This window comes from Pseudomonas sp. KCJK9111, assembly GCF_046231935.1.
In the GTDB taxonomy this organism is placed as follows: Bacteria; Pseudomonadota; Gammaproteobacteria; order Pseudomonadales; family Pseudomonadaceae; genus Aquipseudomonas; species Aquipseudomonas parafulva_B.
In genome coordinates, this window is record NZ_JBJJMO010000009.1 from 1 (window position 1) to 55,491 (window position 55,491).

The 55,491-nt window shown below is 62.4% G+C and carries 53 protein-coding genes (1 of these 53 only partly in view); 20 read left to right on the top strand and 33 right to left on the bottom strand.

What is annotated here, in order from left to right; all coding sequences use genetic code 11:
* Positions 1-29: 29 nt before the first annotated feature.
* A complete protein-coding gene (ppnN, locus tag ACK59L_RS05790) occupies positions 30-1,403 on the bottom strand; it encodes a nucleotide 5'-monophosphate nucleosidase PpnN (RefSeq protein ID WP_058638370.1) in 1,374 nt (457 codons plus the stop codon).
* Positions 1,404-1,535: 132 nt separating this feature from the next.
* On the bottom strand, positions 1,536-2,597 hold the full coding sequence (locus ACK59L_RS05795; RefSeq protein WP_409272377.1) for a YeiH family protein: 1,062 nt from the start codon (positions 2,595-2,597) through the stop codon (positions 1,536-1,538).
* 110 nt (positions 2,598-2,707) lie between these two features.
* Here ACK59L_RS05795 and ACK59L_RS05800 point away from each other — a divergent pair, with 110 nt between their 5' ends.
* The 3 genes from ACK59L_RS05800 to ACK59L_RS05810 all read left to right on the top strand — a co-directional run bounded on the left by ACK59L_RS05800 (position 2,708) and on the right by ACK59L_RS05810 (position 5,001).
* Complete coding sequence (locus ACK59L_RS05800) at positions 2,708-3,598, top strand: LysR family transcriptional regulator (RefSeq protein ID WP_409272379.1); 891 nt, start codon at positions 2,708-2,710, stop codon at positions 3,596-3,598.
* Positions 3,599-3,766: 168 nt separating this feature from the next.
* On the top strand, positions 3,767-4,363 hold the full coding sequence (locus tag ACK59L_RS05805; protein WP_409272381.1) for an NAD(P)H-dependent oxidoreductase: 597 nt from the start codon (positions 3,767-3,769) through the stop codon (positions 4,361-4,363).
* Between the two features lie 23 nt (positions 4,364-4,386).
* On the top strand, positions 4,387-5,001 hold the full coding sequence (locus tag ACK59L_RS05810; RefSeq protein ID WP_409272383.1) for a TetR/AcrR family transcriptional regulator: 615 nt from the start codon (positions 4,387-4,389) through the stop codon (positions 4,999-5,001).
* A 60-nt stretch (positions 5,002-5,061) separates the two neighbouring features.
* Here the strand turns inward: ACK59L_RS05810 and trbK are convergent, their stop codons facing one another.
* The 3 genes from trbK to ACK59L_RS05825 all read right to left on the bottom strand — a co-directional run bounded on the left by trbK (position 5,062) and on the right by ACK59L_RS05825 (position 7,253).
* Entirely contained in the window at positions 5,062-5,307 is a 246-nt protein-coding gene (trbK, locus tag ACK59L_RS05815; protein ID WP_409272385.1) for an entry exclusion lipoprotein TrbK, read from the bottom strand.
* Between the two features lie 96 nt (positions 5,308-5,403).
* Complete coding sequence (pncB, locus tag ACK59L_RS05820) at positions 5,404-6,606, bottom strand: nicotinate phosphoribosyltransferase (RefSeq protein ID WP_409272387.1); 1,203 nt, start codon at positions 6,604-6,606, stop codon at positions 5,404-5,406.
* A complete protein-coding gene (locus ACK59L_RS05825; RefSeq protein ID WP_409272389.1) occupies positions 6,603-7,253 on the bottom strand; it encodes an isochorismatase family protein in 651 nt (216 codons plus the stop codon). Before ACK59L_RS05825 ends, pncB begins: the two co-directional genes overlap by 4 nt.
* Positions 7,254-7,390: 137 nt before the next feature.
* On the opposite strand from ACK59L_RS05825, the gene ACK59L_RS05830 reads away from it, so the two are divergent.
* A complete protein-coding gene (locus ACK59L_RS05830; protein WP_409272391.1) occupies positions 7,391-8,095 on the top strand; it encodes an NUDIX domain-containing protein in 705 nt (234 codons plus the stop codon).
* 135 nt (positions 8,096-8,230) lie between these two features.
* A complete protein-coding gene (locus tag ACK59L_RS05835) occupies positions 8,231-10,414 on the top strand; it encodes a response regulator (RefSeq protein ID WP_409272393.1) in 2,184 nt (727 codons plus the stop codon).
* A gap of 10 nt (positions 10,415-10,424) precedes the next feature.
* Here the strand turns inward: ACK59L_RS05835 and ACK59L_RS05840 are convergent, their stop codons facing one another.
* The 10 genes from ACK59L_RS05840 to ACK59L_RS05885 all read right to left on the bottom strand — a co-directional run bounded on the left by ACK59L_RS05840 (position 10,425) and on the right by ACK59L_RS05885 (position 19,548).
* The gene (locus ACK59L_RS05840) at positions 10,425-12,242 is read right to left on the bottom strand and encodes an ATP-binding protein (RefSeq protein WP_409272395.1); all 1,818 of its coding nucleotides are present in this window, start codon (positions 12,240-12,242) and stop codon (positions 10,425-10,427) included.
* An 83-nt stretch (positions 12,243-12,325) separates the two neighbouring features.
* Positions 12,326-12,889 carry an NUDIX hydrolase gene (locus ACK59L_RS05845; protein WP_196135438.1) on the bottom strand — a complete coding sequence of 188 codons (564 nt, stop codon included), beginning with the start codon at positions 12,887-12,889 and terminating at the stop codon, positions 12,326-12,328.
* 2 nt (positions 12,890-12,891) lie between these two features.
* A complete protein-coding gene (locus ACK59L_RS05850; protein WP_058605900.1) occupies positions 12,892-13,644 on the bottom strand; it encodes a GntR family transcriptional regulator in 753 nt (250 codons plus the stop codon).
* 91 nt (positions 13,645-13,735) lie between these two features.
* Positions 13,736-14,125 carry a carboxymuconolactone decarboxylase family protein gene (locus ACK59L_RS05855; protein ID WP_058638362.1) on the bottom strand — a complete coding sequence of 130 codons (390 nt, stop codon included), beginning with the start codon at positions 14,123-14,125 and terminating at the stop codon, positions 13,736-13,738.
* Positions 14,126-14,198: 73 nt separating this feature from the next.
* Complete coding sequence (locus tag ACK59L_RS05860; protein WP_058605899.1) at positions 14,199-14,684, bottom strand: flavin reductase family protein; 486 nt, start codon at positions 14,682-14,684, stop codon at positions 14,199-14,201.
* 12 nt (positions 14,685-14,696) lie between these two features.
* Complete coding sequence (locus tag ACK59L_RS05865) at positions 14,697-16,178, bottom strand: aldehyde dehydrogenase (RefSeq protein WP_182140405.1); 1,482 nt, start codon at positions 16,176-16,178, stop codon at positions 14,697-14,699.
* Positions 16,175-17,008, bottom strand: a complete 834-nt coding sequence (locus tag ACK59L_RS05870; RefSeq protein WP_058638360.1) for an alpha/beta fold hydrolase — start codon at positions 17,006-17,008, stop codon at positions 16,175-16,177. Before ACK59L_RS05870 ends, ACK59L_RS05865 begins: the two co-directional genes overlap by 4 nt.
* Before the next feature lie 67 nt (positions 17,009-17,075).
* Entirely contained in the window at positions 17,076-17,672 is a 597-nt protein-coding gene (locus tag ACK59L_RS05875; protein ID WP_058605896.1) for an amino acid synthesis family protein, read from the bottom strand.
* Between the two features lie 249 nt (positions 17,673-17,921).
* Positions 17,922-18,962 carry an LLM class flavin-dependent oxidoreductase gene (locus tag ACK59L_RS05880; RefSeq protein WP_167338857.1) on the bottom strand — a complete coding sequence of 347 codons (1,041 nt, stop codon included), beginning with the start codon at positions 18,960-18,962 and terminating at the stop codon, positions 17,922-17,924.
* 100 nt (positions 18,963-19,062) lie between these two features.
* Positions 19,063-19,548: a flavin reductase family protein gene (locus ACK59L_RS05885; protein ID WP_023535123.1), complete on the bottom strand. Its 486-nt coding sequence runs from the start codon at positions 19,546-19,548 to the stop codon at positions 19,063-19,065.
* A gap of 315 nt (positions 19,549-19,863) precedes the next feature.
* Here ACK59L_RS05885 and ACK59L_RS05890 point away from each other — a divergent pair, with 315 nt between their 5' ends.
* Positions 19,864-21,270 carry a cytosine permease gene (locus tag ACK59L_RS05890; RefSeq protein ID WP_182140408.1) on the top strand — a complete coding sequence of 469 codons (1,407 nt, stop codon included), beginning with the start codon at positions 19,864-19,866 and terminating at the stop codon, positions 21,268-21,270.
* A gap of 48 nt (positions 21,271-21,318) precedes the next feature.
* Here ACK59L_RS05890 and ACK59L_RS05895 read toward each other — a convergent pair whose 3' ends face one another.
* Together ACK59L_RS05895 and ACK59L_RS05900 are read right to left on the bottom strand one after the other, a co-directional pair.
* Positions 21,319-22,944: a methyl-accepting chemotaxis protein gene (locus ACK59L_RS05895; protein ID WP_409272400.1), complete on the bottom strand. Its 1,626-nt coding sequence runs from the start codon at positions 22,942-22,944 to the stop codon at positions 21,319-21,321.
* 214 nt (positions 22,945-23,158) lie between these two features.
* Positions 23,159-24,070 carry an AraC family transcriptional regulator gene (locus ACK59L_RS05900; protein ID WP_409272402.1) on the bottom strand — a complete coding sequence of 304 codons (912 nt, stop codon included), beginning with the start codon at positions 24,068-24,070 and terminating at the stop codon, positions 23,159-23,161.
* Between the two features lie 102 nt (positions 24,071-24,172).
* Here ACK59L_RS05900 and ACK59L_RS05905 point away from each other — a divergent pair, with 102 nt between their 5' ends.
* The 5 genes from ACK59L_RS05905 (at position 24,173) to ACK59L_RS05925 (ending at position 28,666) form a co-directional block, all read left to right on the top strand.
* The gene (locus tag ACK59L_RS05905; protein ID WP_023535132.1) at positions 24,173-24,736 is read left to right on the top strand and encodes a carboxymuconolactone decarboxylase family protein; all 564 of its coding nucleotides are present in this window, start codon (positions 24,173-24,175) and stop codon (positions 24,734-24,736) included.
* Between the two features lie 100 nt (positions 24,737-24,836).
* A complete protein-coding gene (locus ACK59L_RS05910) occupies positions 24,837-25,901 on the top strand; it encodes an acyl-CoA dehydrogenase family protein (RefSeq protein ID WP_409272405.1) in 1,065 nt (354 codons plus the stop codon).
* A complete protein-coding gene (locus ACK59L_RS05915) occupies positions 25,898-26,719 on the top strand; it encodes an ABC transporter ATP-binding protein (protein ID WP_409272407.1) in 822 nt (273 codons plus the stop codon). Before ACK59L_RS05910 ends, ACK59L_RS05915 begins: the two co-directional genes overlap by 4 nt.
* Complete coding sequence (locus tag ACK59L_RS05920; protein WP_409272409.1) at positions 26,706-27,911, top strand: ABC transporter substrate-binding protein; 1,206 nt, start codon at positions 26,706-26,708, stop codon at positions 27,909-27,911. Before ACK59L_RS05915 ends, ACK59L_RS05920 begins: the two co-directional genes overlap by 14 nt.
* Positions 27,911-28,666, top strand: coding sequence for an ABC transporter permease (locus ACK59L_RS05925; RefSeq protein ID WP_409272411.1), 756 nt, complete (start codon positions 27,911-27,913; stop codon positions 28,664-28,666). Before ACK59L_RS05920 ends, ACK59L_RS05925 begins: the two co-directional genes overlap by 1 nt.
* A gap of 44 nt (positions 28,667-28,710) precedes the next feature.
* On the opposite strand, the gene ACK59L_RS05930 is transcribed toward ACK59L_RS05925, so the two are convergent.
* Complete coding sequence (locus ACK59L_RS05930) at positions 28,711-29,397, bottom strand: GNAT family N-acetyltransferase (RefSeq protein ID WP_409272413.1); 687 nt, start codon at positions 29,395-29,397, stop codon at positions 28,711-28,713.
* Positions 29,398-29,458: 61 nt separating this feature from the next.
* Entirely contained in the window at positions 29,459-30,418 is a 960-nt protein-coding gene (gene argC, locus ACK59L_RS05935) for an N-acetyl-gamma-glutamyl-phosphate reductase (protein WP_409272415.1), read from the bottom strand.
* A gap of 133 nt (positions 30,419-30,551) precedes the next feature.
* Between argC and ACK59L_RS05940 the strand changes: the two genes are divergently transcribed.
* Positions 30,552-31,433: a LysR family transcriptional regulator gene (locus ACK59L_RS05940; RefSeq protein ID WP_409272417.1), complete on the top strand. Its 882-nt coding sequence runs from the start codon at positions 30,552-30,554 to the stop codon at positions 31,431-31,433.
* Between the two features lie 179 nt (positions 31,434-31,612).
* On the opposite strand, the gene ACK59L_RS05945 is transcribed toward ACK59L_RS05940, so the two are convergent.
* From ACK59L_RS05945 to ACK59L_RS05955, 3 genes are all read right to left on the bottom strand, one after another.
* Positions 31,613-32,263, bottom strand: coding sequence for a TIGR04211 family SH3 domain-containing protein (locus ACK59L_RS05945; RefSeq protein WP_409272419.1), 651 nt, complete (start codon positions 32,261-32,263; stop codon positions 31,613-31,615).
* 175 nt (positions 32,264-32,438) lie between these two features.
* On the bottom strand, positions 32,439-32,696 hold the full coding sequence (locus ACK59L_RS05950) for a hypothetical protein (RefSeq protein WP_144964956.1): 258 nt from the start codon (positions 32,694-32,696) through the stop codon (positions 32,439-32,441).
* A 118-nt stretch (positions 32,697-32,814) separates the two neighbouring features.
* Positions 32,815-34,560: a BCCT family transporter gene (locus ACK59L_RS05955; protein WP_409272421.1), complete on the bottom strand. Its 1,746-nt coding sequence runs from the start codon at positions 34,558-34,560 to the stop codon at positions 32,815-32,817.
* Between the two features lie 311 nt (positions 34,561-34,871).
* On the opposite strand from ACK59L_RS05955, the gene ACK59L_RS05960 reads away from it, so the two are divergent.
* Both ACK59L_RS05960 and ACK59L_RS05965 read left to right on the top strand, forming a co-directional pair.
* Positions 34,872-35,189: a hypothetical protein gene (locus tag ACK59L_RS05960; RefSeq protein ID WP_058605375.1), complete on the top strand. Its 318-nt coding sequence runs from the start codon at positions 34,872-34,874 to the stop codon at positions 35,187-35,189.
* A 68-nt stretch (positions 35,190-35,257) separates the two neighbouring features.
* Entirely contained in the window at positions 35,258-36,034 is a 777-nt protein-coding gene (locus ACK59L_RS05965; RefSeq protein WP_409272423.1) for a substrate-binding periplasmic protein, read from the top strand.
* Positions 36,035-36,065: 31 nt separating this feature from the next.
* Here the strand turns inward: ACK59L_RS05965 and ACK59L_RS05970 are convergent, their stop codons facing one another.
* The 3 genes from ACK59L_RS05970 to ACK59L_RS05980 are packed head-to-tail and all read right to left on the bottom strand — an operon-like array spanning position 36,066 to position 40,125.
* Positions 36,066-37,412, bottom strand: coding sequence for a c-type cytochrome (locus ACK59L_RS05970; RefSeq protein WP_409272425.1), 1,347 nt, complete (start codon positions 37,410-37,412; stop codon positions 36,066-36,068).
* 17 nt (positions 37,413-37,429) lie between these two features.
* Positions 37,430-39,670, bottom strand: coding sequence for a molybdopterin cofactor-binding domain-containing protein (locus ACK59L_RS05975; RefSeq protein WP_409272427.1), 2,241 nt, complete (start codon positions 39,668-39,670; stop codon positions 37,430-37,432).
* Complete coding sequence (locus tag ACK59L_RS05980; protein ID WP_409272429.1) at positions 39,670-40,125, bottom strand: (2Fe-2S)-binding protein; 456 nt, start codon at positions 40,123-40,125, stop codon at positions 39,670-39,672. Before ACK59L_RS05980 ends, ACK59L_RS05975 begins: the two co-directional genes overlap by 1 nt.
* A gap of 261 nt (positions 40,126-40,386) precedes the next feature.
* Here ACK59L_RS05980 and ACK59L_RS05985 point away from each other — a divergent pair, with 261 nt between their 5' ends.
* The 4 genes from ACK59L_RS05985 to ACK59L_RS06000 all read left to right on the top strand — a co-directional run bounded on the left by ACK59L_RS05985 (position 40,387) and on the right by ACK59L_RS06000 (position 45,205).
* Entirely contained in the window at positions 40,387-42,573 is a 2,187-nt protein-coding gene (locus ACK59L_RS05985) for an OsmC domain/YcaO domain-containing protein (RefSeq protein ID WP_409272433.1), read from the top strand.
* 194 nt (positions 42,574-42,767) lie between these two features.
* Positions 42,768-43,196, top strand: a complete 429-nt coding sequence (locus tag ACK59L_RS05990; protein ID WP_100851569.1) for a DUF2231 domain-containing protein — start codon at positions 42,768-42,770, stop codon at positions 43,194-43,196.
* Entirely contained in the window at positions 43,193-44,482 is a 1,290-nt protein-coding gene (locus ACK59L_RS05995) for a sorbosone dehydrogenase family protein (protein ID WP_196135422.1), read from the top strand. The genes ACK59L_RS05990 and ACK59L_RS05995 overlap by 4 nt, the downstream gene beginning before the upstream one ends.
* Positions 44,483-44,671: 189 nt before the next feature.
* Entirely contained in the window at positions 44,672-45,205 is a 534-nt protein-coding gene (locus tag ACK59L_RS06000) for a DMT family transporter (protein WP_196135421.1), read from the top strand.
* Here the strand turns inward: ACK59L_RS06000 and ACK59L_RS06005 are convergent.
* On the bottom strand, positions 45,190-46,098 hold the full coding sequence (locus ACK59L_RS06005; protein ID WP_409272436.1) for a LysR family transcriptional regulator: 909 nt from the start codon (positions 46,096-46,098) through the stop codon (positions 45,190-45,192). The genes ACK59L_RS06000 and ACK59L_RS06005 overlap by 16 nt on opposite strands.
* Positions 46,099-46,233: 135 nt before the next feature.
* On the opposite strand from ACK59L_RS06005, the gene ACK59L_RS06010 reads away from it, so the two are divergent.
* Positions 46,234-47,448, top strand: a complete 1,215-nt coding sequence (locus ACK59L_RS06010) for a YeeE/YedE family protein (protein WP_409272438.1) — start codon at positions 46,234-46,236, stop codon at positions 47,446-47,448.
* Positions 47,449-47,585: 137 nt separating this feature from the next.
* On the opposite strand, the gene ACK59L_RS06015 is transcribed toward ACK59L_RS06010, so the two are convergent.
* Positions 47,586-47,915: a hypothetical protein gene (locus ACK59L_RS06015; RefSeq protein WP_182140438.1), complete on the bottom strand. Its 330-nt coding sequence runs from the start codon at positions 47,913-47,915 to the stop codon at positions 47,586-47,588.
* Positions 47,916-47,989: 74 nt separating this feature from the next.
* Entirely contained in the window at positions 47,990-48,640 is a 651-nt protein-coding gene (locus tag ACK59L_RS06020; RefSeq protein WP_409272440.1) for a DUF998 domain-containing protein, read from the bottom strand.
* Positions 48,641-48,780: 140 nt separating this feature from the next.
* Between ACK59L_RS06020 and ACK59L_RS06025 the strand changes: the two genes are divergently transcribed.
* Positions 48,781-49,530: a FadR/GntR family transcriptional regulator gene (locus tag ACK59L_RS06025; protein WP_058638384.1), complete on the top strand. Its 750-nt coding sequence runs from the start codon at positions 48,781-48,783 to the stop codon at positions 49,528-49,530.
* Positions 49,531-49,575: 45 nt separating this feature from the next.
* On the opposite strand, the gene ACK59L_RS06030 is transcribed toward ACK59L_RS06025, so the two are convergent.
* The 5 genes from ACK59L_RS06030 to ACK59L_RS06050 all read right to left on the bottom strand — a co-directional run.
* On the bottom strand, positions 49,576-51,168 hold the full coding sequence (locus tag ACK59L_RS06030) for an aldehyde dehydrogenase (NADP(+)) (protein ID WP_058605388.1): 1,593 nt from the start codon (positions 51,166-51,168) through the stop codon (positions 49,576-49,578).
* A gap of 24 nt (positions 51,169-51,192) precedes the next feature.
* The gene (garD, locus tag ACK59L_RS06035) at positions 51,193-52,746 is read right to left on the bottom strand and encodes a galactarate dehydratase (RefSeq protein ID WP_409272443.1); all 1,554 of its coding nucleotides are present in this window, start codon (positions 52,744-52,746) and stop codon (positions 51,193-51,195) included.
* A 76-nt stretch (positions 52,747-52,822) separates the two neighbouring features.
* Positions 52,823-54,187, bottom strand: a complete 1,365-nt coding sequence (locus tag ACK59L_RS06040; protein ID WP_058638335.1) for an MFS transporter — start codon at positions 54,185-54,187, stop codon at positions 52,823-52,825.
* A 102-nt stretch (positions 54,188-54,289) separates the two neighbouring features.
* The gene (gene kdgD, locus ACK59L_RS06045; protein WP_078478530.1) at positions 54,290-55,201 is read right to left on the bottom strand and encodes a 5-dehydro-4-deoxyglucarate dehydratase; all 912 of its coding nucleotides are present in this window, start codon (positions 55,199-55,201) and stop codon (positions 54,290-54,292) included.
* A 289-nt stretch (positions 55,202-55,490) separates the two neighbouring features.
* On the bottom strand, position 55,491 holds a 1-nt sliver of the coding sequence (locus tag ACK59L_RS06050; RefSeq protein ID WP_409272446.1) for a gamma-glutamyl-gamma-aminobutyrate hydrolase family protein. Its footprint extends 809 nt past the window's final position; a 1-nt sliver of its 810-nt coding sequence is all that appears in the window; its start codon lies off the right edge, out of view — the gene reads right to left on this strand; the stop codon is cut by the window's right edge — 1 of its three bases falls inside, at position 55,491.

The window sequence follows — 55,491 nt, forward strand, 5'->3', positions numbered from 1 at the left end:
CAGCGACCCTTTTATCTGTCAAGCGTGAATCAAGTCACAACCTGATAGCAAGGCACATAAGCCGCCCCACCCGGCAACTTCATCCGATGCTGGTCAACGAATGCCTGCAGCAAACGCCCCAGCGGATCCAACACAGCGCTGTCACCGCGAATTTGGTAGGGCCCGTGCTCTTCAATCAGGCGAATGCCCTTGTCCTTGACGTTACCCGCCACAATCCCGGAAAACGCTCGGCGCAAATTGGCCGCCAGTTCGTGAGGTGGCAACTCGCGACGCAGATCCAGGTCAGCCATGGCCTGGTGAGTGGGGTCGAAGGGTCGCTGGAAGCTCTCTTCGATCCGCAGCAACCAGTTGAAATGGAACGCATCGTTGCGCTCGCGACGGAACTGTTTGACCTGCTTGAGCCCTTCGACCATGTGGCGCGCCACTTCAGCCGGGTCGTCAATGATGATCTCGTACAACCGATGCGCTGCCTCGCCGAGCGTTGCGCCGACGAAGGCATGCAATTGCTGCAGGTAGGGCTCTGCACTGCGTGGGCCCGTCAGCACGACCGGGAAGGGCACATCCTGGTTATCCGGATGCATCAGGATACCCAGCAGGTACAGGAATTCTTCTGCCGTGCCTGCACCGCCCGGGAAGATAATGATGCCGTGACCGACCCGCACGAACGCCTCCAGGCGCTTCTCGATATCCGGCAGGATCACCAGTTCGTTGACGATCGGGTTGGGCGCCTCGGCGGCAATGATGCCCGGCTCCGTCAGGCCCAGGTAGCGACTGCCCTGCATGCGCTGTTTGGCATGGGCAATGGTGGCACCTTTCATAGGGCCTTTCATGACGCCAGGGCCGCAACCGGTGCACACGTCCAGCTTACGCAGGCCCAGCTCATGGCCCACCTTCTTGGTGTACTGGTATTCCTCGGTGCTGATCGAGTGACCGCCCCAGCACACCACCATCTTCGGCTCGACGCCAGGACGCAGGGTGCGGGCGTTGCGCAGCAGGTGGAACACGTAATCGGTGATGCCCTGGGAGCTTTCCAGATCGATGCGCTGGCTGGCCAGCTCGCTTTCGGTATACACGATATCGCGCAAGGCGCTGAAGAGCATCTCCCGGGTGCTGGCGATCATTTCACCATCGACGAAGGCATCTGCCGGGGCGTTCAGCAGCTCCAGGCGAACGCCTCGGTCCTGCTGATGGATGCGCACTTCGAAATCCTGGTAGGCCTCGAGGATGGTCTTGGCATTGTCGACATGGGCGCCGGTGTTGAGGATGGCCAGGGCGCACTGGCGGAACAGGGTGTAAAGAGTGCCGGAGCCGGCTTCGCTCAGTTGCTGTACTTCACGTTGGGACAGCGTTTCTAGGCTGCCTTTGGGGCTGACGGATGCATTGATGACATGGCGTTGGGGCATCTAAGTCTTTCCTGTGCGGGTAAAACATCCTTCTTTGACCACACCATACCGAGAAATGGAAGCGGCAACGAGAGGCATGCAAAAAAAGCCCGGTACTTCATGGCGGCCCCAGCGGCGCGCATTGCGAAACAATCACCCCAGCAGCCGCTGCACGGCCAGGGTAATGGCCAAGCCGCCCCCAAACAGCCACAGGTTGAGGATTGCCCCCGTTGCCAGCACGCGAGGCCCGGCGTGGCGTATCTGTTCGAAGCGGGTTTCCATGCCCAATGCCGTCATGGCCATGGTCAACGCAAAGGTGTCCAGGCCGTTGATGGCTTCGCGTAGGCTCAAAGGGAGAACCTCCAGCGAATTGACCGCTACCAGTGCCAGGAACCCGAACGCAAACCACGGCACCGTGAGCCGACCCTTGCCTGACGCCAAGCCGGATTTTGGGGTACGGCTGATCCACAAACCAACCAGTAACAAGACAGGCACCAGCAGCATCACACGCGTCATTTTCACGATGGTTGCCACATGGCTGGCATCAGGGCCAAGGGTACTGGCGGCGCCGACTACTTGAGCCACTTCATGGAGGGTGCCGCCCAGCCAAAGCCCAGCGGTCTGGGCATCCAGGTGCAGCCAGCCAGCCTGAATCAGAAAGGGATAGAAAAACATCGACGCCGTGCCGAACAGCACCACGCTGCCCACGGCCACTGCACTTTTATGCGGCGCGCTGCGCAGTGCCGATTCAAAGGCCAAAACGGCCGCAGCCCCGCAGATGGCGCTGCCCGCAGCTGTAAGCAGAGCAGTCTCGCGGTCAAGCCCGAGCAGTTTCATGCCGCACCACAGGCCTATCGCCAATGTGCTGCTGATCACCAGCAGCGAGATCACCAGGCCAGGCCAGCCAACGTGTGCAATTTCCTGCAAGCTGATCCGCAGGCCGAACAAGGCGACGGCAACCCGAAGCAGGGCCCGGGCGCAGAAGTGTATGCCCTGTGCATAGCAGGCCGGCAGGCGATCTTTCAGCACATTGCCGACGAACGTCCCGGCCACGATGCCGAGAATCAACGGGCTGAGGCCAAGCTGGACGAAGAGGGGTAGGGCAGCCGCTTGGCTGATGCCAAGCGCGAGAACGGTAACGAAAAGTACACCCTTGAGCGTTGCGCAGCGGTGCGCGGCAGGTGCGTCAGATGGCGTATAAGGGGCAGGTGTCATGGAATTCTCCAGCAACTGGAATCAATGAGCACCACGGTATGTTGGTTATAAGCTTATGAAAAATCGTAATTAGGGATGAAAAATATCCATTTAGCTGATAGTTTTCCGGGATGACTCCAGAGCAGCTTATAACTTTCGCCGTCGTGGCCGAGCACGGCAACATCAGCCATGCTGCAATGGCCCTGCATCTGTCTCAGCCGGCGGTGTCTGGCCAACTTAAACTCCTGCAGGAGGCGTTTGGCGAGCCTCTTTATCACCGGGCAGGGCGCGGGGTGCGCCTGACAGCAGCAGGTGAACAGCTACTGGCGTATGCGACCCGCCTGCGCGATACGTTCGATCAGGCGCGGTCACTTCGCGAAGCAATGCGCGGCCTTCAGCGCGGCACATTGCGGATCGGTGCCAGCACTACGCCTGCAAGCTACGTGCTGCCGTACCTGATCGCCCAGTTCAAGGCACGCTACCCGGAGGTGGTGATCACCACCATTCAGGGCAACACTGCCGAAATCGTCGCCGCCTTGGGTGACGTGGATTTGGCGTTGATCGAAGGGCCGCCGGGGCGAGACCTGCCCGTGGGCACTGGCGTGACCGAGTGGCTGGAGGACGAAATCGTCGCCATCGTCCCGATTGCACACCCCTTGGCTTGCGCCGGACCTCGCGCCTTGAAGGACGTGGCCGACTTCCCAATAGTGCTGCGTGAGCAGGGCTCGGGCGTGCGTCAAGTCGTCGAGCAAGCGTTTGCCAACAGTCAACTACAGATGCGGATTGGCCTGGAGATCGCCGGCGTGGAGGGGGTGAAGGAAGCAGTACGCGCCGGTATGGGCGTAGGTTTTGTGTCTGCCATGTCGATTCGTCACGAAGGGATGGTTTTGCGCAAGGTCCAGGTGGGGCCGCATTCACTGGTTCGCCGGTTTTCGATAGTCCTGCCCCACGCAGGCTCACCCTCTCGAGCGGCTGCCCGCTTTCACGATCTTTGTGTGGCCTTCTCCGGGGCTTTGGCTTAGCGACGCGGCGAGTTGCACAGACAGTGAGGTTGCACTACCGACCGCGGAAGAGTGATCGCACAGCGGCAGGCGCACTAGCACCTCGACAAGTTACCAATGGTAAGTTACCTTTCGTAAATTAGTCGGCGCTGCCGTTGCGCCCTCATAGTTGCACGCGAGGTTACATTCATGCACAGCCTTATCGTGGTATCCCATCCCGACTCGCAATCGCTGACTCACGCCCTGGCCAAGGCCATAGGGCAGGGCATCACCCTCACCGATACCCATCACAGCGTCGAGTTCGCGGACCTGAACGCCGAGGGCTTCGACCCGCGATTCACGCTTGCTGACCATCAGCACTTTCTCAAGCAAGCGCCTGCCCCTGCAGATGTCGCCGCAGAACAGGCCCGTCTGGACCGGGCCCAGGCGCTGGTTCTGGTCTACCCGGTCTATTGGTGGTCATTTCCCGCACTGCTCAAAGGCTGGATCGACCGCGTATTCGCCCAGGGCTGGGCTTACCTTGATACGCCCGAGGGCAAGGTGGTCAAGCAACTGCAACACCTGTCCGTGCATCTGGTGGGGGTCGGTGGCGCAGATAACGGCACGTATGCGCGCCATGGCTATGCCTCGGCCATGAGTACCCAGATCGACCACGGCATCTTCGACTACTGCGGCGCGCAGGTTGGCAGTTCAACCTTGCTGCTGCCTTCGGATGGCGGCCACGCAGAAACGCATCTGCGCGCCGCGCACGACATAGGCATGCGCATTTTCGCTTCCCACGGGTGAAAGGCGATGTGACAATCTGGTCCATGACCTCCAGTACTCAAACCTCAGCGCGCCGCCGCCTGACCCGCGAAGCACGCGCACGCCAGTTGCTCGAAGCAGCAAGGTCGCTGATTACCGAAGAAGGCACCGATGCGCTAACACTCGGCCGTTTGGCCGAGGTGGCGGGTGTTACCAAGCCTGTGGTCTACGATCACTTCGGCAGCAGAAACGGTCTACTAGCGGCGCTGTATCAGGATTACGACGTACGACAGACCGAACTGTTCGACCTTGCCATCTCGGACGCTGCGCCGAATTTGCAGGCCAAGGCCCAGGCGTTTGCAGAGGCTTACGTGCGCTGCGTCATGAGCCAGGGTCGCGAGATTCAGGGCGTGCTGGATGCTCTGAGCGGATCCCCGGAGCTCGCCGCTGTCAAGCGTGCGTATCAGAAAGTGCTCATCGGCAAGTGCGTGGGCATTTTCGCACGCTTTGCTGCGTCTGGCGTTTTGTCGAACGCTACGCTGTGGGCAATGCTCGGTGCTGCCGATGCCTTGGCCGAGGCCGCGTTGGCCGGTGAAATCACCCAGGAACTGGCGGTTGAGGAGCTGAGGCTGACCCTGCTCGCTGGGGTGGAGCGAAGCCACGCAATCACTCACCGGTGAACAGGGGCAGCGGCCAGGCCGCCACGCGGCACGCGTGCTGTCAGGGCCGCCGCTACCTCATCAGAAGTCGTCTTTCGGGCTCTTCTTGAAGGTCCAGTCGGTATGCTTGCGGGCTTGGAGGAAGCTGTTGCAATTGGCCGTAAAGGTATTGCGACTGGCCTCTTTGGACAAATCCGCCAGAATTTTCTCCTGCATCTGCGGGGTGCAGTTCTCAGCGGTCGGCTCGGGCACCGTTTCTTCACTGCAGCCTGCGAGCAAGGCTGCCAAGCCCATTGCCGTGACCAGCTTTGCCAATTTGATGTCCATATCGCGATCTTTCTCCTGGTGCGCTGAAAGGGCAGGTGATTGTTGAACCGGGCAGCATGATACGGACACGGGCCTTGCAACGCCACCTGCAGAAAGTCACGCGCCTACGTTGAATACGTGCTTCAAATAGGCCACGAAATTTTCATCCCGGCACTGCGTCTTGCCTGGGCTGTCCGAAATCTTGGCCACCGGCGCACCGTTGCAGGCCGTCATCTTGATCACCATGTTCATCGGCTCGACCCCCGGGATGTCGCAGGTCAGGCGGGTCCCGATGCCAAAGCTCACGTTGATGCGCTCGTGCAGGGCGCGGTACAGCCCAAGCGCCTTCGGCATGTCCAGGCCGTCTGAGAAGATCAGCGTCTTGCTCTTTGGGTCGATACCCAGCCGCTCATAGTGCGCGATGGCTTTCTCTGCCCAGGCCAGCGGGTCGCCCGAGTCATGGCGCAGGCCATCGAAGAGCTTGGCGAAATAGAGGTCGAAGTCCCCAAGGAAGGCATCCATGGTGATGCAGTCGGTCAGCGCGATACCGAGCAGGCCGCGATACTCGCGCACCCAGCACTCCAAGGCTGCAGCCTGGCTGTCCACCAGGCGAGGACCCAGCTGCTGGTGGGCCATGAACCATTCGTGGGCCATGGTACCAATTGGCCGTAGCTCGTATTCCCGGGCCAGGTGCACGTTGCTGGTGCCGACGAAGCGGCCTGGGAAATCGCGCTTGAGGATGTGCACCACCTCTTCCTGCACCCGGTAGGAGAAGCGCCGACGAGTGCCGAAATCCGCCAGCTGAAAGCCTGCCAATTCGTCACTGCTGGCCTGGGCCTTGAGCCAGTCGAGGTTGCGGTACAACTGTTCGCGTACCTGTTCGATCACCACCTCCCGGTAGCGGTAACGGTTGCGCACTTCGCTGATGATCGCCAGCAACGGGATTTCGTACAGGATGACGTGCAACCAGGGGCCGCGTACGCGTATCGCAAGCTGGCCGGCGTCGTCCAGGCCAACATGCACGTAGCGCAAGTTGAAGCGGAACAGGCTAAGAAAGCGAATGAAGTCAGGCTTGATGAAGGGAATCTTCTCAAGGTAAGCAAGCTGATCCTGGGTGACGGTGACTTCGGCGAGTTGCTCGACCTGGTAGCGGATTTCTGCGAGATACGGGGCCAGATCCTCACCGTTGCGACAGCGAAACTCCCATTCCACCTCGGCATTGGGGTAGTTGTGCAGCACCGCCTGCATCATGGTGATCTTGTAGAAGTCGGTGTCCAGCAGGTTCTGAACGATACGGGGGCCAAATACGCTGTCACTCATGCTGCTTGCTCCTTGATCAGGGCCAGTTGATGGTCGAGGGCCGACTCGTCGCCGCACAGCTTCACACCGTCGGCAGCCAGGGCGCCGCAGGCCTCTATCGCGCCGGCCTGGCTCAGGGCGCGGCAGGCCGGTAGGTACAGCAGCACCTCGAACCCGGCCTGGCGCAATTGTCGGGCAGTGGTGCGCACGCAGTAGTCCAGTGCGAGCCCGCCAACGATCACAGCACCCACCTGATGCACCTTGAGGTATTCGATGACGCCGGTGGAGCGGCGCTCGGCCAAGTCGTGGTAGCAGGCACCATAGGGATGCAGGTCGGGCTCCACGCCTTTCCACACGAAAAAGTCGTACTCGATGGGGGCAGGCAGGCCTGGCAGCAGCTCGAAACCGGGGGTACCAGGGACGCAATGGCTGACCCAGGTGAGGTCCGCGTTGGCCAGGGTCAGCGGCTGCAGCATCTGCGTGGCTTGGGCCACTACCCACGCGGCATTGGCGGGATGCGCATCCTTGCTGCCCAGTCGCAGGTCGGCCCGTTGTGCCATGGCGTTGAGGTCTGGTGCGATTTCATGACCCTCGGGGACCGGGAGTTCCTGGGGTGCATGGCACGTGAAGCCTATTTGTGCGTCGACATCGAAGCTGGCGATTTTCATGGAGGTTCTCCTCGCTGGAATGGCTACATAATCCACCTGGTGTTCTATATGTGTCAAGCATCCATTATTTAGACGTTAAGGCCGATTTACTTATTCGCTCTGGTGAACTATAAAAGGCTTCGGTCAAGGAGTTACGAGTGAGTACAGCTGAAGTCCTGGCAAGCGTCGACATCGTCGCGCTGCGCCTGCCGCCCGGCAGCGAGCACCTGCAGGTGCTTTTGCATCGCCGTGAGCGAGAACCGCACCATGGTCAATGGGCACTGCCTGGGGTGATCATCAATGGGCGCACGCCTGATACCAGCCTCCAGAGCGCTGCCCAGCGCGCCTTGAGCGAAAAAGCGCGCGTCCAGCCACACTATCTGGAGCAGGTCGGCACTGAAGGCAATGCCTTTCGGGATCCGCGGGGTTGGTCATTGAGCACCTGCTATTTGGCGCTGTTGCCCGCCCGCCAGGAAGTCGAGGGTGAGCAATTGGCCTTTTTCGACCTCGCCGACGTGGTAGATCGCAGGGTGCTGCTGCCATTCGATCACAACCTGTTGGCGCGCCGAGCCTGTGAGCGGCTCGCGGCCAAGTCTGTCTACAGCAGTTTGCCGTTGTACCTGCTCGACACCCGGTTCACCGTGCTCGACGCGCTGGGGGCCATGCAGGCCTGCCTTGGCCAGCCTGTAAATGCAACGTCGCTGCGCAAGCGCCTGGAGCGTTTGCGCGTGCTCGGCTGGGTCAGGGACACAGGCGAAAAGAATCAGCCACCCATGGGGCGTCCGCAGCAACTGTACCAATACACGGCTCAAGGGCAGGGGCCATTCATGTTCGACCGTAGCCTGCTGCCGGAGGACAGTTAAGCGTCCCCTCTGGCAGATTGACTGCGCGGGGCGGTCAGCGCTGACATTGAACGACTGATCAATCTCAGTGGAACGAACCGCGAATCAATGCCTCTTATCCAGAGATGGCTGGCCTGTGCCGCGGATTCCACTGACATGAGATCGCTTCAAACCCCTCTAATCGACGACGCCTCCACACCGCTGAGCTTCCTGCTCAATGGCGGTGAGATTGGCCGTCTGCTTCAAACGATGAGCTGGGAGAATTCGCCACTTGGGACGCCGCATGGCTGGTCCCCGCACCTTCAGGCCGCCATGGCCACATTGCTGCCAGCGCAGACCCAGGTCGTGTTGTTCTGGGGCCCGGACTATGTCGCGCTGTACAACGATGCCTATGCGCCCACTATTGGTCATAAGCACCCGCAAGCCCTTGGGCGCCCAGCGCGCGAGCACTGGGCCGAACTATGGGACGACCTCGAACCGTTGCTGCGCGGTGTGCGTGAAACAGGACAGACGTTTTCGGCCAAGGACCGTCCCTTCTACATTGAGCGCCGAGGGCACGGTGAGACGGTGTATTTCGACGTGTCGTATTCCGCCGTGCGCGAGGCTGATGCAAGCGTCGGCGGGGTCTTGTGCCTGGTCACCGAGACCACGGACCGGGTGCGTTTCCACCAGCGCCAGGCGTTTCTCCTGGAATTGAGCCGTACATTGCCTGGGCTGGGTGATGCCGCACGTATCGAGTCGTATGCTGTTCAGCGCCTGGCCCAGGAGTTGGGCGCAGCCAGGGTCTGCTTCGGTGAAGACAAAGGCGACGGTGTCGGTTTCAAAGTCAGCCATGATTGGTCCGATGGCGTGGCGTCCTTGGTGGGCACCCATTCGTACCTGACGTTCGGCGCCGACCTGTATGAGCAATTGAGCGATGGCAGGACCGTTCAGCACAGGTACGAACAGCCCGAACCTTGTCTGGCGGGCATAAGCACCACCTTGCATGCCCCTGTGCTACGTGGTGGGCGACTCGAAGCAGTGTTAGGCGTTCATTTCAGCGATGCGCGAGGGTGCTTCGAGGAGGACTGCCAGCTTGTGGAGGAGACCGCCAAGCAAGTGTGGGCTGCAATCCTCCATGCCCGTGCCGAGCGGGCGCTGCACTTGCTGAACCAAAGCCTTGAGGAGCGGGTTGCCATGGCGCTGGCCCAGCGCGAATCAGTCATGATGCAACTGCACGAAGCCCACAAGATGGAGATGATCGGGCAATTGACCGGCGGTATCGCCCACGACCTCAACAACATGCTCACGCCGATCATCGGGTCGTTCGAGCTGTTGCGCCGGCATCCCCATGCCGAGCGTGCGCCCCGGCTGATCGACGGGGGCCTGCAAGCAGCAGAACGGGCGCGCAATCTGGTCGCTCGCCTGCTCAGCTTCGCACGCCGTCAGACACTCAAACCGCAACCGGTGTCCTTGGCAGCCCTGGTCGAGGACATGCGCGAGTTGATGGCGCGTTCGCTCGGACCCACCATTGCCGTGCATGTGAACATCGACCCGTCGTTGCCCTGCGTCGTGGTGGATCCTCACCAACTGGAGCTGGCCCTGCTGAATCTGGCGGTCAATGCTCGGGATGCTATCGGCGGCGCCGGCCAGCTGCAGATCATTGCCGGTGACGACACCCACTGCCTGACACCCCCCGAGGACCTTGCGGGCAAACGCCTGGTATGGATTCAGGTCAGAGACAATGGTTGCGGTATGGACGATGAACAGCTCAGGCGGTGCATCGAACCCTTCTTTTCTACCAAGGAGGTGGGCAAGGGGACGGGCCTGGGCTTGCCCATGGTCCAGGGCTTGGCGGTTCAATCCGGCGGTGGGTTCGAGATTCAGTCCACGCCAGGGCAAGGCACCCAGGCGACATTGTGGCTGCCGGCCAGCGATGCATTGCCCACCCATCGCGATGCCGAGGCTTGCGACGGACCTGTGGCCGAGCGTCCAAGCCGGGTGTTGTTGGTGGACGATGAAGAGATCGTGCGTCACGCAACGGCCTTGCAATTGCGCGACCTGGGCTATGAGGTGACCGAAGCGCCAAGTGCCGTGGCCGCTTTGCGCTTGGTGGAAAAGGGGTGGCTGCCTGATGTGTTGGTGACCGACCACGTCATGCCGGAGATGACCGGCGTACGCTTTGCCCAGCAGATGCGCCAGCATCACAGCGAGCTGCCGGTGCTGATCATCACGGGCTATGCCAATTTGACGCCGCGCCAGCTAAGCGGTTTCGAAGTGCTGCGCAAGCCTTATCGACGCGCCGAACTCGCCCAGAGCGTGGCGCGCCTGCTGGCCGGAACAACCCTCAACCGAGGCTGAAACGCAAGCTTTAGCCTGGTTGCACGCTGCACGTCCTATCCGTTTCGGACAAGGCCGTCGGTGCCTGTTGCGGCAGGTACAGGGTGAAGGTCGTGCCCTTGCCCTCGACACTGCTGACCTTGATATCCCCCCCGGACTGCTTGGCGAACCCGAATACCTGGGACAACCCCAGCCCAGTGCCTTGCCCGGCGGGTTTGGTGGTGAAAAAAGGGTCGAATATCCGCTCGAACAGCTCCGTGCTGATGCCAACCCCCGTGTCGGTTACGCAAATCGCGGCATACGCGCACGGATCGGGAACCTCATCGCGGCTGACCGGCAGGTGCTGGTGGGCTTGGAGGCGCACGCGCACGGTGCCCACACCGGCCATGGCATCGCGGGCATTGAGCATCAGGTTGATAACCGCCGTTTCCAGTTGGCTGATGTCGGCGCGCACGTGACACGGCGAAGCAGGCAAGTCCAGCTCGACATCAATGCTCGCGCCTGCTGCGGTATCGAACAGGTCGGCCATGGCTGCCAGCCGCGCCGCTGCGTCGAACACCTGCGGATTCAAGGCCTGGCGCCGTGCGAAGGCCAACAGTTGGCCGGTCAACTTGGAGCCGCGCTCGACCGTCTCGACCATGGTGCGTAGATAGCGCATGCGCCGATCATCGTCCAGGCCCGGACGCTGCAAGAAATGCAGCGAGGCATGGATGATGGTCAATATGTTGTTGAAATCGTGCGCCACACCCCCAGTAAGCTGGCCGATGGCCTCAAGCTTCTGGGCCTGACGCAGTTCCGCTTCGGTGTGCAGCAGTTGCGTGGTGCGGGTCTGCACATGTTGCTCCAGGCTGGAGTTGAGCGCCTCGAGCGCGAGCAAGGCGGCCTGCGTTTCGCCCGTGGATTGCGCATGCTGGATATGCGCCCAACTGCGTTCGGTCACGTCACCGAGCAACACCCGCTCGTATTCGGTCCACGCGTGCGCTGACGCGCTGTTGACCGCCATCAAAGCGGTGAGCCTTGCGCCTTTTATCAGCGGTACGCAGCACGTGGCATTGATCCCAAGGGCTGCAAATACAGCCGCCTCGGCTTCGGGAAGTGCCTGCCTGCAATCATCGAGCGCCAATGTCAGACCGCTGCGCAGTCGTTCGTTCACCTGCTTGCCGAAAGCTCCCAGGCGATGCTCTCCGATCAACGAGGGGCTCGCGTCGGTCACCGCTTCGCCACAGACGGTGAAGGTGTCATCGTCAGCTTGCATGACCGCATAGATACAGCTTGATAGCCCCAGGTGCTCAGCGAGCAGGCGCGTGGTCGTTGCCAGAATCTCCTCAGGGTCTACCGCTTGTGCCACTGCCCGGCCGAGGGTGTCCAGAAACGCCAGGCGTTGGTTACCCAGCACGGTGGCCGTGGTTTCGGTGACGGTATCGAGCATTCCAAGCACATTGCCATGCAGGTCACGAATTGGGCTGTAGCAGAACGTGAAATAGGCACGCTCCGGCCCGTTGTTACGGTCGATGACCAAGGGGAAGTTCTGGATGTAGACCGCTTCGCCCTGGAGGGCCCTGTCGGCCATGCAGCGGATATCGTCCCATGCTTCCTGCCAGACCTCTGCAAACGGTACCCCCAGCGCCACCGGCTTGCGCCCCAGAATCGGGAGAAAGGCATCGTTGTGGAAAGTGAGCAGATCGGGCCCCCACAGCACAGCCTGTGGAAAATGCGAGCCCAGGCACAACGCCAAGGTGGTCTTGAGGGTATCGGGCCAGTTTTCCAGCGGACCCAACGAGGTGCACGTCCAGTCATGCCCAAGAATGCGGTCGGCCATCACGCCGCCGCCTGCTAGCCACTTCGCCATCTGCTCTGCCGGTCATTGAAACAGGGTGCTCTAGGGTGCACCCTGAAGGCACGATTGGCGAGCGTTTTATGGCGCTTGGCCAGTCAGCGAATGAAGTGCACCTTGCCCACGTCATCGTTGCCGGTGTAAATCCCGTAGACACCGGCCTGACGCTCGAGAATGTAACGCTCGAGAATCTGCCGGATGGCGGGGTAGTAGATGTCGTCCCACGGGATCTGCTCTGGTTCGAAAAACCGATAGGTCAGGGTTTCCGGTCCATACTGGCCCGTTTCCTCGGTGACGAAGGCGCGGAAGATGATGTAGACCTCGCTGATCTTCGGCACGCTGAAAATGGAGTAGGGGCAGACGATCTCCGCCCGTACGCCGCTTTCCTCCCACACTTCGCGCAGCGCCGCCTGTTCGGTGGTCTCGCCGGCTTCCATGAAGCCTGCCGGCAGCGTCCAGGTGCCGGGGCGAGGGGGGATGGCGCGTTGGCACAGCAGGTATTTGCCGTCGCGCTCAATGATGCAACCGGCAATGATCTTCGGATTGATGTAATGAATGTAGCCGCAGCTGGCGCAGTGCAGCCGTTCATGGGTGTCCCCCGCAGGTGTGCCCTGGGCCAGCGTCGTGGTGCAATGAGGGCAGTAGCGGGGAGCACTGGGCATGATCAGCGACCTATGCGAGGTTCCTTGAGGGCCAGGGGAGCGACGATCTCGCGAACCTTGGCGTTGTCGTCTTGTTTCTGGCGCAGATAGTCCAGTGCAACCTTGGCGGCGGCACGCACGTGATCGACCGAGGCCTGGTGAGCTACCAGCGGGTCGCCGCTTTTGATGGCCTCGACCATTTTTTCCATTTCCAGGTTGCTGGCACCACGGCGGTTGGCCTGGGATACCGATGTGGCACGCAGGTAGCTGATGCGCGCCTGCAACTGACGAAGCTGCTGCGCCGCGACCTGGTTGCCCGAACCCTCGAGCAGCACGTCATAGAACCCTTGCACCGACTCGAGCACCTGCTGCAGCTCACCTTCTTCCAACGCCTCACGGTTGACGTCCAGGGCTCGTTCCAGCGCGCGGATGTCCTTGGCCTTGGCATTGAGCGTGAACAGCTGCACGATCAGGCCTTCCAGCACGCAGCGCAACTCATAGATGTCGCGTGCATCTTCAAGGGTGATGATCGCAACACGCGGGCCTTTGGCGTCGGCGAACTCCACCAGGCCTTCGGACTCCAGGTGGCGCAGGGCTTCACGCACGGACGTGCGGCTGACGCCAAGGCGGTCGCACAGATCGCGCTCCACCAGGCGGTCGCCTGGGAGCAGGTGGAAGTTCATGATCGCGCCGCGCAGTTTATCGAGCACGATTTCGCGCAGGGTAACGGGGTTGCGATTGACCTTGAAGCTGTCGTCCAGTGGCTGGCGTTTCATCGAGTGCGCTCTGAATGAGGCTGCCCGGCCACGACCGTAACGGGGCACCACGACCCTGGGTGCTCCTTGCGTGGGTACGAACAGCCCGGTGTTAACGGGTGGACTCCGCGTCGGCCTCGGCGAATGCTTCCCGGGCCAGGCGGAAACTGTCCACCGCCGCCGGGACGCCGCAATAAATGCCGACCTGGAGCAGAATCTCGCGTACTTGCTCGCGGCTCAGGCCGTTGCGCAAGGCGCCGCGGATGTGCAGCTTGAGCTCGTGCGGCCGGTTGAGTGCCGAAATCATGGCCAAGTTTATCATGCTGCGCTCTTTGAGCGACAAGCCTTCGCGGCCCCAGACATGGCCCCAGCAGTACTCGGTCACCAGCTCCTGCAGAGGCTGGGTGAATGCGTCGGCATTCTGGATCGACCGGTTTACATAGTCTTCGCCCAGTACCTGAGTGCGAATCTGCAGACCTTTTTCGTACTTTTCATTGCTCATGTACGCTACTCCGGAATAAAACAGGGGCGCTAGGCAGAGTGAGAAGCCAGCGCGCCCCTGAAAAAGTCGCGCCTCAGCCCAGTGGGGGCAGGGCGCCCAGCTTACCCTTGTGGTACACCATGGGCGTCATCGGGTCGGCGGGCAACACCAGGTTTTTAACGGCGCCCACAATGATTGCATGGTCGCCGCCGTCGTACTCTCGCCACAGCTCGCATTCGATGATCGCCGTGGCGTTGTCCAGCAGCGGGTTGCCCAAGGCGCTCAGGTGCCACTGTACGCCTTTGGCCTTGTCCTTGCCTTTGCCCGCGAAGGCGTAGGCTTCGGCCGTCTGGCCTGCCGACAGCAGGTGAATGGCGAACTGCTTGCTGTCGCGCAGGATCGGGTAGGTGTCGGAGGCGTAGTTGGGGCAGAACAGCACCAGCGCCGGGTCGATCGACAGCGCGCTGAACGCACTGGCAGTGATGCCGACGATGCCACCCTCGGCGTCCAGGGTGGTGACGACCGTCACCCCGGACGGGAAGGAGCCCATCACGTCTTTGTAGATGCCAGGTTCGATCATCGGTGTTACCTCTTAGCGCATCACGAAGGGGTCGGGCATGGGGGCGGTGGACAGGTTGATCCACACGGTTTTCAGCTCGGTGTAGGCCAGCACGGAGTCGATGCCGCTTTCGCGTCCGTAGCCGCTGTTCTTGAAGCCGCCGATGGGCGCCATGGCAGATACGGCGCGGTAGGTGTTGACCCAGATGATCCCCGAGCGCACGTCGCGCGCCAGGCGGTGGGCACGACCCAAATCGCGGGTCCAGATACCGGCGGCCAGGCCGAACTGTGAATCGTTGGCAATGGCCAGCGCCTCTTGCTCGGTCTTGAAGCGAATGACGGCCGCCACCGGTCCAAACACCTCTTCCTGCATGATGCTCATCGAGTTGCTGTCGCATTCGAACAGCGTTGGCTCGTAGAACCAGCCCTCACCGTCGACCTGGGCCCGTTTACCGCCCAGGTGCAGCTTGGCGCCTTCGGCCTTGGCCGCGGCGACCAGTTGTTCGACCACGGCCAACTGCTGTGCAGTGGCCATCGGGCCCATCTCGCTGGCATCGTCCTGGGGGTTGCCAATGCGAATGCGCTGGGCACGCTCGATCAGGCGCTTGACGAACTCGTCGAAGATTTCATCCTGCACCAGCAGGCGCGACCCGGCCACGCAGCTTTGTCCGGACGCCGCATAGATCCCCGCCACGGCACCGTTGATGGCGCTGTCGAGGTCGGCGTCTGCAAAAATGATGTTCGGCGACTTGCCGCCGAGCTCCAGCGACAGCTTGGCGAAGTTCTCGGCGCTGCTGCGCACCACATGGCGAGCGGTGGCCGCACCGCCTGTGAAGGCGATCTTGCGCACCAGCGGGTGACGGGTAAGCGCCGCGCCGGTGCTCGGGCCGTAGCCGGTGACCACGTTGACAACACCAGCCGGAAACCCTGCTTCCAACGCCAGGCGGGCCAGCTCCAGAATGGTCGCCGAGGCATGCTCGGAGGGCTTGAGCACGATGGTATTGCCAGCGGCCAGGGCCGGCGCCAGTTTGATCGCCGTCAGGTACAGCGGGCTGTTCCACGGGATGATCCCGGCGACCACACCGATAGGCTCGTGCACGGTGTAGGCGAACAGATCCGGCTTGTCCAAGGGCAGCGTGCCGCCTTCGAGCTTATCGGCCAGGCCTGCGGTGTAATGGAAGAACTCTGGCAGGTAACCCACCTGACCGCGGGTTTCGCGGATCAGCTTGCCGTTGTCACGGCTTTCCAGCTGGGCCAGGTGTTCCTTGTTCTCGGCGATCAGGTCCCCGAGACGGCGCAACAGCTTGCCACGGGCTGTGGCGGTGATGCCCCGCCAAGCCTGGCTTTCGAATGCCCGCTGCGCGGCTTGTACCGCCAGTTCCACGTCGGCTTCGCCTGCGTCCGGCAGCTGCGCCCAGGGCTGTGCGGTGGCCGGGTTCAGGCTGTCGAAGGTCTTGGCGCTCTGCGCATCGCACCATTGGCCGTCGATGCACATCTGAAAACGAACGAGGGTCATGCCACAATCCCCTTGGCTGATTCGGTCAGGCTGCGGGCTTTGGCGAGAAAGTCCAGCAGCATCTTGTTCACTTCGCGCGGTGCCTCCACCGGCATCATATGCCGCTGCTCGGCCAGCACCACACTGTGCGCACCCGGGATACGGGCGGCGAGCTGGCGGGCCATGGCCGGAGTAGAGCCGGTATCGAGCTCACCCGTGGCGATCAGCGTCGGCACCTGGATGCTGCCCAGGTCACCTGCGCGGTACATGTCCTGGGTGGCAAACAACGAATAGGTGGTGTGATAACCCTGTGGGTCGTTGCTGGCCAGCACTTGACGGATGGCAGCCACCTGGGCGGGGTTCGCCGCCTTGTACTCGCGGCTGAACCAGCGGTCCAGTGCCGCCTCGACATTGGCGTCCGGGCCCAGCTCTGCTGCCTGAGCGGCACGGGCAATAACCCCGGCGCTCTGTTCAGGGCTGCGGTTGAAGACGCTGTTGAGCACCACCAGGGCAGCGATGCGCTGGGGGTAGTGCAGGGCGAAGGCACGTGCGACCAGGCCGCCCATGGAGAAACCGATGACGATGGCTTGGCTCAGTTGCAGGTGATCGAGTACCTCGGCCAACTGGGCGGCATAGCCTTCGAGGCCGACGTCGGCCGGGGGCAAGGCACTCTGGCCGTGGCCGAGCATGTCATAGGCGATGACGCGGTAGTCGTTGGCCAGGCCAACGATCTGACCGCCCCACATTTCCTTGTTCAGGCCCACGCCGTGAATGAGTACCACGGGTTGACCCTGACCGACGGACAGGTAACTGGTACCGGCGGGGGTGCGTTCAGCGACGGGCTGAATCATGAAGGGCGCTCCTTTGAGGTCGGGCGTGGCGAAGTGATCGCCACACCCAGGCCCGGCTTGATTGTTGTTATTGAGCGTTGGCCTTCTCGGCCGCCAGTTCTTCCAGGTCGATGTAGCGGTTGCCAATGCGTGGGTGCAGGCGGCCGCCATCGGCAGCGCCAAGGACCACCACGATTTCATCGGCGCGAGGTGCGTCCTCGATCTGCATTTCCAGGGTGATGTAGTGCGAACGCAGGCCTTCGTCATCTTTTTGCATCATCGGAATCTGGATCGACGTGCCAGGGCCACCGCGCTTGTTGGTAAAGCTCAGGTAGCTTTTGGCCTGCACGGCTTCGCGGTAGTGGTTGCCGAAGCGCAGGGTATGGATGACGGCCGATGCGTGTTCGATTTCACCGTCAGCGCCCACCACTGCCGCCTTGCCGTAGGCCTCGATCTTGTCGGCACCACCGATGGCGGCGGTCAGTCGCTCGACCATCAGCGCGCCGAGTTCCGAGCAATGCGCGCGGATTTCGGGCTTGAGGTCGTCGACGAAGCCACGGCCAGCCCAAGGGTTCTTGATGACCACCGCCAGGCCCACCATGGTGACCGGCGTGTCAGTGGCTTTGCCACCTTCGATACGGGTCTCTTCGGAGTAGGTGACGATCTTGCGAATTTCAAAACTCATGGGGGGCTCCTGTACGGTGTGATCAGATCTTGTTGTCTGATGGTATACCATAATATTTGTTCTGCAAGCATTGCGTGGCGTTTTCTCATCCCACCGTGACGAAAGGTGAGCTGATGTGCAGGTCCGCAGCGCATCTGTATCGAGCGCGCGGGGGCAGTACCTGTATTTGGGCTGAAAAAAACCCGCTCGCGCATGGCCAGACGACCCGCGCGAGCGGGCATGCCCCGCAAAGAATCAGGTAAAGGGAATTCAGGTGAATGCCGGGATCACTTCCTTGATGAACAGCTCCAGCGATTTTTTCTTCTCGGCGTGGGGCAAGCTGTTGTCACACCAGAAGCTGAATTCATCGACGCCCAGTTCCTGGTAGTACTTGATGCGCGCGATGATTTCTTCCGGAGTGCCAATCATGGTGTTCTTGCGGATGTTCTCCAGCTCGAATGCAGGCACTTCCGCGAACTTCGCTTCAGGGCTGGGCTCCAGGAAACCATTGACCGGCGTGGTCTTGTTGCCGAACCAGGCGTCGAACGTGCGGTAGAAACGCGAGATGGCGCTGGCGCCCACCTTCCAGCCGTCCGGCTCTTGCGGGCTGTGTACGTGGGTGTGGCGCAATACCATCAATTGTGGGCGCGGCACGTCGGGGTTGTTGTCCAAGGCGGCCTGGAACTTGTTGCGAAGGTCCAGCACTTCCTCGTCGCCCTTCATCAGCGGCGTCACCATCACGTTGCAGCCATTGGCCACCGCAAAGTTATGCGAGTCAGGGTCACGGGCCGCGATCCACATGGGTGGAGTGGCATTGAACGGCTTGGGAACACTGGTGGAGGTCGGGAACTTGTACACCTCGCCTTCATGGGCGTAGTCACCCTCCCACAGCTTGCGTACCACAGGCACCATCTCGCGCAGCGCCTTGCCGCCATCGGTGGCTGGCATGCCATTGGCCATGCGATCGAATTCGAATTGATAGGCGCCACGGGCCAGACCCACCTCCATGCGCCCGTTGCTGATCACATCGAGCAAAGCGCATTCGCCGGCGACGCGGATCGGGTTCCAGAACGGGGCGATGATGGTGCCAGCGCCCAGGCGGATCTTCTCGGTACGCGCCGCCAGATAAGCCAGCAATGGCATGGGGCTTGGCGAAATGGTGTATTCCATGGCGTGATGTTCGCCGATCCACACGGTGCTGAAACCGCCGTCTTCGGCCATCAAGGTCAGTTCGGTGAGGTCTTCGAACAACTGGCGGTGGCTGACCTGTTCATCCCAACGTTCCATGTGCACGAACAACGAAAATTTCATGGGGCATTCCTCGGACTGGGTAGTGTCACCCGGCGTACAGCCGGGTATCGCAGCGGACAGCGCAATGCTTTGCGCCAAGTGCGTTCAGGGGGGGCAGAGGTCAGGCGAGTGCAGGCAGGCTGGCCATCTTCCCGCGGCAGTACACCATCGGCAGCGGCGCTTGCTCCGGCACGATCAGGTTGTGCACCTTGCCCACCATGATTGCGTGATCGCCCCCTTCGTATTCGCGCCACAGCTCGCATTCGATCACGGCGGTAGCACCGGCGAGAATGGGGTTGCCCAGCGCGCTCAACGACCACTCGATGCCGGCGGCCTTGTCCTTGCCCTTCTTGGCGAAGGCGTAGGCCTCGGCCTGCTGATTGCCGGATAACAGATGAATGGCGAAGCGTTTGTGCTTGATCAGCACCGGGTAGGAGTCGGACGTGTAGTTGGGGCAGAACAGCACCAGGGGAGGGTCCATCGACAGGGATGAGAAGGCGCTGGCGGTCAAGCCAACGACCGAGCCGTCGTCGTCCAGGGTGGTGATGACGGTAACGCCGGAGGGGAAGGAACCCAGGACGTTCTTGTAGACGGTTGCGTCGATCATCTGATGTACCTCTTAAAGCTGCGGTGGGCCGCGTTTTTTATCGTTGATGTGTCTGATGGTATACCGTAATACCTTTTTTGCAAGCACATTTTTCGACTTGGCCAACACCGCGATGAATGGTCCAAAGCCGCGCAGTTCAAGGCCTATAGGCCTAAGTTGACGGATTGCGGTAGCCGCTAAATCGGATCAGCTGACATTTGAAATGCGGATCAGTATTGTCAAAACCTTGGAATACCATAATATGGTCTTCAGCTGAGAGGCCGCCTAGATGCGGTTTCCTTACAACGATAAAAACGACCTTTCGAGCTAAAAACCATGTCCCAACCGTCGTCGCAACATCAGTTTGTCGAGAATCACACGGTCGATTACGTTCCACCTGCCGAGCGCCATGGGAAGGCGCGCGATCTGTTTACCCTCTGGTTCAGCACCAACATTGCGCCACTGCCCATCGTCACCGGCGCCATGGTGATCCAGGTGTTCCACCTGAACCTGTTGTGGGGGTTGATCGCCATCGTCATGGGGCACTTGCTGGGAGGCGTGGTGATTGCCTTGGCTTCTGCACAGGGGCCGCAGCTGGGCATCCCGCAGATGGTGCAGAGCCGGGGCCAGTTCGGGCGCTACGGCGCGCTGCTGATCGTTTTCTTCACCGCGCTGATCTACGTGGGCTTCTTCATTTCCAACATCGTGCTGGCAGGCAAGACGATCCACGGCATCGCACCCACGGTCCCCATGCCCGGCGCGATCGTGATCGGCGCCTTGAGCGCCACTGCCATCGGCGTCGTGGGCTACCGTTTCATCCACATTCTGAACCGCATCGGCACCTGGGTGATGGGCTCGGCGTTGCTGGCTGGGTTCATCATGATGTTCATGCAGGTACTGCCGGGCGACTTCTTCAGCCGTGGTGCCTTCAACCTGTCCGGGTTCATCGCCACCGTGTCGCTGGGCACGATCTGGCAGATCAGCTTCTCGCCGTACACCTCCGACTATTCGCGCTACTTGCCGCGTGAGGTGGGGATCGCGCGTCCATTCTGGGCGACCTATTTCGGCGCCACCCTGGGCACCATCCTGTGCTTCAGCTTCGGGGCAGTGGCCGTGCTGTGCGTACCCGAAGGCACCGATGCCATGGATGCCGTCAAACAGGCCACCGGCTGGCTCGGGCCGATCCTGATGGTGCTGTTCCTGCTCAACATCATCAGCCATAACGCCCTGAACCTGTACGGCGCCGTGCTTTCGATCGTGACAGCAATCCAGACGTTCTTCGCCCAGTGGACGCCGAGCATCAAGGTGCGTGTGGTGCTGGCCAGCGTCATCCTCGTGGCCTGCGCACTGGTGGCGCTCAATGCATCGGCCGACTTCATCAGCCAGTTCATCGGTCTGATCCTGGCGCTTCTGCTGGTGCTGGTACCCTGGGCATCGATCAACCTGGTCGACTTCTACTTGATCAAGAAAGGCCAGTACGACATCGCCTCGATCTTCAGCGCCGACGGCGGCATCTATGGCCGCTTCAACCACCACGCGATCATTGCCTATGCCTGCGGCATCCTGGTGCAATTGCCATTCGCCAACACGGCGCTGTATGTCGGCCCGTACTCGAACATCGTCGAAGGGGCCGATCTGTCGTGGCTGTTCGGTTTGTTGGTAACGGTGCCGCTGTACTACTGCCTGGCAACCCGTGGCAAGGCAGCGCAGAACGTGGGGCGGGTGGTCAGCGTCAGCAAGTGAGCCTGCGGCCTCACGTTGAGGGGCCGCTGGTCGGCCCCTCTCACAGGATCACACCTTGAATTGCGCAACCATGGCATTGAGGTCTACCGCCAGGCGTGACAGATCCTGCGCTGCTGCGCTGGTCTGGTTGGCCCCGGCCGAGGTCTGCATTGACAGATCACGGATGTTGACCAGGTTGCGATCCACTTCTCGGGCCACCTGAGCCTGCTCCTCCGAGGCGCTTGCGATCACCAGGTTACGCTGGTTGATCGAGGCGATGGCTTCGGCGATGACCTCAAGCGCGCGCCCTGCACCTTGGGCCACCTCCAACGTACCGGCCGCCCGACCCTGACTGCTGGACATCGCCGTCACGGCGCGTTCGGTGCCGTTCTGGATGCCCGCGATCATCTGTTCGATTTCCGCAGTCGATTGTTGAGTGCGGTGGGCGAGGGCGCGCACTTCGTCGGCCACCACCGCGAACCCTCGGCCCGCTTCACCTGCCCGCGCCGCTTCAATGGCGGCGTTGAGTGCCAGGAGATTGGTCTGCCCTGCGATAGCGCCGATCACGTCCAGCACCCGGGTAATTTCATTGGCGCTGTTGGCCAGCTGCTGCACCTGCGCCGAAGTGCCGGTAACTTCGGCTACCAACTGCTCGATGGATTGCAATGCCTGGTTGACCTGGTCACGGCCGTCGCGGGTCGTGCGGTCTGCGCCTTTGGAAGCATCGGCCGTGCTCACGGCATTGCTGGCAACTTCTTCCACGGCGACGGTCATCTGGTTGACGGCCGTGGCAGCCTGGTCGATTTCGGCGCTTTGCTGGTGCAGGCCACGGCTGGTGTCTTCGGTCACGGTGTGCAGCTCTTCGGACGCCGACGCCAGTTGGTCCGACGAGGCCGCAATGCGGGCAATGGTCTGGCGCAGGTTGGCTTGCATGCGGGCCAGGGCCTGCAGCAGCAAGGCGGGCTCGTCGCGGCCCTCAGCCTGGATGGGCTGGGTCAGGTCACCGGCCGCCACGCGCTCTGCGGCGGTAACGGCTTGGGCTAGCGGCACGATGATGCTGCGTGTGAGCAGGTAGGCGATCATCACCAGTGCCAGCAGGATCACAACCAGTGCCGTGATAATGGCCACCAATGCCTCATCGGCCACGTCGCTGCTCAGTTGGGAGGCAGCTTCTGCGCCTTTGGCGTTGAAGGCGATGAGCGTGGACATGGCTTGCATCATCGTTTCGGCGCGTGCCGTCAGCGGGCCGTTGATCAGCTGGCGAGCACTGTCCATGCGCCCGGCCGAAAGCTCGGCCAGGACCGTTTCCTGGAGCTCGTGGTAATGCTGGTAGGCGCTGCGAGCGGTCTCGAACAGCGCGCGGTCTTCGTTGGACACGATGGTGGCCACATAGGCCTCGAAGCCTTCATCCAATTCGCGTTCGATATTCTGGATCGTACTCAGGTAGCGGGTGCGCTCGCTGGCATTTTCTTCCAATGCACCGCGCAGGGTGAGGGCGCGAGTACGGCCCAGGTTGCTGTTGATTGCACTGAGCGACATGACGGTGGGCATCCAGGTCAGGCGGATTTCATCCGTGGACTCATCCATCTGCTGTGTTTCATACAGGGCGACCAGTCCCATGGTCAGGATCAGCATGCCCAACAAGGCAAACACGCAGGCTGCGCGAATGCCGATCTTCATGTTCCTGAAATGCATCGAAAGCTCCTAGGGATGGCGTGCAGGGGGCGAGGCGCGTTGGCGCAAGCCCTTCGAGACGGCGCCAGGCTCTGGAGATGCTAAGGGGCGGGAGGGAGAGTGCGGTGGACTTGAATGCGCGGATGATGACATAAAGCCATTATTGTAGGACAGTCATGCAATGTAACGAGATGAGAGTGCCGGTGCCCCTGCACTGAGTTCTTGAAGCGGCCTCTCACCGTCCACTTTGCTGGCGCCGATACGCCCCCGGCTGTACGCCTACGGCCTTGGCGAAGGCACGCGTGAACGCCGCTACCGATTGATACCCCGCCTGAGCACCTACCTGTTCGACCGTATGGCCGGCGCGCAGCAACTGGCTAGCATGGCGCATGCGCAGTGCCAACAGCACTTGGCCGGGTGACTGCCCGGCCAGCTCGCTGAAACGCTTGAAAAACGCCGACCGCGACAACCCCGTGCACGCCGCCATGCGTTCCAGCGTCCAGATGGCCCCAGGCGCCTTGATCAACTGTTCGAGCAAGTCCGCAAACACCGGCTGGCGGGCAAGGGCGATCAGCCCACCCAGCGGCTGAGCGCCATGCACCTGTTGGCGCAGGGCATACAGGAACAACAGGTGCGTCAGTCGCTCCAGCAAGACTTGAGAGGGCCCGTTGGCGCGCCGGCATTCTTCCAGAATCAGATCGAACAAGGCGCGTGCAGCGCTACCTGCGGGATCCTCGGCGCGCAGGATGATCAGATCGGACATTGCGTCGATGATCAGCGCCGAGAGGCCACTGCTGAAATGGAAGAACCCACAGACCAGGCCCACCCCATCGCTCGCCTCGGCATCAAAGGGCTGCATGGCCTGGCGCGGTTGGGCGCAGGCCTGCGCGGCATCGGCTTCGCTGGCAAGCCGATAGCTCACGTCACGCAGCAGGAACACGGCATCGCCGCGTTCCAGGCGCACCGGCTGCTCGAGGGTCTCTGCGTGCAGCCAACAGCCGCCTTGCACGACCAGGTGAAAACTGGCGTGGCCCATGCCGTGGGTGCTGGCGTGCCAGCCTCCACAGTAACGGCCGACATGAAACAGGCTGGCGTCTAGCTCGAGGCTTTCTAATAACCGCTCGACGAGATGGCTGGACGAAATCATCTAAGGCAAACACTCAGGAGCAAGTAAAAACGACTGATGAATATGGAGCGTATTTCTTATAACCAACAGACTGTACTGATACACGGCAAAGGAGAGTACCCCATGTCCTCGCGCATTACCCTACACGACCTGCAGACCGCACCAGAGGCGGCCAAGCCGTTCCTTGAAAACGCCCAGAAGAACTCGGGCTTCATCCCCAACCTGCTGCGTGTCCTGGCCAACGCCCCGGCCGCGCTGGAAACCTATGTCACCGTTTCGGCGTTGAATGGCAAGTCCGAGCTGACCTTGGCCGAGCGCGAAGTGGTTCAGTTGATCGCCGCCACCCAGCACGGTTGCGACTTCTGCGTGGCGGGCCACACGGCGGTGGCCCTGAACAAAGCCAAGCTGCCCCACGAAGTGGTCGACGCCCTGCGCGCGCGCGGCGAGCTTCCCGACGCGCGATACGAAACCCTGGCGGCGTTTGCCCGCGAAGTGATCGCTACCCGCGGCGATGTGAGCCCGGCCACTTACCAGGCTTTTCGCGACGCGGGCTTCACCGAGGGTAATGCGCTGGAAGTGATTCTGGGTGTCAGCCTCGCAACCCTGTGCAACTTTGCTAATGTGTTCGCCCAGACGCCGCTCAACGACGAGCTGGGTAAGTATCGCTGGCAACAGCCGTCTGCGTAAGACGCAGGCAACCCGCCGCTTTGGCGGTCGGTGCAGGAACGGCCAGTGGCCGTGAACGGGTCGCCAGGCGGCCGCGGCGTTTCAAAAGGAGCAAGAAAACATGCAAGAGTGCGCATTTCGACAGTGGCTGGATGCCAATGCCGAAGCCATCGACCGTGGCCAGTGCGAGCCGCAACAGGTGCTGTCCCAGATAGCGCAGTCGCAATGGCTGCGCGTTGGCATCGACCCTGCCCTGGGCGGTTCAGGTGGCCAGATCACCGACGCGGTGGAGGCCATCGCAGCCATTGCCAGCCGTTCACTGGCCACGGCCTTCGTGTGCTGGGGGCAGCGGGCCTTCATCGAATACCTGCTGCAAAGCCCCAATGCCGGGCTGCGCGAACGGCTGCTGCCTGCGCTGTTGAGCGGTGAGCTGGCCGGCGCCACGGGCTTGTCCAACGCCATGAAGTTTCTTTCGGGTATCGAGACGCTACAGGTGCGCGGCCGGCCCCAGGAGGATGGCTGGGATTTGGAAGGGCGGTTGCACTGGGTGACCAACCTGCGCAAGAGCGGCTTCGTTGTAGCCGCTGCCATCGAGGATGACGCCGGTGGCGCCCCCTTCGTGCTGGCCATTCCGTCCGATGCACAAGGTCTTGAGCGCTCTGACGACCTGCAACTGATGGGCTTGCAGTCGAGTAACACCGCTGCGCTGGCTTTCCACCAGGTGCAATTGTCGCGTGACTGGTTGCTGCACGACAACGCTCGCCAGTTCCTGCCCCGTGTGCGGCCGGCTTTCCTGGGGCTGCAGTGCGGCATGGCCATCGGCCTGGCGCGCAGGGCGCTGGAAGAAGTCCAGGGTCACCTGCACGGGCGCGCTTCGTTCCTGGATGAAGCCAGGCAGGTACTCAGTGCTCGCCTGGAGAACACCGTGAGTGAGCTCAAGCAAGGGCTGCTCGATGAGCGCTTCAGGGAGCAGCCGGCAGCGCTGTTCAAGTTGCGCATCACCCTGGCCGAGTGCGCCGCCGATGCCGTGCAGCTTGAGCTACAGGCCAGCGGCGGCAAAGCTTACCTGTGCGAATATGGCGAAGGCTTCGCGCGGCGCTGGCGTGAGTCAGCCTTCGTGCCCATCGTCACGCCCAGCCTGGTGCAACTGCGCGCTGAACTTCATCGCCAGGCAGCGTCGGCATGACCCACGTTGTGCTACAAGCCAAGGACATCAGCCTGGGCTACCCCCGTGCCGAGGGCTGGCAGCAGGTACTGGCCCGGTTCGACCTGCAACTGGCCCCAGGCGAGGTGGTGAGCATCCTGGGCCCCAGCGGTGTCGGCAAGTCCAGCCTGCTGCGCGTGCTTGCGGGCCTTCAGCAACCCCAGGGCGGGCACGTGATGTTGCACGGCCAGCCGCTGCAGGGCCCGCATCCGCGCCTGGCGGTGGCCTTTCAGGACCCAAGCCTGCTGCCTTGGCTGAGCCTGGAGAAGAACGTCGCCTTCGGCCTGGACTTCGCCCGCCAGCCAACGCTTGCCGCAAACGAGCGTCGGGCACGCGTCGACCATGCCATTGCTGCGGTAGGCCTGGACCATGCGCGCAACCAGTATCCGGCCCAGCTCTCCGGCGGCATGGCCCAGCGCACGGCACTGGCCCGATGCCTGGCGCGCCAGCCGGAAGTGCTGCTGCTCGACGAGCCGTTCGGCGCGCTGGACGAGGTGACCCGCGCCGACATGCAGCAACTGCTGCTGCAATTGATCGCCACGCACAACACCGCGGCGGTCCTGATTACACATGACATCGACGAAGCCCTGCTGTTGTCCGACCGCGTATTGCTACTGGGCGACCACCCAGCGCACACGCTCGGGCAATGGCTCGTCGACCTGCCGCAACCCCGGACGCAGCAGGTCGAGGCACTGGGCGCCTTGCGCATCGAGATCCTCAAAACCCTTCGGCGGGCAAGCCGCACAGTCGAACCCCAACCCACCCCCTTGCCCTCGGAGGCTGTCCATGTGCATGGATGACTGCTGCGCCGCTTCTTCGCGTCGCGATTTTCTCAAGATGAGCGCACTGCTGACCGCAGCGGGCGCACTGCCGCTGCTGTCCAGCTTGCAGGCACGCGCCGCCGCCGAACCCGATGCGCCTGTGCGCATCGGTTATCTCCCCATCACCGATGCCACCCCGTTGCTGGTGGCGCACAACAATGGCCTGTTCGAGGCCGAAGGCATCAAGGCCGAACGGCCGGTCATGCTGCGCAGTTGGGCGCAGGTGATCGAAGCGTTCATTTCCGGGCAGGTCAACGTCATTCACCTGCTGTCACCGATGACGGTATGGGCGCGTTACGCAAGCAAGGTGCCAGCCAAAGTGGTGGCCTGGAACCACGTGGGCGGCTCGGGGCTGACGGTGGCGCCAGATATTACCGACGTGAAACAGCTCGGTGGCAAGACCGTGGCCATTCCGTTCTGGTATTCGATTCATAACGTTGTGCTGCAACAGATGCTCGCGGACAGTGGCCTGACCGCCGTGTCCAAACCCGCCACAGCAGCGCTTGCCGCCAACGAGGTGAACCTGCTGGTGCTGCCTCCCTCGGACATGCCCCCGGCCCTGGCCAGCAAGCGCATCGCCGGCTACATCGTCGCCGAGCCGTTCAACGCCTTGGCCGAAAACCTCAAGGTCGGGCGCGTGCAGCGCTTCACCGGGGACGTCTGGCGCAACCACGCCTGCTGCGTGGTGTTCATGCATGAACACGACCTGAACAACCGGCCGGACTGGTCGCAGAAGGTGGTCAACGCCATCGTCAAGGCCCAGCAATGGACCCGCGAGCACCGGGCCGAGGCGGCTGCCTTGCTGTCCAAGGCAGGCCCTAACAAGTACACCCCACACGACCCCGCGGTGTTGACCAAGGTGCTGGCACCTGCTGCCAGCGACCGTGCCGACTATATCGCCACCGGTGCCATACAGCACCAGCAGTGGGATGAGAAACGCATCGACTTCCAGCCCTATCCGTACCCCAGCTACACCCAGGAGCTCGTCACGCGGCTCAAGCGCACCTTGATCGAAGGCAATAACGCGTTTCTCGCCGACCTGGACCCGGCACATGTGGCCGCTGACCTGGTAGACGATCGTTTTGTGCGCAATGCCATCGCCAGCGTCGGGGGGCCTTCGGTCTTCGGTATTGCCGACACCTTCGAGCGTAGCGAGGAGTTCGCGGTCTGATGCGCAAGCATGTGGTGCATGCCAGCCTGGGGCTGGCCGGGTTGCTGGGGTTGCTGCTGGTCTGGTGGGCAGGGGTGGCAGCCTTCGGCCAGCCCGATGGCCTGTCGGCACGCTTCTCGCCCTCGGCCACCTTTACCAGCCTGTTCGAGCTGCTTGGGCAAGGCGAGGTGTACGGACATATCTGGGTGAGCCTCAAACGCATCCTGATCGGTTTGCTGCTGGCGCTGCTGATCGGTGTGCCCCTTGGGCTGCTGGTGGGCAGCTACCGGCACCTGGAGGCGGCGACTACCCCTGCGTTTCAGTTCCTGCGCATGATCTCGCCGCTGTCGTGGATGCCGGTCGTGGTGATGCTGATGGGGGTGGGCGATCAGCCCATCTACTTCCTGCTGGCGTTCGCTGCGCTGTGGCCGATCCTGCTCAATACCGCTGCCGGGGTGCGGCAACTGGACCCGCGCTGGCTGCAGCTCAGCCGAAGCCTGAGCGCCACCCGTTGGGAAACCCTGTGCAAGGTGATTGTCCCCGGCGTGATCGGGCACGTGCTCACAGGGGTACGGCTGGCCATCGGCATTTTGTGGATCGTGCTGGTGCCCTGCGAGATGCTCGGGGTGAGCGCAGGCCTGGGATACTTCATTCTCGATACACGCGACCGACTGGCCTATTCCGAGCTGATGGCCATGGTGCTGCTGATCGGGGTGCTGGGCTTTGTCCTGGATGCGCTGGCCCGCGGCCTGCATCGCCGTTGGGTGCATGCCTGAGTGCGGACGACCTGCGCCTTGTCACCGGCGCAGGAGCAGGGGAGTCAATGTACCGTCAGGCGTTGCTGCACGCAGGCCTGGGCCTGAAGGGCTAGCTCATCCAGATGCTCGTCCCGACGCTGTTCGGCCTCGATCATGGCGTCTTCGCCGTGCTGGTTCAGCAGATAGGTGTGGATTTGCATGACTTCGGTCGTCTGGTAGATAGGCGCGATGTCCAAACGCCCGATCAGGGCATCACCGCCTTGACCGGTACTGCTCATCAGTACCTGTGGGCCGTTGGCCGAGACCGCTTGCATACCCATGGCTTCGAACCACGGCACCTGGTGGGCAAAGGCATTCAGTTCAATGTAGCGGTACTGAGCCTGCAGGTCGGCCAGCAAGGCGCGTGCGATCCCCTGGCGGCGGTGCGTGGGCGCTACAGCCAGGAACGCCAGCGCGCAGGCCTGGTCGTCGTTGTCGGCTGGCAATGCCAGAGCAAAGCCCAGTAACTGGTCCGGGGCATCGGCAGCGAGTGCCAGGGTCAGGGCAACGCGCAGCCCGCGGGTACCATCAAGTGCTTGCAGATACTGGTGCACCTCCATGCCTACACCGTACTGGTACAAGGGGTACAACGGATTATCAGGCGTAATGGCGACACTGCTCAGCTCACCCACTTGGTGGATGACCAGTTCACGGATCTGGTTCTGGAACGACTCGGGTGGCACGCTGGACAGGCGGCTCAGGATGTACATCGGCAAACAGGCTCCGGCGAATGGAATACAGCCCGCAACATGAGTGCGCGGGCTGTACAGTCTACCCGTTTTTGCCGTTATCGCCGTGGGCGCGCATGGCGTCGATCATCAAGTCCAGGTTCTGCACGGCAGCCCCGGCAGCCCCTTTGCCCAGGTTATCGAAGACGGCGGTCAACAGCACCTGGCCTTGCGAGGGGTTGGCGTACAGCGCCAGGCGCAGATCATTGGTCCCGTTGAGCGCCTGCGGGTCGAGGCGCTCGGCTGTGCCCTGGGTTTGCAGCGGCATCACCTTCACGTGGCGGGCGCCCTGGTAGTGCTGCTCCAGACACCCCTGCAACTGCTGCGCGCTGACCTGGCCGGGCAGCAAGCGCAGGTGCAGGGCGATGCTGAGGACGATGCCCTGGCGATAGGCGCCGTAGGCGGGCATGAACATGGGGCGGGCCGATAGACCGGCGTGGGCCTGGATCTCGGGCACGTGCTTGTGCGCCAGGTCCAGCCCGTACATGAGCAAGGCCGAGGCGGCGCTACCGTCCTGCTGCTCGTGCCGCTGCACCGCTGCGCGCCCGCCGCCGGAATAGCCCGAGATGGCATGGATGGCCAGCGGGTAGTCGGCAGGTACCAGGCCTGCCGCGATCAGGGGGCCGAGCAATGCGATCGCGCCCGTCGGGTAGCAGCCAGGGTTGCTGACCCGGGTACTATGGCCGATATGCGCAGCCTGGTCCCGATTCAATTCGGCGAAACCGTAGGTCCAACCTGGCGCGGTGCGGTGGGCGGAGCTGGCATCGATCACCCGTACACCGGGGTTGTGGATCGCGCTCACCGCTTCGCGTGCAGCGTCATCGGGCAGGCAAAGTATGGCGATGTCGGCACGGTTGATGGCGTCGCTGCGGTACCTGAGGTCCTTGCGCTGCGCGTCGGCAAGTGTCAGCAGGCGCAGGTCCGTGCGATCGTGCAGGCGGGCATGGATTTGCAGCCCGGTGGTGCCTTGATCGCCATCGATGAAAACAAGAGGTAGATGCATGTTCACGTGTCCAGGCGGGTAGGTCGGACACCAGAGTCGCTCAAGCTGGGCATAAAGAAAATTTACATTTCGTGACTGGCACGTTCAGTTATTCTGAATCTTCCGACGTTTACTTCAAGGAAGCCGTAGCCCTGTGCGTGAAATAAGCCTTGACCGACTGCGTACGCTGGTGGTGATCAGCCAGCTGGGGTCTTTTGCGGCGGCAGCCCGTCAGCTTAATCTGGCACCCCCCACCATTAGCCTGCATGTGGCCGAGCTGGAGTCGCGGGTGGGCGCCACGCTGCTGACCCGCACACGCGGCCAGGTTCGGCCGACAGTCATCGGCGAAACCCTGCTGGTGCGCGCCAGACGCCTGCTTACCGATGCCGAAATGGCCCTGGATGAGGTGCGCAATCAAGTGCAAGGCCTGACGGGCCGCGTGCGGCTGGGCGCATCAACCGGGGCCATCGCGCACCTGCTGCCCGAGGCGCTTGAGCACCTGCGCAGTGAACACCCTGGCATCGACGTGCAGGTGCAAGTGCTCACTTCACAAGCGTCCCTGGTGCAACTGCGTGAAGGGCTGCTGGACATTGGCCTGGTAGCGTTACCACAAGTGGCGGGCAAGGGCCTGGCGGTCACCGCTTGGCGCCGAGACCCCATCCTGGCCTACATGCCGGCTGACTGGCAGCCGCCGGCAGCTGTCACCCCCCAGTGGCTGGCCGAGCGGCCTTTGATTCTCAATGACAGCAGCACGCAGTTGTCGCGGGTCTGCACCGAATGGTTCGCAGCGGCCGGGCTGCACCCACAGCCGCGCATCGAGTTGAACTACAACGACGCGATCAAGCGCCTGGTGGGCGCCGGATACGGTGCTACGTTGCTGCCGCAGGAAGGTGAAGTGATGGAGGCGGACCCGCGTCTGGTCTGTCGACCCTTGCGGCCCGGGTTGTGGCGGCAGTTGGGGATCGCCTGCCGGGACGCCAGGCAGGAGAAGGCTACTACCTTTGTGCTCCAGGCACTGGAGCGGCTGGGTCAGTAGTATGGGGAGGCGCAGTTGCGGTGAATGCCGGGGATGACGGGTTGAGCACTTACCGGAACAGGGCTGCGCAGCAGCCCCGGATCTATAGCTCGCCCCAGCCAGGCCCACGAGCCGGCAAGTCCGTTTCGAAACTTAAGAATCTGCCGATCTGTGCAAGAAAGGCAATCCTCAACACAGTCCTAGAACCAGCGATCGTTCTTTTTCCGCCCACGGGTCAAGGCCGGCAGGATGAGACCGACCAACAAACCGGCCCCTGCGATGCTGCCGCCATACACCATGTAGCGCATCATCACCTGCTTGTTCTCGTCACCCAGGCGCGCCTGAGCGTCGCGAAGGTTCGATTGGCTCTGGTCCAGCTGCTCGTTCAAGTCTTTGTTTCGCGCCTGGAGTTCATCGACCAGTCGCTTGCGCGAATCCAGGGTTTCCTGCATGCCCTGCACCCGGTTTTTCCAGCTGTCATCGATGGTCTTCAATTGCCCTGTCAGCTCGGCCACCTGAGCATCGAGCTGAGGCAGGCGCTCGTTCTGACCGGGCACTGATTGCAGGTCACTGGAAAGGATCCACACCACATCACCGTTTTGTCCACGAACCTGACTGTAGTTGCCCTGTGTACCGATCAGCGTCAGTGGCTGCCCGGACTTTAGCGTACCGACGATACGGTGGCCGTCGGTCGGGCCACTGCGTACGTAGGTGCTGAGGCTGTCACTGACCCAGCGTGCATCGCTGGCTGGCGCCTCGGCGTGCGCGGGCGTGACAAGCGCCAGCGCGCTGGCAAGCAGACCGCCGCGCAGGGCAGTGAGGGCAAAGGCAGTTGGGCGGGAGTCGGGCATTTTGGGGTCTTCGCTGAAACTGGACAAATGTAGGCCGGTGGATGGGCCGCGAACCGGTCGGGTAGTGAACCGTCAGCGAAAGACCGTTTTTTTGTAAGCTGGTTCACCGTTAGCATCGCGAAAACTCTTCAACATGTTGCGCAAATGGATGAGCTGCGCAGCAGTGGGCATCAGATCAATCTGGATGATCGTCAGGCACGCCGATCGTCAATTCGTCAGGCAGGGGCAGTAAGGGCGAGGCCTGCAGGGCCCACCAGGCATTTTTTCTGTAGACCGGTTCGAATTGGTAAACCTGCCCGCGGCAGGGCGGTGTACCAGGGTCTAGCAGGTGCCGCCCCTGAAGTAGAAAGCTGACGCCGTTGGCTCCCAGGATGCAGCCAAACGCCTGGTCGGTATCGAACCAGGCGACTCTACCTTGCAGGAGGTCATTCATGCGCGCTGCGCTCATTCGGCTGGGAGGCGCTGACGATATTGCGTCGGTCGCTGGCAATACGAAACTGGCACTTTTACCAGTTTCGCGGGTAGGTATCAGAGCGACCGACCTGCTGACCTCATGATTCGGTCAACTCCTTGGTTGCAACCGCTTTCACCGAGGCTTTCTTCTCCTGAACGACGATGTAGAACTCTTCGCCATGCTTGACGGCGCCATACAACACGGCTTTTTCGATCAGCTCGGTACCACGCAGATGGCGCAGCATCATGGGGTCCTTGCGCAGGTCGCGATAAAGCGCCAGGCATAGCAGCACCATGACCAGTACGAAGGGCAGGGCCACTACGATGGTCAGGTTTTGCAGCCCGGTCAGGGCTTTGTCTGGCGCGCTGGGGTCACCGATGGCCAGCATGATGGCTGCGACCGTGCCGGTCAGCGCTCCCCAGAAAATCACCGTGCGCCGCGAAGGGGAAGTGGTGCCATGTTCGGACAGCGTCCCCATGACCAGTGACGCCGCGTCGGCACCGGAGACGAAGAAGATACCGACCAGGATCATCACCAGGACCGACGTGGCAGAGGCCAACGGGTAACTGGCGAGCAATTGGTACAGCGCATGGTTGCTGTTGACCGCACCCTCCGCCAGTACGAAGGCGCCTTCGCGCAAGGCATCGATGGCCGCCCCGCCGAAGATGGTGAACCACACCAGGCTGACCAGGCTCGGCACCAGCAACACCCCGGTGACGAACTGGCGAATGGTGCGCCCCCGGCTGATACGGGCGATGAACATGCCAACGAAAGGCGTCCAGGAAATCCACCACGCCCAATAGAACACCGTCCAGCCGGCCAGCCAGGCGTTCATGGGTTCGCCGCCGCTTGCATTGGTACGCGCCATCATTTCCGGCAGCATCTTGATGTAGATGCCGATCGATGTTGGCAGCAGGTTCAGCATCAGCAAGGTAGGCCCGACCAGGAACACGAACACAGCGAGCACCAGTGCGAGCACCATGTTGGTATTGGACAGCCACTGGATACCCTTGCCGATGCCCGACACGGCCGAGGTGACGAAGGCGACGGTCAGTACGGTGATCAGTGCGATGTAGAACAGCTTGCCGGGGTGCTCGATCCAGCCGTTGTATTCGAGGCCGCCTGCAATTTGCAGCGCACCAAGCCCCAGCGAGGCGGCCGAGCCGAACAGCGTGGCAAAGATTGCCATCATGTCGATCAGGCGGCCGAGCGGGCCATTGGCGTGCTTGCCGATCAAGGGCCTGAAGGCCGCGGATATCAGTTGGGAGCGGCCGCGCCTGAAGGTGCCGTAAGCGATGGCGAGCCCGACGATGGCATACATCGCCCAAGGGTGCAGCGTCCAATGAAACAGAGTGGTGGCCATGGCCACCTGCATGGCTTCGCTCGACTGGCCAGTGGTCGAGCCCGGCGGCGGGGAAACGTAATGCGAAAGCGGCTCGGCCACGCCGAAGAACATCAGGCCGATGCCCATGCCGGCACTGAACATCATCGCCACCCACGACACCGTTCGAAACTCAGGTAGTTCTCCATCCCGGCCCAGCGGTACGCGACCATATCGACTGGCAGCCAGCCACAGCACGAACACGACGAACACAGTGGAGGTCAGTACGAAGAACCAGCCGAAGTTGAGAATGACCCACGACTGCGCACTGGACGCGCTACTGGCCAAATTGACCTGGTTGAGGAAACCCCACAGCACGAACGCAATGGCCAACAGGCTGGTCAAGCCGAATACGACCCAGTCGAGCTTGCCCTCCAGGCGCCGGTCCTGTCGGGCTTCGTCAGTTTTGGAGGGGTCGGTAACGCCAAGATCGGGTGTCTCTGCGAAGTGTTCCTTTGCCATGAAGTGGGAGCCCTGTGTGGCGTGCCTGCTGAAACAGGCTTGTTGTTGTAGGGGCGAGCGCGTGGTGGCGTTCTCGGCAGGGTGGTTTGCCGGGCGATTATCCTGCGCGCCAAATCCTGCTGCCTGTCCCGGTTGCGCCGTAGGGCTTCCATTGCGCGACCTGCTGGTCACTTTTAGTTCCTGGGCGGATGACCCTTTCTGTGCCGTGTTCTGTTAACCTGATCGACATCACCCGGGCCTGCTTGTCCGAGTAGCGTGGACACGCTGCTGCTCGTGGCCTGGGCCGCATCAGGAAACGGAGATTCGTCAACATGGCCACTGATCGTGTGAGCCTGATTCATTTCGATAAATTGAGCATGAGCCCCGCCGCGGCCGATCGCTTCCAGCAGGCCCTCGACGCCCTGGAAACGCTGAAACTGCAGGATCGTTATGTCTACCTCATCGCGCCTTATCTGGGTGATATCGCCGACGCCTCCGATGCTGAACAATTGGCCACTGCCGTCGAGCAAGGCCTGCGCGTGGTCGACGAGCTGCTGAGCGGCAAGTCGGTCACCAAGGCCAAGGCCGACGAGGTGCGCGAGGTGTTCCAGCGGGCAGGCGCGCGCGCGCGGCTGGAACTGACCGCCTGAAGCAGCTTATTGTCTAGGGCCCAGCGCAGGGATCGAGGTATCACAGCGTCGTCTGCTGGAGGTCTCGCATGATCAAGGGTTGGGTTGGCCTGTTGTGCCTTGGGCTATTGCCACTGCTTGCAATGGCTGCCGAGCCGTGTAAACGGCTGACCGCCACTGGAAACCCGGAATATCCCCCTTACCTTTGGCATGACCCCCTGGACCCGCACCATCTGATTGGGGCCAATGCGGATCTGATCACACGCCTGGCCAACAGCCTTGGCCTGGAAATCGACGTCCTCTATGTAGGCCCTTGGTCCAGGGCCCAGGAAGAGGTTCGTACCGGCAGGGTCGACCTGATGGCCGGCTACTTCATCACCGACGCCCGCCAGCAGCAGATGGACTTCATCCTGCCGGCATTCCTTTACACACCGAGCGTGATCTGGGCCCGTCAGGGGCATGGCTTCGTTTACGGGCAATGGTCGGACCTGCAGGGACTCAAGGGTGGAACGCTGGTCAATAACAGTCACGGTCAGCCGTTCGATGCTTACGCCAAGCAGCACCTGACGCTCGAGGCGGTGCCCAGCGCCAGGCAGGCTTTCGAAAAGCTGATGCATGGGCGCAGTGATTATGTGATCTATGAGCAGTACCCAGGCTTATCCCTGGCGCGCACCTTGGGCATCGACCAGCAGGTGCTGATCCTGCAGCCGCCTGTCTCCAGCGAAGGCCTGTACCTGGCCCTGTCCAAGGCTTCGCCGTGCAATCAGCCGGCGCTGCGCGAAGCCTTGAGCCGGGCGATGCAGCAGCTCAACGCGCAGGAGGTGCCGCAGCAGCTGCTCAAACTCAACCTGGAGCGCAGCCGCTAAGGCCTTCCGGTGCTCGAATGCGCGGCATGGGTCAGCGCATCTGCAGGATGATCGGACTAGGGCTGGCAGGATCCGTATCTTTGCGCAGCTTGGCCACTGCCGCGGCTTCGACGGCGTCGCCGTGGTTACCCCAGGCACTTCGGATATAGCTCAGCACCTCTGCTGTTTCCTGATCGCTCAGTTGTGCGCGCATGGCGGGCATGCGGTAGGCATCGGGCCTGCCATCGGCCACGACCCGCTGCGACCCGTTCAGGGTGATGTTGATGGCCGAAGCAGCCTCGTTGGCGAGCAAAGAAGTGGCGCCGGCCAGGGGCGGCATCCACTCACCCTGGCCCTTGCCGTCCAGGCCGTGGCAGGTGGCACAGCGCGCCATGTACGTGCGTACGCCTGGGCGCTCCAGCTGGGCGAGCGTCGGCTCGGGCTGATACTGCCAGGGTTTGCCATCTCGGGATGGATCGCCGGGCAGTGCCTTGAGGTAGTGGGCGATGGCCTGTAGATCGCCATCGGTCATGAACTGCGTGGAGTTGTTGAATGCCTCGGTCATCGAGCCGAAGACCACGGCATGTCGATTGCGACCGGTCTTGAGAAACTGCACCACCTCAGCTTCGTTCCAGCGGCCAAGGCCGGTGTTAGGGTCATTGCGCAAACTGGGCGCGTACCAGCCGTCGAGCAAGGCGCCTGCGAGATACGGGGCGCCTGACTCGTCGAAGGCTTTTTCATTGAAAGCCAGGCCTCGGGGGGTATGGCAGCTGCCGCAGTGCCCAGGCCCCTGCACGATGTAGGCGCCGCGATTCCACAGTGCATTCTGGTCGTCCTTCGCCACGTAAGGGCTCGCGGGTGCGAACGCGCCGTTCCACAGGGCGATGGGCCAGCGTAGGTTCAATGGCCAAGGTATGTCGCCAGGCTTGTTCGGCTGTCGTGCTGGCTGAACACTGCGCATGAAGAAGGCGTAAAGCGCACGTATGTCGTCGTCGCTGAGCTTGGCGTAGGAGGGGTACGGCATGGCGGGGTAGAGGCGGCGCCCGCCAGGCGCCACACCGTGGCGCACGGCCCGGTCGAAGTCGGCCAGCGAGTAGGCGCCGATGCCTGTCTCCCGGTCGGGTGTGATGTTGGTGGCGTGGATCGTGCCAAGCGGGGTAGCCATCTCGAGCCCCCCGGCCATCGGCGGTTCGCCAGGCAGGCTGTGGCAGGCGACGCAATCGCCCAGCCGTGCGACATATTCCCCGCGACTGATCAATGCGGGGTTGTTGGTGGCGCTTGCTTGCTCATCAGCGAACGGCGAGGCAGGTTCTCGGGTGACATACCAACCGGCCAGGCCGGCGGCGACCGCGCAGGGCAGCAACAGCCAGCCAAGGGTTCTAGCAGTACGAGGGTGCATGGCGGCGTCCTTGTCGGTCAGCTGAAGGTATGACGGCTCATGGGCAGGCTGCGAACCCGTTGTCCGGTCAGTTGGGCCACGGCATTGGCCACCGCCGGTGCTACAGCGGGCAACGGTGGCTCGCCGATACCGCCCATCTTCGCGCCACTCTCAACGATGCGTACATGCACCCGAGCCATGCGCCCAGGGGGCAGGATCGGGTACAGGTCATAGTTGCGCGCACGCGGCATGCCATCGACGTACACCGCTTCCTCGACCAGCGTCTGCGACAACCCCAAGGCCACCGCGCCATTGACCTGGTGCTCGATGATGGCCGGGTTGACGATGCTGCCTGGATCGATCGCCTGCCAGATGTCGTGGACCTTCACCTGGCCGTCCTCGATGGAGACCTCGGCGATCACGGCCGCTTCGGACCCGAAAGGGGACGCCATCGCCAGGCCTCGGGCCCGCCGCGTGCCATCCTCGGCAGTGAAAGGCCCTCGTTTCCAGCCCCCTGAAAGCTCGACGACCGCTTGCAACAACTGGGTCAGGCGCGGGTTGTCTCGCAGCAGGTGCCGACGCAGGGCCAGAGGGTCCTGGCCTCCTTTGTCCGCCAGCTCGTCCAGGAAAGACTCATAGAAGAAGTCATTGAGCGAGTTGCCCACCGACCGCCAATAACCGAGCATGGCCGGGCCTTTGACGTACACCTGTGCGATGCGCTTGTTGGCGATGGCATAGGCCTTGCCCGATAGCCCTTCCAGTGCTGTGGGGTCGACCTTGTCACCTTGCTTGCCGGCCAGGGCTTCGGTGGGGCCTTCCGTGGCGCTGACCGCCTCCAGGACCACCGGCAAGCCTTCGGCATCGAGCCCGGCGCGGAACTTGACCGCGGCGACAGGGCGTAGCACATCGCGAAGGAACTCTTCCTCGCGGCTCCAGATCAGCTTGACAGGCTGGCCAACCGCTTTGGCCAGGGCGATGGCTTGCGGGTAGGGGTTGGCGGACTCATACAGGAAGTGCCGACCGAAGAAGCCGCCAAGCAGTGGCGAATGCAGCGTGATCTGGTCGGGTGACAGCCCGGTGCGCTTGGCGATGTCATCGCGGAACATGTCGGGCGCCTGGTTGGGCAGCCAGACCTCCAGTGTGCCGTCGGGATTGAAGCGGGCTAGCGCAGAAGGGGGCTCGAGCTGGGCATGGTTCAGGTATTGGTTGTGGAAGCTGGCCTCGACGGTGGTCACGGCGTTGTCCAGCGCGCTTGCCACGTCTCCGGCCGTTTCTTCATCACGGGTTGGACCCGTGGCACTGGCCAGGTGCTGGAGCCAGCCGTCGCTGGAAAAATCCGCCGGCATGGCCCGCACCGTGGAATCTGCGGCTGGCTCCAGCCACTGCACTTGCAGTGCCTCGACCGCACGCTTGGCGTGCCACCAGCGCGGTGCAACCACCGCTACAGCACCGGGCAGGCGATGCACTGAATGCACACCCGTCATGGCAGCTACCTGTGCCTCATTGCGCACCTGGCCCACCGTCATGCCCAGGCGAGGGGCATGCTGCACGGCGGCATGAAGCATATTCGGCACGCTGAGGTCGATGCAGTACATGGCCTTGCCGGTGGACTTGTCGTAAGCGTCCAGGCGCCGAACTGGCTTGCCAATCCAGCGAAAGTGGGCAGGATCACGAAGCTTGACGGTGGCAGGGTCGGGGACCGGCAGGTCCATGGCGCGCTCGGCCAGTTCGCCGTACCCAAGCGTGCGCCCTGACGTGGTATGTACTACGGTACCTGGCGTCGTGGTGAGCTCGCCCACCGCGACACCCAGTTGCTGCGCAGCGGCCTGCAGCAACATCGCCCGCGCCAGCGCACCCAGGCGGCGCATGGTGGGGTAGCTCATGCGTACGGACATGCTGCCGCCGGTGATGCGCATGCCGTTTTCCATCACCACATGGGCTTGGCCAGGTGGGGCGCTGTCCACGACGAAGTGAGCAGGATCCACATCCAGCTCCTCGCCAACAATCTGCGCCATGGCGGTGAACGGTCCTTGGCCGCCTTCCATGAACGGACTGAGCAGACGGACCGTGCCATCCGGTCGGATTTCCAGGAACGCCGGTACCTGGGTGCCTCGCTGCACATCGGCAGCAGCTTGCACACGCGCAACGCCCGTCGGCAGGCCGAAGCCCAGGACCAATGCGCCTGCAGCCGTGCCGACGAGGAAGCGGCGACGCGAGAGATTGACGGTTTCGCCAGCTTGCAATCTATGCAGTTCAGCCACGGGATCAGGCGTGCTCATCAGGCTATGGCTCCCTGCGCCAGGTCATGCATGGCTGCATGAATAGCGTTGTAAGTGCCGCAGCGGCACAGGTTGATCATGGCTGCATCGATCTGCTCGGCGCTGGGTGCCGGGGTATGCTTGAGCAGCGCGGTCGCTGCCATTACCTGACCGGATTGGCAGTACCCGCATTGCGCGACCTGGTGTTCCACCCAAGCCGCTACCACCCGCTTGCCCACAGGGTCCGCCTCGATCGCCTCAATGGTCGACACGTGTCGGCCAACCACGCCGGACACCGGGGTCACGCAGGCGCGCGCCACAACGCCGTCCACCAGCACCGAGCAAGCCCCGCACTGGGCCAGGCCGCAGCCATACTTGGTGCCGGTCATGCCCAGGTCGTCGCGGATCACCCACAAAAGGGGCGTGTCGGCGTCTGCATCGACCTGGTGGGTCGTGCCGTTGATGAGTAGTTCCATGGTTCACCTGCCAGTCATCGGTTAGCGCTGTTCTTGTCATGATCGTGGGGTGCGTCGCCCCGTGCAGAAACGCTAGCACAGCGCTGAACCGGTGCTTGCGCCAGGCTGTGCAGATACAGAGGATCAGGCAAGGATTTCCCCGGAATGCGCAAGCGCGAGGCCGCCATTGACGCGCATGCCGGTCGGGGAGGATTTCCGCTGTGAAAAACCGGATAATGCCGACCATTGTGTTTTGCACGCTTAAAATCACGGTAAACCCGCATGGAAATCAAGGTCAATTTTCTCGACAATCTCCGTCTCGAAGCCAAGTTCGATGACTTCACGGTGATCGCCGATCAACCGATCCGTTACAAGGGCGATGGCTCGGCCCCTGGGCCATTCGACTATTTCCTGGCGTCCTCGGCGCTGTGCGCGGCTTACTTCGTCAAGCTCTACTGCCAGACACGCGGCATTCCCACCGAAAACATCCGCCTGTCGCAGAACAACATCGTCGACCCCGAGAACCGCTACAACCAGGTGTTCAAGATCCAGGTGGAGCTGCCGGAAGACATCACCGACAAGGACCGCCAGGGCATCTTGCGTTCGATCGAGCGCTGCACGGTCAAGAAGGTGGTGCAGACCGGTCCGCAATTCGTGATCGAGGTGGTCGACAACCTCGATGCCGATGCCCAGGGTTTGCTCATGCCGGTGGCCGAAACCAGCACCCGCATCCCTGGCAAGGACCTGCCACTGGAACAGACGATTGCCAACATGTCCGGGATCCTGGCCGACCTCGGCATGAAGATCGAAATTGCTTCGTGGCGCAATATCGTGCCCAACGTCTGGTCGTTGCATGTGCGCGATGCGCAGTCGCCCATGTGCTTCACCAATGGCAAGGGCGCTACCAAAGAAGCGGCGCTGGCGTCTGCCCTGGGCGAATTCATCGAGCGGCTGAACTGCAATTTCTTCTACAACGACCAGTTCTGGGGAGAGGAGCTGGCCAATGCGGCGTTCGTGCACTACCCGGACGAACAGTGGTTCAAGCCCGGCCCTCGGGATGCCGTGCCTGACGAAATCCTCGACGCGCATTGCCTGGCCATCTATAACCCCGATGGCGAACTGCGCGGCTCGCACCTGTACGACACCAACTCGGGCAACACCGCCCGGGGCATCTGTTCGCTGCCGTTCGTGCGCCAATCAGACCAGCAGGTGGTGTACTTCCCGTCGAACCTGATCGAGAACCTGTTCCTGAGCAACGGCATGAGCGCGGGCAACACGCTGGCCGAAGCGCAGGTGCAGTGCTTGTCCGAAATCTTCGAGCGTGCGGTCAAGCGTGAAATCCTCGAAGGCGAGCTGTGCCTGCCGGACGTTCCCGCCGAGGTGCTGGCCCGCTATCCGTCCATCGTCGCGGGTATCCAGGGGCTGGAGGAGCAGGGCTTCCCAGTACTGGTCAAGGACGCCTCGCTGGGTGGCGAATTCCCGGTGATGTGCGTCACCCTGATGAACCCGCGTACCGGTGGTGTGTTCGCTTCGTTCGGTGCGCACCCAAGCCTTGAGGTGGCCTTGGAGCGCAGCTTGACCGAACTGCTCCAGGGCCGCAGCTTCGAAGGTTTGAACGACCTGCCACAGCCCACCTTCGAAAGCCACGCCCTGACCGAGCCGAACAATTTCGTCGAGCATTTCATCGACTCCAGCGGCGTTGTGTCGTGGCGCTTCTTCAGCGCCAAGGCTGACTTCGAGTTCGTCGATTGGGATTTCACTGCCCAGGGCGAAGGTGCCAATGCGCAGGAGGCAGCCACCTTGTTCGGCATCCTCGAAGACCTTGGCAAAGAGGTCTACATGGCCGTGTACGACAACCTCGGTGCAATAGCCTGCCGAATCCTGGTACCAGGCTATTCGGAAATCTACCCGGTCGAGGACCTGATCTGGGACAACACCAACCGGGCGCTTTCCTTCCGCGCCGACATCCTCAACCTGCACCGCCTGGACAACCGCTCGCTCAAGCTGCTGCTCAAACGCCTGGACAATTGCGATGTCGATGACTACACCACCATCACCACGCTGATTGGCGTTGAATTCGACGACAACACGGTATGGGGGCAACTGACCATCCTTGAGCTCAAGCTGCTCATCTGCCTGGCCGTGCAGCGCTTCGAGGAGGCCAAGGAGCTGGTCGAGGCGTTTCTTCAGTTCAACGACAACACCGTGGAACGGGGACTGTTCTACCAGGCGCTTAACGTGGCATTGGAAGTGCAATTGGACGATGAACTGGACATGGCCGACTACGAAGTCAATTTCCGCCGCATGTTCGGCAACCCGCGCATGGATGCGGTACTGGGCTCGATCGAGGGAAGCGTGCGCTTCCACGGCCTGACCCCGACCAGCATGAAGCTCGAAGGGCTGGATCGCCATCTGCGTCTGATCGACAGCTACAAGAAGCTGCACGCCGCTCGGGCGCGGCTGGCCTGACGTCCGGCAGGCATGCGGGCCTGGATAGGCCGCGTATGCCACGAAGGGCAGCGGTTCGGGATTTCTTGCAGGATATTTCAGCCGTGTATGGCTGAACTATCGGCTCGCCAGGGTGCTCATTTGCTAGGCGCACCCTGCGTATCCCCGTGGGCCGTCTCTCGTCGGCCCTGGTCACTGAACGAAAAGGAGGCACCGTGACCGTTTCCGACCCTACCCTGTACCGCTGCAGACCTGGCCCGCTGCATGCATTATTGTTGGCGGGCACCGTCCCACTGTTCCTGGGGGCAATGATCAGTGACATTGCCTACTACAACAGCTACCAGATCCAATGGAGCAACTTTGCCGCCTGGCTGATCGCAGGCGGGTTGGTGTTCTGCGGGCTGGCCCTGCTGTTCGCCCTGGCCAACCTGATCAGCGCTCGACACAAGGCCGGGCGGCCAACCCTTTACTTCTTGCTCTTGCTGGTGACGTGGGTGCTGGGGTTGGTCAACGCCTTCGAGCATGCCAAGGACGCCTGGGCTGTGATGCCGTCCGGGCTGGTACTGTCGGTGATCGTGACCGTGCTCGCTGTGGTGACGGCGTGGCTTGGCTTGAGCAACCTGCGTTCGGGAGGTGAAGCATGAGAGCGCTGCACGCTGTGAGCTTGTTGTCCCTTTCGCTGTTGCTGGCGGCTTGCGGCGGTGAGGGTGACCCCACCCAGGCCCGTGGGCCTGACCCGAAGCTGCCCGAGCCCCAGCGCGGTCTGCTGCCCAGCATGAAGATCGCCGAGCCGGTTGCCTGGGGGCAGCAAAAGCCGACCGTGCCCGACGGTTTCAGCGTCACGGCCATCGCGACCGACTTGAAGATCCCGCGTCAGAGCCTGGTGCTGCCCAACGGCGACATCCTGGTGGCCGAAGGGCGTGGCGGCAGCGCTGCCAAACTCAAGCCCAAGGATGTGATCGCCAGCCAGATCAAGGCCAAGGGCAATACCCAGGTCAAGGGCGGCAACCGCCTGACCCTGTTGCGCGATGCCGATGGTGATGGCAAGTATGAGCTGCAGACCGTCTTTGCCGAGAACCTGAATGCGCCTTATGGCCTGGCATTTGCCGATGGCAAGTTGTACGTGGCCAATCAAGATGCGCTGGTGCGCTTCGACTACCGCGACGGCCAGACAAAGGCCGACGGCCCGCCGGTCAAGCTCACCGACCTGCCGGCCGAGATCAACCACCACTGGACCAAAGCGCTGACCATCAGCCCGGACGGCCGCTTCCTCTATGTCGGCATCGGTTCGAACAGCAACATTACCGAGCGCGGCCTTGAGGTCGAGATCGACCGTGCGATGGTGTGGGAAGTCGATGCCCAGACGGGCGCACATCGGCCCTACGCCACCGGGCTGCGCAACCCCACTGCACTGGCTATCCAGCCGGGTACCGGGCAGCTCTGGACAGTGGTCAACGAGCGCGACGAACTGGGCCCAGACTTGGTCCCCGACTACCTGACCTCCGTGCGTGAGGGCGGCTTCTACGGTTGGCCCTACAGTTACTGGGGGCAGAACGTCGACGACCGGGTGCGTCCGCAGAATCCTGACAAAGTAGCTGCGGCGATCAAGCCCGACTACAGCCTGGGGTCGCATGTCGCGGCGCTGGGTGTCGACTTCTCAACGGCCGCCATGGGGCAAGGCTTTGCCGAGGGGGTGTTCGTGGGCGAGCACGGCAGCTGGAACAGGCCCAACCCGGTTGGCTACAAGGTCATCTTCGTGCCGTTCAGCAACGGCAAGCCGGCAGGCGAGCCCATCGATTTCGCCACCGGCTTTCGAGGTGAAGATGGCAAGACGCGTGGGCGTCCAGTGGGTGTGACAGTCGATCCGCGTGGGGCATTGATCATTGCGGACGATCTGGCCAACACCGTATGGCGGGTGACGCGCAACTGATGCAATCGGCTGCAGGGGCGGAACTGTCCGCCCCTGTGGCTTACTCTCTAGGATCACGGCTATTACGCCTTGGCGTAGCCACGCAGATTCGCTATTCGCCACACGAATAGTTTCCATCTCAGCTTTCGATTTCCATGCGAGGCGTCAATAGCCTCATGCTGAACCCCGTCCTGTTTAGCGAGAACGGTCATGTTCAGTAAATCCCTGATGATAGTGCTGTTACCCATTGTTTTGGCATTGATTGCAGGCGCGGTTCTGCCGTTTCAAGCGGCAGGCAATGCCGCAGCGGGCAGGGCCCTTGGCCACTGGCTGTGGGGCGCCTTCGCATCGCTTGCCGTCAGCGCCGTGGTTGTCATTGCCGCGCTGCTGGTGTTGCGGGTACCTGCGCCTGACATCGGCAGGGCGCTGCAGGGGCCATGGTGGCTCTGGATCGGCGGTGTGCTGGGCGCCCTGTATGTGGCAGGGGCGGCGGCGCTGACGCCCAAGCTTGGAGCGGCAGGCTTTCTGGTGCTGGTGGTGGCAGGGCAGATCGTTACGGCGGTGGTTGCTGATCATTTTGCCATCATGAACCTGCCTGGCAGGCCCCTGGGGCTGGCGCGAATTTTCGGGCTTGTGATGATCCTGGCCGGCGTGTGGTTGGTGCAGGGTCAGTGGGCCACCAGTACCCCCAGCAAAAGCGAGCCCGCGGTGGAGCGCTCAAGCCACGATCATACCTCTGGCTGACAGCATGCCAGCACCGTCTCGCGCAGCCAGCGATGCCCCGCATCATCCTGCTTGCGGCTGTGCCAGGCTTGCCGGTAATCGATGCTGTCCAAAGGCAGCGGGGGGACAAATTCGCGCAGCCCCCCATGGGCAGGCAGCGGGGCGAGGGCCCGTCGCGCTACGGTCAGAATCAGGTCGGTATCTTTCACGACTTCTACGGCTGCGCTCCAGTGCGGCAGCGCCAGGGCAATGTGCCGGCGCTGACCTTGGGAGGCCAGTGCACGGTCAATCTCATCGAAGGCGTCGGGGCGCGTAGCCACCAGCACATGGGGGCGCGCCAACCACTGGCTCAAGCTCAATTCGCCCGTGGCCGGCAGCGTCTGATGGTCAGCCACGCTTACGAAGCGATCGGCAAACAGTGACTGGGCGGTGATGCCTTGAGGTAATTCCGGAAAGACCCCCAGTGCCAGATCCAGCTCGCCATCGAGCAACTGTGCCACCATTGCCTCGCGACTGGCCTGGCTGACCGCCAGGTCGATGCCCGGGGCAACGCGCCGCACATGGCGCAGCAGAGGTGGCAGGATGATCCGTGCTGCATAGTCCGACAGCGAGAGACGGAAGCGTCGCCGGGCCTGCGTAGCGTCGAATTGCGGCGTGCTCAGCAGCCCCTCCAGATTGGCCAAGGCGTCCTCCAGCGGTTGGGCCAACGCCTGAGCCCGCGCGGTGAGCGTCATTGTGCCACCCTGACGTACCAGCAGAGGATCATCGAAATGCTCGCGCAACTGCGCCAGCGCATGGCTGACGGCCGGCTGACTGCGGTGCAGGCGAATGGCAGCGCGTGTTACATGCCGCTCGGTAAGCAGGGCGTGCAGGGCCAGCAGCAGGTTCAGGTCGATTCGGCGCAATTGATCCATGTTCGGGCGTCTGATCCGTAAGGGGGCAGGGGCCAAGCCTAACAAATGCGCGCCTGCAACGCTGGCGGCACTACACGACCTCACCGGTGGTTGCCGTTATACTGCGCACCTGTTCGATTTTTTCCGAGTATTTCGATGGGTCTTTCCGCTACCGTTTCACCTGAACCGCGCCGTCTGGGCGCACCCCTTGTCGCCTTGGGTCTACTGATAGCTGGCGCCTGGTTCCTGGATGTCAATGCAGGCTTCAGGCAGGTCCTGCTTCTGCTGCTTGGGGCTGCGCTGGGCCTGACGTTGTATCACGCCGCCTTCGGCTTCACCTCTGCCTGGCGCGTGTTCATCAATGAGCGGCGTGGTGCCGGCTTGCGTGCGCAGATGGTCATGCTGGCGCTGGCTGTACTGCTGTTCTTCCCGGCGCTTGCGGCCGGTAACCTGTTCGGCACCCCCGTGACGGGCCTTGTGGCACCGGCCGGGGTGTCCGTCGTGTTCGGGGCTTTCATCTTCGGCATCGGCATGCAACTGGGGGGCGGCTGCGCGTCGGGCACCTTGTTCACCGTTGGCGGCGGCAATGCCCGCATGCTGGTAACCCTGCTGTTCTTCATCATCGGTTCCGTGACCGCCACGCACCACGCCGACTGGTGGTTTGCCTTGCCATCCTTGCCCGCGACCTCAATCGTGCAGGCATGGGGACTGGTACCTGCCTTGGTGGTGAGCCTGGGCGTGTTCGGCCTGATCGCCTGGGTCACTGTGCACCTGGAAAAGCGCCGCCACGGCAGGCTTGAACAGCCCGAGCAGCATGACCGGGCAGGTCTGCAACGCTTTGTGCGAGGCCCCTGGCCGTTGCTCTGGGGCGCCGTCGCGTTGGCCGTGCTCAACTATGCCACCCTGGCCTTGGCTGGACGGCCCTGGGGCATCACCTCGGCCTTCGCCTTATGGGGCGCCAAGGTGCTGGACAGCCTGGGTGTTCAGGTGAGCAGCTGGGTGTTCTGGCAGGCACCGGCAAATGCCAAAGCCTTGGCTTCGCCGGTCTGGCAGGATGTGACCACCGTCATGGACCTGGGCATCGTGCTGGGGGCGTTGCTTGCAGCAGGCCTTGCCGGGCGTTTTGCGCCAAGCCTGAAGATCCCGCTGCCGTCATTGATCGCCGCCGTCATCGGCGGCCTGTTGCTGGGCTACGGTTCGCGCCTGGCCTACGGCTGCAATATCGGCGCTTATTTCAGCGGCATCGCTTCAGGGAGCGTGCACGGCTGGCTATGGCTGATCGCCGCCTACCTGGGCAACGTGATCGGGGTGCGGCTGCGCCCTGCGTTCTTTGCAGGGGAGCGTCGCGCGACGACCTTGACCGGCTGTTAACGCGAAGGGCTGGCCCGTTGATTCCCGACTGGGCCATTCAACGCAAGGCTCGATATGGCTGAACAAAGCATGGCGGGAGGGGTTTAGTTGCTAATAATTTTTATCAACTATGTTTAGTAACTAATTGATATGTATAGCTATCTGCGTGCCAGCGCATGTTGCACACATTGCTCCTGATAGGTTTTGCTGATGGCAGCAGGTGAGAGCCTCGAGCGACTGTTATACGTCTGCTCGGTGATGCCGAAGGCGGTCATGCGCATCCACGGCTTGGCAAACTTGCGTGCCTGCAGCTTCTTGCGTGCGGTATACAGCGTGACCCCAGACAGCTTGGCCTGCTGGGCCTGGGCTGCAATCTGCGCGCCCCACTTGCAGGCTTGGCGATCGTTCTGAGTCAAAGGTCGGGCGCTGGCGCTGATACCTGCCGTAGCCAGCAGGCAGCCCGTCGTGATTGCTAGAATTACTCGCATGTTCCTGTCCTAAGCTTCTGAAGGAGAAGGAAGTTTGCCTCCTCCTTCCAAAGCCGGGGGCCAGCAGTTTGCCTTCAGGCCAGCGCAGCTCTGGCGTCTGTGCTGGCATGTTCGCGCAGGCTGTACCAGGCAATAGCCGCTACCCACAGCACGCCCACCCCATAATTGAGGCGCTGGTAAAGCCCGAACAATTCGCCGCTCTGCATGGCCTGGCCCATGAACCCGACTGTGACAAGTGCCCCAAGGGTACAGGCCAGCGAGAAGACCGCCAGGGCGCGCGAGTGCGCGATGCGGGCGCCAAGCCAGATCCACAGGGCACTGGCGACGGTCAAGGATATGAACATCAACAGCCCGGACAGGTTGTGCAACTGCTGCGACGTGGAAGGCTGTTCAGGCGCGCAGCCCTGGTCGCAGGCGAACCATCCCGTGCCCAAGCTGCCAACGGCGTGCAGCAACAACAGCGCTGCACTGACCATGGCCAGCCGGGAGCCGCGCCAGCGCCGGGCAATGCCCCAGGCGAACAAGGCGAACAGTAACGCTAATGGGAAATTGTTCACCAGCGGGGAAAGATGATGGGTTGGGGCACCGACGGCGCCAAGCTGGCTCATGGCCAATTGCAGATGATCGTAGCCGGGGTAGGCCATGGCGGTCAGCGTGACGCCCAGAGCTAGCCACAATGGAATGAGCAAGCCACAGCTGAGCAGTGATCGATCGAGCAATTTCATGCAGGCATCCTTCCGTGGAAAGCCCGGACCTTAACAAACGCTGTGGTGATAGTGCCAGCACCGATAGCGTTGCAGCCGTATGTGATCGTACAACTGCCTGCGCTATCATGGCGGCTGTCTTTCAAGGTGAAGCACAGGGCATGTCAGATCTACAACCACCGCCACGGGCCAGGCGCAAGCCGCGCAGCCTGGCCCAGGAACTGGTCACCGTGCTGACCGAACGCATCCGCAGTGGTCAACTCAAGCGCGGTGACAAGCTGCCGACCGAATCGCAGATCATGGCTGAGGAAGGGGTCAGCCGCACGGTCGTGCGTGAGGCGATCTCGCGCTTGCAAGCCGCCGGGCAGGTGGAGACCCGTCACGGTATCGGTACCTTCGTGCTGGACGCTCCGCCGGTCGGGGGGCTGCGCATCGATCCGGCCACGGTGGTGACGCTGCGCGAAGTACTTGCGGTACTGGAGCTGCGCATCGCCCTCGAAATCGAATCGGCCAGCCTGGCGGCTCAGCGACGCAGCGATGAAGAGCTGGCCGGGATGCGCGCAGCGCTCGATGAGCTAAATGAACAAGCAGCCCATGCTACCGACGCAGTGTCCGCGGACTTTCAATTCCACCTGCGCATCGCCCAGGCCAGCGGTAATCACTATTTCGCCGACATCATCAACCACCTGGGCACCAGCATCATCCCTCGAACCCGCCTCAACTCTGCTCGCCTGGCCCACGACGACCAGCCCCACTACATGAGCCGGTTGATGCATGAGCACGAAGCGATCTATGAGGCGATTGCTCGCCAGGACAGTGAAGGGGCGAAGATGGCCATGCGCATGCACCTGAGCAACAGCCGGGAGCGGCTGCGCCAAGCCCATGAGCGGGCGCAGGTGAGCGGGGCGTGACCTAACCGCCCCAGCCTCCGGATGACTCTCATCCCGGCTAACGACTCAAGATCTACCTTGGAGCGCTTCTTCACTCCACTGGCCATTGACCAACCGGCGCAACCCCAGCGGATTGCTGTCGCGCAGCGGCTCGGGCAGCAGCGCCTGGGGGTAGTTCTGGTAGCACACCGGCCGCAGGAATCGGTCGATGGCCAACGTGCCGACAGACGTGCCCCGAGCGTCCGAGGTGGCGGGGTACGGGCCGCCGTGGACCATGGCATCGCATACCTCCACACCTGTTGGATAGCCGTTGACCAGGATGCGGCCGACCTTTTCCTCCAGCAGCGGTACCAACCAGGCGAACGCAGCAAAGTCTTCCGGCTCGCCGATCAGCGTCGCGGTCAGTTGGCCTCTCAGGCCCTGCAGGGCGCTGCGCAGTTGTTCCTCGTCGCGCGCTTGCACCGCTACTGTCGTCGGACCGAAGACTTCTTCCTGCAAAAGCGGGTCAGACGCCACCAGCAGGCGGGCCTCGGCCTTGAATAGTTGTGCACGTGCCTGGGGGCCTGTCTGCGGCTGGCCGGCCAGGTGCACGATGCCGTCATGGGCGTGAAGGTGATCCAGCCCACTGACATAGCTTCGCAGGCCACCTGCATTGAGCATGGTCTGGCCGGCCTGTTGGTCCAGATGGGTGCCCAAGTCTTCGAGGAGTTGGCTGAAAGCGGGCGATTGCAGGCCTATCACCAACCCCGGGTTGGTGCAGAACTGCCCAGCCCCCATGCAAACGGAGCCTGCCAGTTCACGCGCGATGGCTTCGCCGCGCTTGGCCAGCGCCCCGGGCAGGACAATCACCGGGTTGATGCTCGACATTTCGGCAAACACCGGGATCGGCTGGGGGCGCTCAGCGGCCATGCGGCACAGGGCATCGCCACCTTTGAGCGAGCCGGTGAAACCCACTGCCTGGATGGCCGGATGCTTGACCAATGGCTCACCCACGCCTGCCCCGAACACCATGTTGAACACACCTTTGGGCATGCCGGTACGGGCGGCCGCGCGTTCGATGGCACAACCGACCAGGTCGGCGGTGGCCATATGGCCGCTGTGCGCCTTGAATACCACCGGGCAACCGGCAGCCAGTGCAGCAGCGGTGTCACCACCGGCGGTAGAGAAGGCCAGGGGGAAGTTGCTCGCGCCGAACACCGCTACAGGACCAACGCCGATGCGCATCTGTCGCAGGTCCACCCGCGGCAGCGGCTGACGGTCCGGTTGGGCCAGGTCGATACGCGCACCCAGATAGTCGCCTCGGCGCAGCACCTGAGCAAACAGGCGCATCTGACCGCTGGTCCTGCCGCGCTCACCCTGGATCCGAGCTGTCGGTAAGGCGGTTTCACGGCAGACGATCGCCACGAAGGCATCGTCGAGCGCATCGAGCTCCGCGGCAATGGCGTCCAGAAACTCGGCGCGACGTGCCGGTGGCAATTGACGAAACCCTGCGAAGGCGGCCTGTGCGGCCTCGGCCGCCTCGGCCACCTCGCGCTCGGTGGCTTGTGCGAAGCTATAGGGCAGGGGCTCGCCAGTGGTGGCATCCAGGCTTTGCAGGCGCTGCGTGCCGGCTGCGCTGCGCTGGCTGGCGATGAAGTTGTGGCCAAGAATCTCTGGCATCTGGAACTCCTCAGGGACAAGGGATCAGGTAATGGGTGCGGGATTGAACAGGGTGATGTCGTTATGCAGGCGGTGTTGCTCGGCCCAGGTGTGTTTGCGCCCGCTGGCCACGTCCAGGTAGTAGTGGAACAGCTCCCAGCCCAGCTCTTCGATGGTGCTGCGGCCCGTGGCGATGCGCCCGGCGTCGATGTCGATGAGGTCGGGCCAGCGCTGCGCCAGCTCGGTGCGGGTGCATACCTTCACTACCGGCGCCATCGCCAGGCCATAGGGCGTACCGCGGCCGGTAGTGAACACATGCAGGTTCATCCCGGCGGCCAGCTGCAGGGTGCCGCAGACGAAGTCGCTGGCAGGGGTGGCACAGAAGATAAGCCCCTTACCGCTTACCCGTTCCCCTGGCCCGAGCACACCTTGAATGGCGCCGCTGCCTGACTTGACGATCGACCCCAGTGCTTTCTCGACAATGTTCGACAAGCCGCCTTTCTTGTTGCCTGGCGTGGTATTGGCGCTGCGATCGGCAGCGCCCTGGTGCAGGTAGCGGTCGTACCAGTCCATTTCGCGTACCAGCGCATCGGCCACCTGCCGGTCCTGGGCGCGGGAGGTAAGCATGTAGATGGCGTCGCGCACCTCGGTCACTTCCGAGAACAGCACCGTTGCACCGGCCCGCACGAGCAGGTCTGCCGCGTAGCCAAGTGCCGGGTTGGCGGTGATGCCCGAGAAGGCATCGCTGCCGCCGCACTGCATGCCCAGGATCAACTCACTGGCCGGCACGGTCTCGCGCCTGCGCTTGTCGAGTTTCTTCAGGCGGGTTTCGGCCAGGGCCATGATCTGCTCGATCATCTCAGTGAAGCCCAGGCTTGCGTCCTGCAGGCGGTATAGCCAGGGCTCGCTGAGGTCGACCGAGGGGTCGTCGTCGTGCATCACCTGGCTGGCCTGCAGCTTTTCACAACCCAGGCTGATGACCAGCGCTTCGCCACCCAGGTTGGGGTTGCGCGCCAGGTTGCGCACGGTGCGGATGGGGATATAGGCATCGCGGGCATTGATGGCCACGCCGCAGCCGTAGCTGTGGGTGAGGGCGACCACATCGTCCACATTCCGATAGCGCGGCAGCAGCTCGTGGCGGATGCGCTTGACGGCATGCTCCAGCACCCCAGTGACGCATTGCACGGTGGTGGTGATCCCCAGGATATTGCGAGTGCCAACCGTGCCGTCGGCATTGCGATAGCCTTCGAAGGTATGGCCCTGCAGCGGCGGTTGCGGCTGGGGAACTGCGTCGCAGCATGGCAGATTGTCCAGCTCAGGCGGGGCGGGCATGGCCAGCTGCCCCTCCTGCACCCAACTGCCCTGGCGCAGGTCCTCAAGGGCATAACCGATCACCTGGCCATAGCGTCGTACCGCTTGGCCCTTGAGGATAGGCACGGTGGCCACCTTGTGGCTCTGCGGCACGTCTTCTACCAGGGTCAGCCCGTCGACGAACCGGGCCCCTTCGCCCAGGCCGCCGTCGTTGACCACCACCACGACATTGTCGTCCTCGTGCAGGCGGATGTAGCGCGGCGATTCGGAATGTTCGATCAGCTGCATGTTCGGGCCCTATTGTTCAGGTTCTCAGGCTTTTGTACGTGCGTGCGCACCGGCTAGTCCGTGCGCACGTGCTCAATCAGTGACGCGGGCTGGCAAGCTGGGCATCCGGCACTGACGCCGGCTTGGACTCAGGCGACTCTTCGCGCAGCTCGATTCGCTTGATGGGGCCGACGATCACCAGGTAGCTCAGTACTGCCACCAGCGCGTTGGCGCCCACATAGACCAGCGCCCACTTGAACGAGCCGGTGGCGCTGATGATGTAGCCAATCACGATCGGCGTTGTGATCGAGGCGATGTTGCCGAAGGTATTGAACAGCCCGCCGGACAGGCCGGCGATCTGCTTGGGCGAGGTGTCGGCCACCACTGCCCAGCCCAGCGCACCTATGCCTTTGCCGAAGAAAGCGAGGGTCATGAAGCCCACCACCATCCATTCGGCATCGACGTAGTTGCAGAACACCATGGTGGTGGACAACATCAGGCCGCACACGATGGGCAGTTTGCGCGAGAAGGTCAGCGAATGGCCGCGGCGCAGCAGCCAGTCCGAGATCACGCCGCCCAGTACCCCACCGATGAAGCCACAGATGGCTGGCAGCGAAGCGATGAACCCTGCTTTGAGGATGGTCATGCCCCGTTCCTGGACCAGGTACACCGGGAACCAGGTCAGGAAGAAGTAGGTGATGGCGTTGATGCAGTACTGGCCAAGGTACACACCCAGGAGCATGCGGCTGGTCAGCAATTGCTTGATGTAGCCCCACTTGGGCCCGTCGTTGCCGCGCTTGTGGTCCATGTCCACCAAGCCGCCGTTCTGCTCGATGTGTTCAAGCTCGGCGGGGCTGATACGCGGGTGCTGGCGGGGGTTGTAGATGGTCTTGAGCCATATGATCGAGAAGAGGATGCCCAGCACGCCCATGACCACGAACACATGCTCCCAGCCGAAGCTGAACACGATCCAGCCCATCAGCGGTGCGAACAGGGCAGTGGCGAAATACTGCGCCGAGTTGAAGATCGCCGAGGCAGTACCGCGCTCCTGGGTCGGAAACCAGGCGGCGACGATGCGGGCGTTGCCGGGGAACGACGGCGCTTCGGCAAAGCCGACCAGAAAACGCAGGGTAAACAGAGTGACCACTGCCCAGGCCACCGGCAGGCCGCCGACGAAGCCTTGCAGCAAGGTGAACAGTGACCAGGTGAAGATGCTGAATGCATATACGTTTTTTGAGCCGAAGCGATCGAGCAACCATCCGCCGGGAATCTGTCCGGCCACATAGGCCCAGCCGAAGGCCGAGAATATGTAGCCCAGGGTGACGGCGTCGATGCCCAGGTCCTTTTGCAGGCTCGAACCTGCGATGGCGATGGTTGCGCGGTCGGCGTAGTTGATCGTGGTCACCACGAACAGCATGAACAGGATCAGGTAGCGCACATGCGTTTTCTTCGTCGCTTGCATGCTGGTAGTACTCCCACTAGTTATTGTTGTGCGGGGTCTTCGATTTATGCCGGAGTAAGACGAGCCCACTCCGGGCGCGGCGCTGGCAGGCGCCGCGAGGGTTTACTGCGGCCCCATCTTGTCCATCAGGGCGGCAAGCATTTCGTACTCATCGGGGCTCAGGTCGGTCAGTGGCGCACGAACCGGGCCTGCATCATGGCCGGCAATGCGGGCGCCCGCCTTGACGATGCTGACGGCGTAACCGGCCTTGCGGTTACGAATGTCCAGGTAGGGCAGGAAGAAGTCGTCGATCAGCTTGGCCACGGTGGCATGATCGTCCCGGGCAATGGCGTGGTAGAAGTCCATGGCGGTCTTGGGGATGAAGTTGAATACCGCGGATGAATACACCGGCACGCCCAGTGCTTTGTACGCCGCAGCGTAAACCTCGGCAGTCGGTAGCCCGCCCAGGTAGCTGAAACGCTCTCCCAGCCGGCGGCGGATCGACACCATCAGTTCAATGTCACCCAGGCCGTCCTTGTAGCCGATCAGGTTCGGGCACCGCTCGGCCAATTGTTCGAGCAAGGTGGCGTTGAGGCGACAGACGTTGCGGTTATAGACCACCACCCCGATGTTGACCGACTGGCACACGGCCTCTACATGGGCGGCGACACCATCCTGGCTGGCTTCGGTGAGGTAGTGCGGCAGCAACAGCAACCCCTTGGCACCCAGGCGCTCGGCTTGCTGCGCATACTCGATGGCCTGGCGGGTTGCACCACCAACGCCCGCCAGGATAGGTACCGACGTGGCGCAGGTGTCCACTGCTGTCTTGATGACCTGGCTGTATTCGCTGGCAGCCAGGGAGAAGAATTCGCCCGTACCCCCGGCGGCGAACAGCGCACTTGCGCCGTATGGGGCCAACCATTCCAGGCGTTTGATGTAGCCGGCCTGATTGAAATCGCCCTGCGCATCGAAGTCAGTGACAGGAAACGACAGCAAGCCGTGGGAGAGGATGGATTTCAGTTCTTGTGGGTTCATTGTTATAGGCATCCAGACGCAGGGGGTGGGAGTGATGCGGTGTGTGTGAGGTAAGTTATCGTACAACCTCTTTCAAGGCCAGTCCCTTATTAAGGTTTTTTTGGTCGCGTTGATTTCAGGGTGGCGTTGATGACTCGCCATGGCGGGGTGATAGCGTGCGGCAGGGGCCGTGGACAGCGGCTTCTGCTGTCAGGTCATCGTATCTCTAGGGTCGGGCAGTTGCATCGACAAACGACTGGGGCGGCCTTGCGCCGCCCCATGCTTTACTGCTCGCATTGCGTGCGAGTGGT

What these genes read in the sequence shown, in the direction of transcription:
- ACK59L_RS05875 (WP_058605896.1), bottom strand. Translation starts at nt 17,672, where the DNA reads ATGAGTTTTGAAATTCGCAAGATCGTCACCTACTCCGAAGAGACCCGT.
- ACK59L_RS05845 (WP_196135438.1), bottom strand. Translation starts at nt 12,889, where the DNA reads ATGCCCAGTGCTCCCCGCTACTGCCCTCATTGCACCACGACGCTGGCC.
- ACK59L_RS05920 (WP_409272409.1), top strand. Translation starts at nt 26,706, where the DNA reads ATGTGCATGGATGACTGCTGCGCCGCTTCTTCGCGTCGCGATTTTCTC.
- ACK59L_RS05970 (WP_409272425.1), bottom strand. Translation starts at nt 37,412, where the DNA reads ATGCACCCTCGTACTGCTAGAACCCTTGGCTGGCTGTTGCTGCCCTGC.
- ACK59L_RS05835 (WP_409272393.1), top strand. Translation starts at nt 8,231, where the DNA reads ATGAGATCGCTTCAAACCCCTCTAATCGACGACGCCTCCACACCGCTG.
- ACK59L_RS06015 (WP_182140438.1), bottom strand. Translation starts at nt 47,915, where the DNA reads ATGCGAGTAATTCTAGCAATCACGACGGGCTGCCTGCTGGCTACGGCA.
- ACK59L_RS05800 (WP_409272379.1), top strand. Translation starts at nt 2,708, where the DNA reads ATGACTCCAGAGCAGCTTATAACTTTCGCCGTCGTGGCCGAGCACGGC.
- ACK59L_RS05915 (WP_409272407.1), top strand. Translation starts at nt 25,898, where the DNA reads ATGACCCACGTTGTGCTACAAGCCAAGGACATCAGCCTGGGCTACCCC.
- ACK59L_RS05890 (WP_182140408.1), top strand. Translation starts at nt 19,864, where the DNA reads ATGTCCCAACCGTCGTCGCAACATCAGTTTGTCGAGAATCACACGGTC.
- ACK59L_RS05995 (WP_196135422.1), top strand. Translation starts at nt 43,193, where the DNA reads ATGAGAGCGCTGCACGCTGTGAGCTTGTTGTCCCTTTCGCTGTTGCTG.
- ACK59L_RS05895 (WP_409272400.1), bottom strand. Translation starts at nt 22,944, where the DNA reads ATGCATTTCAGGAACATGAAGATCGGCATTCGCGCAGCCTGCGTGTTT.
- ACK59L_RS05965 (WP_409272423.1), top strand. Translation starts at nt 35,258, where the DNA reads ATGATCAAGGGTTGGGTTGGCCTGTTGTGCCTTGGGCTATTGCCACTG.
- ACK59L_RS06000 (WP_196135421.1), top strand. Translation starts at nt 44,672, where the DNA reads ATGTTCAGTAAATCCCTGATGATAGTGCTGTTACCCATTGTTTTGGCA.
- ACK59L_RS05825 (WP_409272389.1), bottom strand. Translation starts at nt 7,253, where the DNA reads ATGAAAATCGCCAGCTTCGATGTCGACGCACAAATAGGCTTCACGTGC.
- ACK59L_RS06025 (WP_058638384.1), top strand. Translation starts at nt 48,781, where the DNA reads ATGTCAGATCTACAACCACCGCCACGGGCCAGGCGCAAGCCGCGCAGC.
- ACK59L_RS05945 (WP_409272419.1), bottom strand. Translation starts at nt 32,263, where the DNA reads ATGCCCGACTCCCGCCCAACTGCCTTTGCCCTCACTGCCCTGCGCGGC.
- ACK59L_RS05870 (WP_058638360.1), bottom strand. Translation starts at nt 17,008, where the DNA reads ATGATTCAGCCCGTCGCTGAACGCACCCCCGCCGGTACCAGTTACCTG.
- ACK59L_RS06010 (WP_409272438.1), top strand. Translation starts at nt 46,234, where the DNA reads ATGGGTCTTTCCGCTACCGTTTCACCTGAACCGCGCCGTCTGGGCGCA.
- ACK59L_RS06005 (WP_409272436.1), bottom strand. Translation starts at nt 46,098, where the DNA reads ATGGATCAATTGCGCCGAATCGACCTGAACCTGCTGCTGGCCCTGCAC.
- ACK59L_RS05810 (WP_409272383.1), top strand. Translation starts at nt 4,387, where the DNA reads ATGACCTCCAGTACTCAAACCTCAGCGCGCCGCCGCCTGACCCGCGAA.
- ACK59L_RS05865 (WP_182140405.1), bottom strand. Translation starts at nt 16,178, where the DNA reads ATGACCCTCGTTCGTTTTCAGATGTGCATCGACGGCCAATGGTGCGAT.
- ACK59L_RS05840 (WP_409272395.1), bottom strand. Translation starts at nt 12,242, where the DNA reads ATGGCGAAGTGGCTAGCAGGCGGCGGCGTGATGGCCGACCGCATTCTT.
- pncB (WP_409272387.1), bottom strand. Translation starts at nt 6,606, where the DNA reads ATGAGTGACAGCGTATTTGGCCCCCGTATCGTTCAGAACCTGCTGGAC.
- ppnN (WP_058638370.1), bottom strand. Translation starts at nt 1,403, where the DNA reads ATGCCCCAACGCCATGTCATCAATGCATCCGTCAGCCCCAAAGGCAGC.
- ACK59L_RS05880 (WP_167338857.1), bottom strand. Translation starts at nt 18,962, where the DNA reads ATGAAATTTTCGTTGTTCGTGCACATGGAACGTTGGGATGAACAGGTC.
- ACK59L_RS05860 (WP_058605899.1), bottom strand. Translation starts at nt 14,684, where the DNA reads ATGATCGAACCTGGCATCTACAAAGACGTGATGGGCTCCTTCCCGTCC.
- ACK59L_RS05795 (WP_409272377.1), bottom strand. Translation starts at nt 2,597, where the DNA reads ATGACACCTGCCCCTTATACGCCATCTGACGCACCTGCCGCGCACCGC.
- ACK59L_RS05905 (WP_023535132.1), top strand. Translation starts at nt 24,173, where the DNA reads ATGTCCTCGCGCATTACCCTACACGACCTGCAGACCGCACCAGAGGCG.
- argC (WP_409272415.1), bottom strand. Translation starts at nt 30,418, where the DNA reads ATGCATCTACCTCTTGTTTTCATCGATGGCGATCAAGGCACCACCGGG.
- ACK59L_RS05930 (WP_409272413.1), bottom strand. Translation starts at nt 29,397, where the DNA reads ATGTACATCCTGAGCCGCCTGTCCAGCGTGCCACCCGAGTCGTTCCAG.
- ACK59L_RS05805 (WP_409272381.1), top strand. Translation starts at nt 3,767, where the DNA reads ATGCACAGCCTTATCGTGGTATCCCATCCCGACTCGCAATCGCTGACT.
- ACK59L_RS05910 (WP_409272405.1), top strand. Translation starts at nt 24,837, where the DNA reads ATGCAAGAGTGCGCATTTCGACAGTGGCTGGATGCCAATGCCGAAGCC.
- ACK59L_RS05900 (WP_409272402.1), bottom strand. Translation starts at nt 24,070, where the DNA reads ATGATTTCGTCCAGCCATCTCGTCGAGCGGTTATTAGAAAGCCTCGAG.
- ACK59L_RS05885 (WP_023535123.1), bottom strand. Translation starts at nt 19,548, where the DNA reads ATGATCGACGCAACCGTCTACAAGAACGTCCTGGGTTCCTTCCCCTCC.
- ACK59L_RS05950 (WP_144964956.1), bottom strand. Translation starts at nt 32,696, where the DNA reads ATGAATGACCTCCTGCAAGGTAGAGTCGCCTGGTTCGATACCGACCAG.
- ACK59L_RS06020 (WP_409272440.1), bottom strand. Translation starts at nt 48,640, where the DNA reads ATGAAATTGCTCGATCGATCACTGCTCAGCTGTGGCTTGCTCATTCCA.
- ACK59L_RS06030 (WP_058605388.1), bottom strand. Translation starts at nt 51,168, where the DNA reads ATGCCAGAGATTCTTGGCCACAACTTCATCGCCAGCCAGCGCAGCGCA.
- ACK59L_RS05975 (WP_409272427.1), bottom strand. Translation starts at nt 39,670, where the DNA reads ATGAGCACGCCTGATCCCGTGGCTGAACTGCATAGATTGCAAGCTGGC.
- garD (WP_409272443.1), bottom strand. Translation starts at nt 52,746, where the DNA reads ATGCAGCTGATCGAACATTCCGAATCGCCGCGCTACATCCGCCTGCAC.
- ACK59L_RS06040 (WP_058638335.1), bottom strand. Translation starts at nt 54,187, where the DNA reads ATGCAAGCGACGAAGAAAACGCATGTGCGCTACCTGATCCTGTTCATG.
- ACK59L_RS05980 (WP_409272429.1), bottom strand. Translation starts at nt 40,125, where the DNA reads ATGGAACTACTCATCAACGGCACGACCCACCAGGTCGATGCAGACGCC.
- ACK59L_RS05985 (WP_409272433.1), top strand. Translation starts at nt 40,387, where the DNA reads ATGGAAATCAAGGTCAATTTTCTCGACAATCTCCGTCTCGAAGCCAAG.
- kdgD (WP_078478530.1), bottom strand. Translation starts at nt 55,201, where the DNA reads ATGAACCCACAAGAACTGAAATCCATCCTCTCCCACGGCTTGCTGTCG.
- ACK59L_RS05925 (WP_409272411.1), top strand. Translation starts at nt 27,911, where the DNA reads ATGCGCAAGCATGTGGTGCATGCCAGCCTGGGGCTGGCCGGGTTGCTG.
- ACK59L_RS05955 (WP_409272421.1), bottom strand. Translation starts at nt 34,560, where the DNA reads ATGGCAAAGGAACACTTCGCAGAGACACCCGATCTTGGCGTTACCGAC.
- ACK59L_RS05855 (WP_058638362.1), bottom strand. Translation starts at nt 14,125, where the DNA reads ATGAGCAATGAAAAGTACGAAAAAGGTCTGCAGATTCGCACTCAGGTA.
- ACK59L_RS05960 (WP_058605375.1), top strand. Translation starts at nt 34,872, where the DNA reads ATGGCCACTGATCGTGTGAGCCTGATTCATTTCGATAAATTGAGCATG.
- ACK59L_RS05850 (WP_058605900.1), bottom strand. Translation starts at nt 13,644, where the DNA reads ATGAAACGCCAGCCACTGGACGACAGCTTCAAGGTCAATCGCAACCCC.
- trbK (WP_409272385.1), bottom strand. Translation starts at nt 5,307, where the DNA reads ATGGACATCAAATTGGCAAAGCTGGTCACGGCAATGGGCTTGGCAGCC.